A 54,689-nucleotide genomic window follows, 5' to 3' on the forward strand; every position below is an offset into this window, starting at 1 on the left:
CGGACGACGCGCCGGTGCTGGTGATCGCCAGCGGCAGCAACCGCGTCGACGAAGCCAAGGTGGCGGCGGTGGTAGGCCCGCTCGGCAAGGCCGATGCGAAATTCGTGCGCGAGAAAACCGGCTACGCCATCGGCGGCGTCTGCCCGATCGGCCACGCGGTGGCGCCGGTGATGCTGCTCGACAGCGACCTGTTCCGCTATGACAGCCTGTGGGCCGCCGCCGGCCACCCGCACGCGGTGTTCAACCTCACCCCGCAGGAACTGCAGCGCATGACGGGGGCCGCGGTGGCCGACGTGGCGCAGCGGGCCGGGGACTGAGGCCGTGTCGCGGCTGTCCCGCCTGGCCGCGGACCTGGCGCGCGGCGCGCAGGCCGCGCAGCACGCGCTGCCGGTGCCGTCGCCGTGCCGCAACGTGTGCCGCATGGACGCGGCCAGCGGCTACTGCGAGGGCTGCCTGCGCACCATCGAGGAAATCGCCGCATGGTCTGGCAGCGACGACGCCGCGCGGCGCGCCGTCTGGGCGCGGCTGCCGGCTCGCGCCGCACACCTGATCGCGCAGGGCTGCGCGCGCCCGCGCGACGCCGACGCCGACTGAGGCTCCCGTGACCGCCGCCATCGACTGGTACTTCGACCCCATCTCGCCGTTCTCCTACCTGGCCTTCGAACGGCTGCCGCAGGTCTTGCCGGCCGATACGCCGGTGCGCTACGTGCCGGTGCTGTTCGCCGGCCTGCTGCGGCACTGGGGCAACGTCGGCCCGGCGGAGATCCCGCCCAAGCGCCGCTTCACCTTCGAGCACGTGGCCTGGATCGCGCACCGCGACAAGGTGCCGCTGGCCATGCCGGCGGTACATCCCTTCAACCCGTTGCCGCTGCTGCGGCTGGCGGTGGCGCTGGAACTGGAAGGCCGGCTCGCGCGCGAGACGCTCGCGCCGTTGCTGCGCTTCGTCTGGCAGCATGGCCACGTGCCGCAGCGGCAGGCCGAATTCGCGGCGCTGTGCGGCGCGCTGGGCGTACCCGCCGCTGCGCTGGCGCAGGATGCGGTGAAGGCGCGCCTGCGCGAACACGGCGAAGAGGCCGCCGCGCGCGGCGTGTTCGGCGTGCCGACCGCCATCGTGCCGGGCGACGCCGCCGGCCAGCTGTTCTGGGGCCTCGACGCGCTCGACATGCTGGCCGCGCGCCTGCGGCAGGATCCGTTCTTCGCTTCCGAGGCCTTGCGCGCGGCCAGCGCGCTGCCGCTGGGCGAAGGCCGCGCGGATGCGCCGAAGCCCGCCGGCGCGTAGCCGCCGCATAGCCGCGCCATCGCCGCGCGATTGCCGCCGCCGGCCGGTAGCACGAACCCGACAAGAACCAGAAAAAACGCCGAGACAACGCCGAGACAACGCCGATGCCCGACTCCTTCCCCGCTCCCGCCCTGCCATCCACCATGCGCGTGTTCGAGCGCGGCTGGCTGTCGGCCAACAACATCCTGTTCGTCGACGGCGACGACACCGCGCTGGTCGATTCCGGCTATGCCACGCACGCGCCGCAGACGCTGGCGCTGGCCGAGGCCGGCCTGGGCGGCAAGCCGCTGCGGCGCCTGGTGAACACCCATCTGCATTCCGACCATTGCGGCGGCAACGCCATCCTGCAGCGGCGCTGGCAGCCCCGCACGCTGATCCCCGCGGCCGAGGCCGCGGCCGTGCAAGCCTGGGACGACGGCCTGCTCAGCTACCGCGCCACCGGCCAGCAATGCGACCGCTTCACCTTCGACGGCGTGGTGCAGGACGGCGACGCGCTGCGCCTGGGCGGCATCGACTGGCAGGTGGTGGCCGCGCCCGGCCACGACCCGCACGCGGTGATGCTGTTCGCGCCGCACGAGCGCATCCTGATCTCGGGCGACGCGCTGTGGGAGAACGGCTTCGGCGTGATCTTCCCCGAACTCGACGGCGAAAGCGGCTTTGCCGAGCAGGCGGCGGTGCTGGCGCGCATCGCCACGCTCGGCGCGCGCGTGGTGATTCCCGGCCACGGCCGGCCCTTCACCGACGTCGCCGGCGCGCTCGAGGTGGCCGGCGGGCGCCTGGCCTACCTGAGCGCGGACCCGGCGCGCAACGCCGCGCACGCGGTCAAGGTGCTGCTCAAGTTCAAGCTGCTGGAGCAGCAGCGCATGCCCTACGCGGCGCTGCTGGCGTGGATGGAGCAGACCCCGCTGATGCGGCGCATCCACGCGCGCTTCATGGACGACGAGGACTTCGGCGCCATGCTCGCGCGCATGCTGGCGTCGCTGGTGAAGGCCGGGGCGCTGGAGCTGGAAGGCGACGACGTCCGCAACCGCGATTAAGAGCGGTTCCGCTCGTTTTCCGTTTGATCGCGCCCGCCGGACGCCGTAGCATGTAGGCAACCGCTGCGCCCCCCAACCGTTTGCGAGGAAGCCGCCGATGCCTGTCTTTCCCGTCGCATTGCTCCAGCCCCTGGTTGCCCATCTTTCCCCCTCGGCGATCCACGCGCACGGCGCCGACCTGCTGGTCGAGCTCGCCCCCTTCCCGCTCGGCGGGGAGCAGGTGCGCACCGCGCTGCGGCTCGACGGCCTGAGCCTGCCGGGCCACGGACTGGCGCAGCTCGCCCGCAGGCGCCTGCGCTTCCCGCTCAACCCGGAGCCGGGTTATGTCGATGGCTCGCTCTATCTCGGCGGCCGGCATCATGCGGTCGACGTGGGCGAGCTGCGGTTCGGCGAACTCGACCCGCACGGCCTAGCCCTGGAGATCGAAGGCCGCATCCATTTCGACGACGGCGCCGGCTTCGACGACACCCCGCTGAGCCTGGCCGTGCGCATCGCGGCCCCGCTGTCCGAGTCCGAGCTCGACGCCGCCATCGACCGCGCCGCCGCCGAGGCCGGCATTGCCGGCGCGCGGCAGGCGGGCAAGGCGATGGCCATCCTCAGCCGCGACCCGCGCCTGCGCCATGCCGACATGGCCCTGCTGCATGCGCGCGTGCAGGCCCGCCTGCTGATCGCCGGGGCGATGGCGCGCGGCGGCAGGGCCCTGCGCTGAGCCGGTGGCAAGGCCGAGACAATGCGGGAAACCGAGGAACCGAGAAACCGGGGAATTGACGACTTGAGGACAAGAGGCCCCACCATGCAAGCGCTCCACGGCAAGGGTTTCCTGCTTCGTCCGTTCCGCTATACGGATGTGCCGCAGTTCGTCGCGGCCGTGCACGAATCCCTCGACACCGTGGGCAAGTGGATGCCCTGGTGCCACGCCGGCTACAACGTGCGCGATGCCGAGAGCTGGTTCGACATGTGCTCGGAAAGCATGAGCAGCGGCGACGCCTACGACATCGGCGTGTTCGCCCCGGACGGCAGGGAGCTGTACGGCGGCGTCTCCATCAACCAGATCAACCGCGACTACAACTTCGGCAACCTGGGCTACTGGATCCGCCAGAGCCGCCAGCGCCAGGGAATCGGCGCGCGCGCGGCCGACCTGATGGCTTGCTATGGATTTCACTGGCTGGGGCTGACACGGCTCGAGGTGGTGGCCGCGGAGAACAACGTGGTCAGCCGCGCGGTGGCGGAGAAGATCGGCGCGCAGTTCGAATGCATCGCGCGGAACCGGCTGGTGTTGAATGGGGTGCCTTGTGCGGCGGCTATGTATTCGTTGGTGCCGCCTTGGTATGAGGGGTAGGTTTTTTGATTTTAGGAATGGGGATTTTGCTTTATTTTTAAATTTTTAATTATTTAATATATTTCAAATAAAATTCAAGGTCAAAGTCTTAAAATAAAAGTCAAAGGCTTTCGCTCCCCCGGAGCGACCTACTTTCTTTTTTCCGAAAAGAAAGTAGGCAAAGAAAGCGGACTGCCTGGCCGGCAGGGGCAGAAACGTTGGGGTTTCTGGTTGTTGGTGGTTTCGTGGTGGGGACTGCGGTTCTGCTGGCATCCTGCCGTTACCGGTGCGGCCCACCACGATCTTGCTGGCGGCAGTGGTCTCGGGGTCAGACCTATGATGGCGAGCACACTGCCAGTTCGGCTATCTGCCGTTACCGGTTTGGGCGGCCACGACGTAGCACCTCCGTGGTTTCGTGGTGGGCGTCGTGGACCGGGGCGCGGGTGTATGCGGCTACGTTCAAACTGGTGCCACCGCGCCCACCACGAAACCAGTGCCGTGCCTATGACGTGGCATCCGCGCCGGTCGCGGCAGCAGCTTGAACCACTTGGGCCGCTGCCATCATGCAGCCTCACCACGAATCGAACACCACCCGCGACGCCGCAGGCGAGCAAACCGGTAGCGTCAGCAGTCTCGTCGAAGCCAACGTGCCCACCACGAAACCACCATCAAACCTGAAGTCTGAGCGCCCAGCCTTCTGCAAGAATCGCTTTCTTTTGGTTACTTTTCTTTTCGAGAAAAGAAAAGTGACACTTACATGTGCGCGAACGGGCTATCAAGCCCAAGCCGCCAGGCCCACAGCGGCAAGCAGACTCAAAAATACGAAAAAATAAACCAACCAAAGCCCGGGCCGCCAGGCCCACAGACGCGAGCGCACTGACATGCGCCAGAAGGACCAAAAAAGCCCGGGCCGCCAGGCCCAGCCCGCAGACTCACGCAGACTTCCATGCGCCAGAAGAACTCCCCTTACTTGGAAATCGCAAACGCATGCGTCCTCTCATCCTGCCTGGGCACCACGTTATACCCCTTCCTCGCCGCCCAAACATTAATCTGAAAATAAAGCGGAATCACCCCATAATCCTTGATCCCGATCTCCGTTGCATCCTGCAACAACTTCTCTCGCGCGCGATCGTCGATCGTGGTCAGCGCCGCGCTCAGCTTGGCATCGAGCGCCGCATTGCTGTAGCGCCCGCGATTGGACGCCCCCCACCCCTTGGCCGGATCATAGGTCGCCAGCAATGACTTGAGCGAGGACCCGGCCTCGCCGGTGTCGGCCCCCCATCCAGCGAGCATGAACGAGAAGTCGAGCTTGTTGGCGCGCGTGAAGAAGGTGGCCGACGGCATGGCTTCCACGCGGGTCTGGATGCCGATGCGCGAGAGCATCGAGGCGATGGCCTGCGCGACCTGCTCGTCGTTGACATAGCGGTTGTTGGGCGCGTGCAGCGTGAGCTGGAAGCCGTCCGGGTAGCCGGCGTCGGCCAGCAGCTTCTTGGCCGCGGCGGCGTCGAAGGTGTCGGGCTTGAGCGACGGCACGTAGCCGAACAGCGTGGAGTTGACCAGCTGGCCGGTGGGCTCGGCGGCGCCTTCCATCACGCGGTCGACGATGGCCTGGCGCGAGATGGCGTGCGAGATGGCGGCGCGCACGCGCGGGTCCTTGAGCGGGTTCTTGGCGAGCGGCTTGCCGGCCTTGTCGGCGGCGAACGGGGTGACGTCGCGGTTGCTGTCCAGGTGCAGGTACATCAGGCGGAAGGTGGGCACCTTGAACACGCTCACGCCGGGGTCGGCGGACAGCTTGCGGATGTCGGAGGTGGGCACGTTCTCGATGACCTGCACGTCGCCGGCCAGCAGCGCGGCCACGCGCGGCGCGTCGTTGGTGAGGATGCGCAGCGAGACGGTGTCCCATTCGGGCTTGTTGCCCCAGTAGTTGTCGTTGCGCACGAGGTCGACGCGGTCGCCCTTGCGGAAGCCGGCGAACTTGTAGGGGCCGGTGCCGACCATGGCGCGGCCGCTGTTGAAGTCGTCGCTGCTGGCGTTCTCGGCCACCTTCTTCGACACCATGTAGGTGGTCGACAGGTCGTTGGGCACCAGCGGGTACGGGCCGTTGGTGGTGATGCGCACGGTCAGCTTGTCGACCGCGACGATGTCCTTGAAGCCCTTGGTGTAGATGGTGTACGGCGACGGGCTGTTCTTGACGGTGGCGGGGCGGTTGAGCGAGTAGACCACGTCGGCCGAGGTGAATTCGCTGCCGTCGTGGAATTTCACGCCGGGGCGCAGCTTGATTTCCCAGGTGGTGTCGTCGACGGGCTTCCACGACAGCGCCAGCGCGGGCTTGAAGCGCATCTTTTCGTCCTTGGCGATGAGCGCCTCGAACATGTGCTCGGCCACGTTCGCGTTGGGCGTGACGTTGTGATAGTGCGGGTCGAGCGAGGTGATGTCGCCGGACAGGCCGATGGTCAGGCCGGCGGCCACGGCGGACGGCGAAAGCGCGGCGCAGGCGAGGCTGGCGGCGAAGGCTGCGGCGCCAAGGGCGCGGCGGATGACGGTCATCGGTGGTCCTTGGTTGTATTGCGATGCAGGCATTGTCGGGACTCGCCCGCGCCGGGTCAAGGCGGGCCGACCCGCAGCGCGGCGTGCACCGCGGCGAGGCAGCCGTGCACGCCGGGCGTGCCCGTTCTTGCGGTCTCGCGCGCGCTTTTCACCGTCGCAAGGCATGCGGGCGGCGCGACTGGCCTGCCGCAAAACGGCGCGACTGTTCCTGTGCGGCCTGACAGCCGGCCCGTATATTGGATGCCGCGCGCCGCGCCGCGCCGTCCTTCAATCCACCCGCCCGCCGCCATGCTGAAGATCCTCGGAAAAGCCGCCTCCATCAACGTGCGCAAGGTCCTGTGGTGCTGCGACGAGCTCGGCCTGCCATATGCGCGCGAGGACTGGGGCGCGGGCTTTCGCCCGACCGACACGCCGGCTTTCCTGGCGCTCAATCCCAATGCGATGGTGCCGGTGATCGACGACGGCGGTTTCGTGCTGTGGGAATCGAATGCCATCCTGCGCTACCTGGCGGCGCAATACGGCGGCGCGGCCATCTATCCGGCCGCCGCGCGCGAGCGGGCGCGCATCGACCAGTGGCTGGACTGGCAGGCGTGCGAGCTGAACCCGGCCTGGCGGTACGCCTTCATGGGACTGGTGCGGCAGTCGCCGGCGCACCAGGACGCCGCGCAGATCGCGGCTTCCGCCGCGGCGTGGGCGCGCTGCATGGGCATCCTGGAGCGGCAACTGGCGGCCACCGGCGGCCATGCCGCCGGCGCCGGCTTTTCGCTCGCGGACATTGCGCTCGGCCTTTCGGTCAACCGCTGGTACGCCACCCCGCTGGCGCACCCGGACTACCCGGCGGTGGCCGCGTACTTCGCGCGCCTGCGGGACCGTGCCGGGTTTGCCCGGCACGGCTGCAACGGCATCGCCTGAGGTTTCCCCGCGGCGCGGCGGCGCTCAGAACGTGGTGCGCAGGCCGATCTTGACGTTGCGCCCGGCCAGCGGCGCGATGTCGCGCAGGATCGAGGTCGAGCTGCGGGCGTCCTGGTTGGTCAGGTTGTCGCCGCGCAGGTAGACCAGCGTCTGCGTGCCGGCCATCTTGAACTTGTAGGTGATGGACAGGCCGAGCAGGGTGTAGCCGTCGGTGGGGGTGTCGTTGGCCGGCACGCGCGACTGCCGCGCGGCATAGGTCACGTCGGCGCGCGCGCCCCAGGGCCCGGCGCCGTAGACCACCGCGCCGCCGATGCGCAGCGGCGACAGGCGCGGCAGCGGCTCGCCGGTGGTGCGGTTCTGGCCGTGCACGTAGTCGGCGCGCGCTTCCAGGTCGAGCGTGTCGCTGCCGGTCAGCAGCTTCTGCGCCACGCGCGCGCGGCCCTCGGCCTCGAAGCCGTACAGCGTGGCGGCCACGCCCTGGTACTGGAACTCGGGCAGCGCGCCCGCCGTGCCCGGCGCCACCACGTTGCCCTCTTCGTCGCGCGCGTTGCCCGTGGCCGACAGCGCCAGGTAGTTGGAGAAGCGGCTGTAGTAGCCCGACAGGCTGGCGCTGTGCGGGCCGGACTTGAAGCGCATGCCGAGGTCCAGCGAGGTGGCGCGTTCCTTGGATGCGTCCGGGTTGCCCTGTTCCCACGCGCCGGTGGCCACGTGGGGGCCGTTGGCGTAGAGCTCGTAGAAGGTGGGCGCGCGCTCGGTGTAGGCCAGGTTGGAGGTCAGCGACCAGGCCGGCGCCAGCTTGTAGAGCAGCCCGGCGGAGGCGCTGCCGGCATTGAAGCTGCGGCTGGCGTCCGAGAAGCGCTCGTTGCCGTCGGCACGCGCCTTCAGGCTGGTGTGGTCCATGCGCGCGCCCAGGTTGAGCTTGAGGTCGCCGCTGGCGGTCAGCGGCATTTCCTCGAAGATGAACAGCGCGGCGTTGTCGGTGTCGGTGCTCGGCACGAAGGCTTCCTCGCCCAGCGCCGAGAAGCGCGTCGAGCCGAACTGGGTGCCGATCACGCCGGTCATGTTGCCGATGCGCGCGTGCTTCGCCTCGAAGCGCGCATCCCAGCCGTGGTTCTTGAAGACGGTGCCGGTCTCGCCGGACTCGATTTCCTTGTGCTCGTAGTCGGTGTAGCTGAACTTGCCCTTGACCGACTCGATGAAGCCGCCGGTGCGGCCGGCCAGGTTGCGCGCCTCGCCTTCGAGCGCGAAGCGCTGCTGGCGCATCTGCAGGCGCACGTCGTCTTCGGCCGGGGTGCCGTATTCGTTGTGGTACTCGCTGTAGTTGGCGCCGACGAAGCCGTCGGCCCAGGTGTAGGCGCCGCCGAGCGAGCCGCCCTGCTGCTGCGCGCTGGTGTTGGGCAGGCGGCCGTAGGCTTCGGATTCGCCTTCGGGCAGCGGCTGGCTCTCGCGCAGCGCGGCGCTGCGCGCGTAGCCGGGAATGCGCAGGTTGCTGGTCTTGCGCACGAAGCCGTCGGCATGGATGGCGAACTGGCCGTTGCCGGCCTCGACGAGGCCGCTGGCGGCGCGCGCGCTGTCGCCGCCGGCGGTGGCGCTGGCGTCCACCGCGCCGCCCACGCCCCGGATCGGCTCCTTGGGGATGCGGTTGTCGATCACGTTGACCACGCCGCCGATGGCGTTGCCGCCGTACATCAGCGCGGCCGGCCCGCGCACCACCTCGATGCGCTCGGCCACCAGCGGGTCCACCGGCACGGCGTGGTCGTTGGAAAGGGTGGAGGCGTCGATGGTGCTGCCGCCGTTCTGCAGCACCTTGATGCGGTCGCCGTCCAGGCCGCGGATGATCGGGCGGCTGGCGTTGGGGCCGAAGTAGCTGGAGGACACGCCGGGCAGCCGGTCGAGCGTCTCGCCCAGGGTGCTGCCCTGGCGCACCGTGAGGGCGTCGCCGCCGAGGCTGGACACCGGCGCGACCAGGTCGGTGAGCTCGCTGCCGAGCGGGTTGGCGGTGACCACCACCTCGCGCAGGGTGGCGGCGGGAGCGGCCGGCGCGGCGGGCGCACTCTGCGCGAGGGCGGCCGCGGGAGCGGCGGCGATCAGGGCCGCGATGGTGGCCAGCGGGGTACGGCGCAGGAAATATTCTGCCTGGAAGCGGTAAGACAAGGACATGGCTCGTATTGCTTTTTTTGATGCGGTCAGGCGCATGGCGCCGGCGGCCGCGCAGGCGCGCCGCGCCGCCGGCGCGAGCGAAGGCGCGGGGCGGCGGCGGGCACGGCAGGCTGCGTGTGGCGCGGTGCGTCAGGAAGCGGGCGGCGGCATGGCGGCCGCGGCCCGGATGTCAGGCGAGGGTGGCGGCGGCCGGGGGCGCGCGCGTATGGAAGGGCCTGGCCGGAGGCAGGTCAGGCTTGCGCCAGCCCTTGGCGGGCGGCAGCGGGGACTGGAGGTGGGTCAGCGCCGGCAGGGCCGGCGTGCCGCAATGGCTGGCGGCCACGGTGGCGCCGTCGAACAGGACGCAGAAGTGCCCGGCCGGGCCGAGGGAGAGCGGGGTGGCGGGCTCGGCCGCCTCCATTTCCTCGGCGGCGGCCAGGAGCTCGCGCGCGCCGTCGTCGGCGCCGCCGCCGGTGTCGGTGGCAGCGGCGGCATCATAGGCGAACGCCTGCACCGGCAGATACGGCATGCTGCCGTGATGGACGCGGTGCGTCAGCCCGGCATGCTGGGCCAGCAGCAGGCATAGCGACAGCCACAGCGCCGGCCACAGGCCGAGGCCGCGCGCGCGGCGGCGCTGCAGGCGCTGCCAGGGCCGCAGCGGCTTAGTGATCATGTCCGCCGTGGCCATGGCCATGGCCGTGAGGATGGCCATGGTCGTGATCGTGATCGCCGCAGCCGCAGTCGTCGCCGTGCACGTGGCCGTCGTCGAATTCGTCTTCCCAGGCCGGGAACGGGTCCGCGTAGCTCGCCCAGGCCGCCGGGCCGGCCGCCATCTCGGCGTCGGTCAGCAGGCACGCGTCGAGCAGCGCTTCGAGCGCGGGGCGGTCGAGGTCCTGGCCGATCAGCACCAGCTCCTGGCGGCGGTCGCCGAACGGCGCGGGCTGGCCGTCCACGGTCATGTCGGCTTCGATCCCGGCGCGGCTGTCTTCGTCGTCGGGCCATTCGGCCACGTCCAGCGCGGCCCACCAGGCACCGGCGCCGCCGTGGCGGCACACGCCGCCGGCCTGGCCCCAGGTGCCGGCCGTGTCCATGCGCGTGGCCAGCCAGAAAAAGCCCTTGGAGCGCAGCACGCTGCCGTGCTCGCGCAGCCATTCGGTGTGGATCAGGTCGGCGAAGCGCTGCGGGTGGAACGGGCGGCGGCGCCGGTACGCGAAGCTGCCGATGCCGTAGGCTTCGCTTTCCGGCACATGCTCGCCGCGCAGCTCGGCCAGCCAGCCGGGCGCCGCGGCCGCGGCGTCGAAGTCGAAGCGGCCGGTGTCGAGCACGCTGTCCAGCGGCACCTTGCCGAAGCTGGCCGGCACGATGGCCGCGCGCGGGTTGAGCGTGTGCAGGATGCCGGTCAGGCGCGCGCGCTCGGCGTCGCCGACCAGGTCAAGCTTGTTGAGCACGATCACGTCGCAGAACTCGACCTGCTCGATCAGCAGGTCGACCACGGTGCGGTCGTCGTCCTCGTCGCGCGCCTGGCCGCGGTCCTGGAGGAAATCGGCTTCGTTGAAGTCCTGCAGGAAATGGGCGGCGTCGACCACCGTCACCATGGTGTCCAGGCGGGCGATGCTGTCCAGCGCCACGCCCTGCTCGTCCTCGAAGGTGAAGGTCTCGGCCACCGGCAGCGGCTCGGCCACGCCGGTGGATTCCACCAGTAGGTAGTCGAAGCGGCCTTCGCGCGCCAGCTTGGCCACCTCGACCAGCAGGTCCTCGCGCAGCGTGCAGCAGATGCAGCCGTTGGACAGCTCCACCAGGCGCTCGCCGGCCTGCGCCACCATGCCGTCGCCGACCAGCCGGGCGTCGATGTTCACGTCCGCCAGGTCGTTGACGATCACCGCCACCCGCTTGCCTTCGCGGTTGGCGAGGATGTGGTTCAGCAGGGTGGTCTTGCCGGCACCGAGGAATCCGGACAGCACGGTGACGGGCAGGCGATCGGCCATGGCAGGAAGCGCGCCGCGACGGGCGCTCGTTGTTGCAACAAAGTTGCGACTGTATCAGAAAGCCGGGCGTTCGGGGCCGCCGGGTGCGCGGGCGGGCGCCACCGGGCCGCACGAATCCCGCGGTTCCTAATGATAGGCCCGTGACGATGACACCACAAAGACGGTGCGGGAAATTGGCGCGGGCGCGGGCGGCCCAGGCAAAACGGCCCAAGCAAAACGGCCCGGATAACCGGGCCGTCTGGGAGCGCGGGAGCGGGCCCCGGCTCAGTCGCCGAACAGCTTCTGGCGCAGTTCGCGGCGCTGCTGGGCTTCCAGCGAGAGCGTGGCGGTGGGGCGCGCCAGCAGGCGCGGCACGCCGATCGGCTCGCCGGTTTCCTCGCACCAGCCGTAGTCGCCCGATTCGATGCGGGCCAGCGACTGCTCCACCTTCTTGAGCAGCTTGCGCTCGCGGTCGCGCGTGCGCAGCTCGAGGGCGTGCTCTTCCTCGATGGTGGCGCGGTCCGCAGGATCGGGCACGATCACCGTTTCGCGCAGGTGCTCGGTGGTCTGATCCGCGTTCTTCAGGATGTCGTCGCGCAGCTGCTCAAGGCGATGCTTGAAAAAGGCCAGTTGCGCCTCGTTCATGTAATCCTTGTCGCCCATCTTCAGGATTTCAGCTTCAGTCAGAAGTTTATTGCTGCTCATGGTTGCTGCTGATTCTCTTGTTGATGCGACCGGCGGCGTCTTGGTCCGCTCGGGTGCAGTGTCCTGCCGCTTGCGCGGCGCGGACGTTTCGCTCTGGCTGGCTGCAGTCTTGCTGCTTTGCGTGCCCCCCTTGGCCTCGCCCGCACCGGCGTGCACCGTACTGCCGCGGGGAGCAGGCGCAGCCTTGGTGGGCCGCGCCTTCAGCGTCTCGGCCGCAGCGCTACCGTTCTTGCTGCGGCTTTCTTTCGTTTTCGTTGCGGCTACCATGGGACACCTCTTTTCTCGCGTCGATCGATGTCGGCGCGGAACGTGTGCCCCAAGCGGAGGGCGGTCCCCGCACGAAGCACTGCGACCGCACCTGCCGGCAGCCCGCCTCATGCTGACGACGGCCGCCGCCCTGCATTGCGCGGGTGCCGCCGCCGAGGCTGCGAAACCCGCACTAAATCCAGACTATTGTACTTGAACAAAAATTTTGGAGATATGGGGGAAAAGCGGGGAGTTTTCCCTGAGTTCCCGATCCCCCCGCCGGCGGGGGAGGGCGGGGCGGGCGGAGGACGCCCGCCGCGGGGTCAGGCCAGGCAGGTCGCCAGGCCCTTCAGGATGGCGTCCTTGGGCAGGTCCACGCCGATGAAGACCATCTTGGTGCCGGGGGTCTCGTCGCCCCACTTGGCGCCGATGTCGCTGCCCATGAGCTGGTGCACGCCCTGGAACACCACCTTGCGGTCGACCGCGTCCATGTACAGCACGCCCTTGTAGCGCAGCAGGTTCTCGCCGTAGACCGACAGGATGCCGGACAGGAATTCCTCCAGCTTGCCGTAGTTGAACGGCCGCTCGCTGCGGAAGACGAAGGAGCCGATGCGGTCGGTGTGGTGGTGATGGTGGTGGTGGTCGTGATGATGGCCGTGATCGTCGTGATCGTGGTGGTCGTGGCCGCAGTCGTCGCCGCAATGATCGCCGTGCTCATGGCCGTGGGCATGGTCGTGATCGTGCTCCTCGGCCTCGGCGCGCAGGAAATCGGGGTCGATTTCGAGCTTTTCGTTCAGGTTGAAGCCGCGCAGGTCGAAGATCGTCTCGATCGGCGCCTCGCCGAAATGTGCCGTGCGCACCGGCGCGCGCGGGTTCATGTGCAGCAGGCGGTGGCGCAGCTCGGCCACGTCGGCCTCGGGCACCAGGTCCGCCTTGGTGATGAAGATGGCGTCGGCAAAGCCTACCTGGCGCTGCGCCTCTTCCTGCTTGTCGAGCTGCAGGTTGGCGTGCTTGGCGTCCACCAGGGTGATCACGGCGTCCAGCAGGTAGCGCGAGGCGATCTCGTCGTCCATGAAGAAGGTCTGCGCCACCGGGCCGGGGTTGGCCACGCCCGTGGTCTCGATCACCACGCGGTCGAAATCGAGCTCGCCGGCGTCGCGCTGCGTCATCAGCTGCGACAGCGCCGCCACCAGGTCGCCGCGGATGGTGCAGCAGATGCAGCCGTTGCTCATCTGCACGATCTGCTCGCGGCCGTCCTGGACCAGGATCTCGTTGTCGATGTTCTCTTCGCCGAACTCGTTCTCGATCACGGCGATCTTCATGCCGTGCTGCTCGCTCAGGATGCGCTTGAGCAGGGTGGTCTTGCCGCTGCCGAGGAAGCCGGTCAGGATGGTGACCGGGATCAGTTTGGACATTATTGTTTCTCCGGGAAGGAAATGCCACGGGCCTGCCGCGCGCGGGGCCGGCGTGGTTGAAATGTTGCCGGCGGCAGGTGCCGGGCGGCGCGGGCGTTCATCCGCGCTGCCCCGGCGCGTGTGCGCCGCATTCGGCGCATACGCCGTTGACGGTGAGTTCCACGTGCTCCACGGCGAATCCGCGCGGCACCTTGGGCGCGGCCTGGGCCGGCACGCCGGTGCCGTCCAGGCAGAAGGTACGGTCGCAGCGGCTGCAGTGGAAATGGCTGTGCTGGCGGTGGGCCTGGGCCCGCGCCGCCTCGTGCTCGACCAGGCTGAAGCGGAACACGCGGTCGTGGCCGGCGCGCTTTTGCGCCAGGCCCTGCTCGACCAGCCAGTCCAGCACGCGATAGACGGTCACGCGGTCCACCGCTTCGCCGTCGGCCGGCATGCGGTCGATCACCGCCTGGTGGGTCAGCGCTTCGCTGCTTTCCATCAGGCAGGCCAGGATGCCCAGGCGCGGCTGGGTGACGCGGGCGCCCAGTTCGCGCAGGCGCTCGTGGGCGGCGTCCAGGGTGGCTGCCGCCGGCGTCATGCCGGGGGCCGGCGCGGCCAGGTTGGGGGTGGGGCTGCTGCTCATGGGCCGATTTAACCATAGGCCCCGCACTGATGCAATTCAGTTGCGTCAACTGCGCTCCGGCGGGCGGCGCGGGCGCGGCACGGCACCCGCGCTCCCGCTGGCTTCCGGTTGCATCTATCATCGGCAGCAGCAGGCCGCGCCTGCCGCATTGCCGCCTATGTCCGCAGGTCCCCGAGGAGACTTCCCGATGCAGAACGATGCCAGCGCCCTGCTGTTTCCCAATTTCGAGCCGTTCCGCGTGCAGGCCGGCGAAGTCTCGATCTCTGGCGTGCGGGGCGGCTCGGGCCCGCCCCTGCTGCTGCTGCACGGCCATCCGCAAAGCCACCTGATCTGGCACAAGGTGGCGCCCGCGCTGGCGGACCGCTTCACCGTGGTCGCCACCGACCTGCGCGGCTACGGCAGCAGCGACGCGCCGCCGGGCAGCCCCGGCCACGAGAACTACAGCAAGCGCGCCATGGTGCAGGACCAGGTGGAGGTGATGGCGCGCCTGGGCTTCGGCAGCTTCGCGCTGTGCGCGCACGACCGCGGCGCGCGCGTGGCCCACCGCCTGTGCATGGACCACCCCGGGCGCGTCACGCGCGCCATGCTGCTCGACATCGCGCCCACGCTGGCAATGTACGAGCGCACCAGCATGGCCTTTGCCGCCGCCTACTGGCACTGGTTCTTCCTGATCCAGCCGGCGCCGTTTCCCGAGACGCTGATCAACGCGGAGCCCGAGTTCTACCTGCACAAGCTGATGGGCTTGCGCCATGGCGCCGCAAGTCCCTTCGCACCCGACGCGATGGCCGCCTACGTCGCCGCCATGCGCGATCCGGCCCACGTGCACGCCATGTGCGAGGATTACCGCGCGGCCGCCACCATCGACCTGGAGCACGACCGCGCCGACCGGGCCGACGGCCGCCGCGTCGCCTGCCCGCTGCGCGTGCTGTGGGGCGAGCACGGCGTGGTGGCACGTTGCTTCGAGCCGCTGTCGCTATGGCAGGAAGTGGCCGCCGACGTCGGCGGCCAGGCGCTGCCGTGCGGGCACTACATACCGGAGGAAGCCCCGGCCTTGCTGCAGCAGGACATGCTCGATTTCTTCGGCTGAATCTCCGCGCCGCACGGCATGGGCGGACTGGCGAAACCCGAGGCTGGCTCGGAGCGGACCCGGAGCGGACCCGAAGCGGACTTTTAAGCGGTGATAGAAATGTCTTCGCGGGTTTTTCCCGATATTTGACAATTTTCGACATTGATAGCATTGCGCTCCGGTCGCGCGGCCCTTGCCGCGGGCCACAGCGCTGCGGCCGCGTCATGGTCGGCGCCGCCGTCCGGACCGGTCCGGACCGGCGGCGCGGGAGCGGCGGTGCCCTGTCCGCCAGGAAGGGCATGCCGCTCCGGCCGGCGCAGCGTCGAAAGGGAATAAGGCGGGTATCCAGGAGATAGCATGAAACGAGTTGCACGATATGTCGCAGCCGCGCTGGCGGTGGGCGTGATGGGAGCGCATGGAGGCGCGCAGGCGCAGGAGTTTCCGGGCAGCAAGCCGGTCTCGGCCGTGGTGCCGTTCGCGGCGGGCGGCCCGACCGACAAGGTCGCGCGCGAACTGGTCATGATCATGTCCAAGCACCTGGGTACCACCATGGTGATCGAGAACCTCGGCGGCGCCGGCGGCACCATCGGCGCCAAGAAGGTCGCGCAGGCCAAAAACGACGGCTACACCATCCTGATCCACCATATCGGCATGTCGACGGCGCCGGCGCTGTACCGCAACCTCGGCTTCGATCCGCTCAAGGACTTCGAGACCGTGGGCGAGATCGCCGACGTGCCGATGGTGATGGTCGGCAACAAGAACCTGCCGCCGAACAACTTCAAGGACCTGCTGCCGTACATCAAGGCCAACGCCGCCAAGCTGTCGCTGGCCAACGCCGGCATCGGCTCGGCCTCGCACCTGTGCGGGTTGCTGTTCCAGAGCGCGATCCAGACCGAGCTGACCACGGTGCCCTACAAGGGCACGGCGCCGGCGCTGACGGACATCCTGGGCGGGCAGGTCAACCTGATGTGCGACCAGACCACCAATATCGCCGGCCAGCTCAAGGCCGGCTCGCTCAAGCCCTACGCCGCCATGCAGAGCCGCCGCGTGGAGGCCTTCAAGGACATCCCGACCGCGGCCGAGCAGGGCCTGCCGGGCGTGGAAGTGAAGATCTGGCACGCCATGTACGCGCCCAAGGGCACGCCGAAGCCCGTGGTGGACAAGCTGTCGGCCGCGCTGCAGAAGGCCGTGACCGATCCCAACTTCCGCGCCAAGATGGCTGAGCTGGGCGCCGAGGCGGTGCCGGCGCAGCGCGCCACGCCGGACTCGCTCAAGACCTTCCTGAGCGCGGAAATCGGCAAGTGGACGCCGGTCATCCAGAAGGCCGGGGTCTACGCCGACTGATCCCCGGTCAGCCGGAATGAAGAAAAGGCCACGCGCAGCGCGTGGCCTTTTGCTTTTGCGCGGCATCCGCGCGCCCGCGCGGGGGTTTGCCTGCCGGCGCTGCGCCGCGCGGCTCTCGTCTATATTGTTCTGGTGCCGCCGTCCGCCGTCCGCCGCCGCGGCCCTTGAATTCGTCGCTACCCGTCGCCAAGTAGCCCCCAGACATATTCTCCCGAAGGCATCATGGAACAGTATCACGGCACTACCATCGTCAGCGTGCGGCGCGGCAACCAGGTTGCGCTCGGCGGTGACGGTCAGGTCACTCTCGGCAATGTCGTCATGAAGGGCACGGCGCGCAAGGTGCGCCGCATCTATAACGGCAAGGTCCTGGTCGGTTTCGCCGGCAGCACGGCCGACGCGTTCTCGCTGCTCGACCGCTTCGAGGCCAAGCTCGAGAAATACCAGGGCAACCTGACCCGCGCCGCCGTCGACCTCGCCAAGGACTGGCGCTCGGACCGCGCGCTGCGCCGGCTCGAAGCCATGCTCATCACCGCGGACCGCGATACCACGCTGGTCATCACCGGCAACGGCGACGTGCTCGACCCCGAAGGCGGCATCGCCGCGATCGGCTCGGGTGGCGTCTACGCCCAGTCGGCGGCCAAGGCCCTGGTGGAGAACACCGACCTCGGGCCCAGGGACATCGTGGAAAAGTCGCTCGGCATCGCCGGCGAGCTCTGCATCTACACCAACACCAACTTCGTCATCGAGACGCTGGAATAAGCGTCGGCCGCCTGCGCGCCGCCCGCTGGCGCGCAGCCGGTGCGTCCTCTCTTGAACGGATACCATGTCGCATACCATGACCCCGTCGGAAATCGTTTCCGAACTCGACAAGCACATCATCGGGCAGAACAAGGCCAAGAAGGCGGTGGCCGTCGCGCTGCGCAACCGCTGGCGCCGCCAGCAGGTGGAAGAACCCCTGCGCCAGGAAATCACCCCGAAGAACATTCTCATGATCGGGCCGACCGGCGTCGGCAAGACCGAGATCGCGCGCCGCCTGGCCAAGCTGGCCGACGCGCCCTTCATCAAGATCGAGGCGACCAAGTTCACGGAAGTGGGCTACGTCGGCCGCGACGTCGACACCATCGTGCGCGACCTCGCCGAGATGGCGGTCAAGCAGGCGCGCGAGTCCGAGATGAAGAAGGTGCGCACCAAGGCAGAGGAAGCCGCCGAGGACCGCCTGCTCGACGTGCTGCTGCCGCCGCCGCGCGACATCGGCTTCAACCAGCCCGAGGAAAAGGACTCCAACACCCGCCAGGTGTTCCGCAAGAAGCTGCGCGAAGGCCAGCTCGACGACAAGGAAATCGAGCTCGAGGTTTCCGCCGGCGCGCCCAACATGGACATCATGGGCCCGCCGGGCATGGAGGACATGACCGAGCAGATCCGCACCATGTTCGCCGGGCTGGGCCAGGGCAAGAAGGCGCGCCGCAAGATGAAGGTGGCCGAAGCGTTCAAGCTGCTGATCGACGAGGAAGCCGCCAAGCTGCTCAATGACGAGGAACTCAAGCACAAGGCGGTCGCCAACGTGGAGCAGAACGGCATCGTGTTCCTCGACGAGATCGACAAGATCGCCAGCCGCAGCGAGCTCGGCGGCGGCGAAGTGTCGCGCCAGGGCGTGCAGCGCGACCTGCTGCCGCTGGTCGAGGGCACCACGGTAAACACCAAGTACGGCATGATCAAGACCGATCACATCCTGTTCATTGCCTCGGGTGCGTTCCACCTGTCCAAGCCGAGCGACCTGATCCCGGAACTGCAGGGCCGCTTCCCGATCCGCGTCGAGCTGGAATCGCTGTCGGTGTCCGACTTCGAAGCCATCCTGACGCAGACCGATGCCAGCCTGACCAAGCAGTACCAGGCGCTGCTCGGCACCGAGCAGGTCCAGCTGGTGTTCGCGCCGGACGGCATCCGCCGCCTCGCCGAGATCGCCTTCTCGGTCAACGAGAAGGTGGAAAACATCGGCGCGCGCCGCCTGTACACGGTGATGGAGCGGCTGCTGGAGGACCTGTCCTTCCACGCCGCCAAGTCGTCGGGCGAGACCGTCACCATCGACGCCGCCTACGTCGATGAGCGGCTCGGCGACCTGGCCGCCAACGAGGACCTGTCGCGCTACGTGCTGTAAGCCGGCTCGCAGGCAGCAAGCCCCGATCGCCCCGCGTGGACACGCTCCACGCGGGGCGATTTGCATTTTCCGGGCCCCTGCACCATCTGTGGGAATCGTCTGACGCGGCTTTCGGAGCCGCACGCCTGCTTGCGCGCGGGCCCGCTGCGTAACCTGTTCATACGGTGTGGGCCAGAGCGGAGCGCCAGTCGGGAGCCGCCATCCACGCCATGCCGCCAACGAAAAAGGAGCATGACATGATGAAGAAATGGCTGATTGCCGCAGCATGTTCGATGATGGTCGCAGCCCCCGCCGGCTATGCGCTGGCGCAAGGCGCGCCGGGTTCCAGGGCGGACTATGACGCTGCCGTGAAGACGGCCAACGCCAACTACAAGTCCGCCCGGGCACAGTGCGACAGCCTCAAGGACAACGCCAAGGACGTGTGCGTGAAGGAGGCCAAGCGCGACCAGGACGTGGCCAAGGCCAACGCCGAAGCCACCCGCGACGGCACTGCCAAGGCCCGCGCCAAGGCCGAGAAGACCAAGGCCGACAGCGACTACGCCGTCGCCAAGGAAAAGTGCGACGACCGCAAGGGCAACGACAAGGATGTCTGCGCGAAGGAAGCCAAGGCCGCCCATGAGCGCGCCCTCGGCGCGGCCAACGTCGACAAGGCCGCCGCCACCGGCACCAGCACCGACGTGGCCGAAGCGCGCCGCGACGCGAAGAAGGACACGCTCGACGCCAGCTACAAGGCCGACAAGGAAAAGTGCGACGCCCTGTCCGGCGATGCCAAGGACAAGTGCCAGGCCAACGTGCAGACCCGCTACGGCAAGTAACGGCGCGACGCCCCATCCCCCCAATCCACCGCATTCACGACCAAGGAGCACACCATGAACTGGGATCAGATCGAAGGCAAGTGGGACCAGGCCAAGGGCAAGATCAAGGAGAAGTGGGGCCAGCTCACCGACGACGACCTCACGCAGATCCAGGGCAAGCGCGACCAGCTCGCCGGCCGCATCCAGGAACGGTACGGCTATACCAAGGAACGTGTCGAGGAAGAAATGAAGACGTGGGAGCGTGACACGCGCTGGTAAGGACCGTAAGCATTGGTAAGCGCACTGGCGTGCCTTCCCATGCGATGCGAAAGTGGCGGCCGGCTCTCCCCCCAGGGGGGCGCCGGCCGGCCCTTGCCACTCTTGCCGCCCGCCGTGAGCGCGACCGGGGGTGCGTTGCGATGTAGTAGCGCGGGCCATCTCCTGGCCCGCCGACGGGTCTTTCGACGGATCCGGCCGGCCACGCCGCCGGCAGGTCTGCATCACCAATCACAATAAACCGATCAGGCAGGAGGACCGAAATGAAACGCGAGCTACTGTCCTATTTCGCCGTGCTGGGCGGCATGGCCGCCGCAACCCTGTTCCTGTGCGCTCGCCCCGATGCGGCGCCCGCGCCGGCGCCGCATGCCACCGCCGCGGCGGTCCGCGCCGCGGTCATGACGCGCGCCGATGCCGTGCCGCCCGCGGCCGAACTGGCCGTCGAGGCCGGCGACCTCGGCTCGCGCGCCGACCGCCATGCCAGCGACGCGCTGCGCGTGGCGCAGCAGCCAGTGCGGGAAGAGGGCCTCGAGTGGGACTACGTGCAACTGCGCCTGTGAGCGCTGCGCACGCGGCGCGGGGCTAGCGCGACACCGGGCGCTTGCCCAGCTTGCGCTGCAGCGTGCGCCGGTGCATGTTGAGCGCGCGCGCGGTGGCCGAGATATTGCCGTCGTGCTCGGCCAGCACGCGCTGGATGTGCTCCCACTCCAGGCGCGCCACCGATAGCGGCACCGGCTCTTCCATGGCGGCTTCGGCCGCGTCTTCCGATACCCCCGCCATCAGCGCGGTCAGGATCGAGTCCACGTTGGCCGGCTTGGCCAGGTACTCGTCGGCGCCGTGCTTGACCGCCGCCACCGCGGTGGCGATGCTGGCGTAGCCGGTCAGCACCAGGATGCGCGCGTCCGGCAGCGCCGTGCGCAGCGGCCCGACCAGGTGCAGGCCGGATTCAGCGGGCGCGGTGCTGCCCGCTTCGGGCGGCGCGCTCAGATGCAGGTCCAGCGTGACGTAGGCAAACGGCGTCTGCGCGGCCAGCGCGAGCGCCTGCGCGCCGCTGTGCGCGATCTGCACCGCGTAGCCGCGCCGCGTGAGCGCGCGCGCCAGCGCGCCGGCGAACACCGCATCGTCGTCGACGACCAGGAAGGGGCCGGCATCGCCGGGGCCGGGCCGCGCGGCGGCGGGGTCGTGGGAGGCGTCGGTCATGGCTGGCTCGTGGTGGTGGTGGGTGAGGCCGTGGGTGAGGCGATCGGCTGGGTTTGGGGCGGCGCGGCCGCGGGTTCGGGCAGGTGCAGCTCGGCCACGGTGCCGCCCTCGTGATGGTCGTGCCAGGCCAGCCAGCCGCCCATCTGCAGCGCGGCGCTCTGCGCCAGGTAGGCGCCGATGCCCTGGCCGCCGTGCAGGCTGGCCATCGGCGCTTCGCCGAGCCGGGCGCGCTGCGCCGGCGGGATGCCGAGGCCGCGGTCGGTGACGCGGAAAGCCAGCGTGGGCTGGCCTTCCTGCTGCTCGAGCGCGATGGCCAGGCGCAGCGGCACCTGCGCATGGCCCGCGGCCAGCTGGCTGCGCGCGGCGTTGTCCAGCAGGATGGTCAGGATCTGCCCCACGCGCGCCGCTTCCACCGGCAGCGCGGCGGCCTCGCCGATGGCGCTGGCCTCCAGGCGCGCATGCGGATGGCGCAGCTGCCAGCGCTCCACGAAGCCATCCAGCCAGGCGTCCACGCGCTGCGGCGCGGCGGTCTCGTGGTCGTCGCGCAGGCGCGCCAGGATCGACTTGCACAGATCGAGCTGCTGCTCCATGGTCTGCAGGTCGGGCAGGTAGGCGCTCACCGCAGTGGCGCCGAGCCGCGCGTCGGCGGCATCGGCGCGCAGCTCGCCCGCGATCACGGCCAGCGTGGCCAGCGGCGTGCCGATCTCGTGCGCCACGGCGGCGGCCTGGTCGTTGAGCGCCTCGATGCGCGCGTCGCGCAGCAACTGCTCGCGCGCGAGGTTGAGCTCGGCGTCGCGCTGGCGCAGCACATTGGACAGGCGCGCCACGAACACCGCGATCATGGTCGCGCTGACGACGAAGTTGAGCCACATCCCGGCCAGGTGGTAGGTGATGGCGTTGTCCGGGTTGTGCAGGTTCAGCGGCACGTACTCGATCAGCATCACGCTGTAGCAGGCCATCGCGTAGAAGGCCAGCACCACCACGTGCCGCCACGGCAGCACCGCCGCGGCGATGGCCAGCCCCGGCAGGTAGAAGGAGACGAACGGGTTGGTGGCGCCGCCGGTGAAGAACAGCGCGGCCGACAGCGCGGTCAGGTCGACCAGCAGTTGCCCCATCAGCTCGGCATCGCTGGGCCGCACGCTGCGCCCGCGCTGGTGGCGCAGGCGCAGGCCGGTGAGCAGGTTGAACAGGGTCTGCAGCGTGAGGATGGCCAGCAGCGGGCTGTAAGGCAGGATCACGCCGGCCACCGCCTCGCACGACACCAGCAGCAGCGCCTGCCCGCCGAGCAGCGCCCAGCGCAGCCAGAACAGGCGGCGCAGGCTCACCAGGTTGTGGCGCAGCGGCCCGCCGCGGGCGGAGGCCGCGGCGGTGGAAGCGGCAGACGCGTTGGGGGAGGCCGGGCCGGGCGGCACGGCGGAGGTGGTATCCATGCCGCGAGTTTAACAATGGCGCGGCGCGGGCCCGCGCTGTGCGACACCGTGCCGCATTGGCCGGCCCGCGGCGCGCTGCCAGACTGGCCTGTTGACCGCCGGCGCCGGCCGCGCCGTCCGTGCCGGCATGGTCTAATGACGCCTTTGCGACACCAGTGAAGTTCAGTGGAGAAGATCCCCATGCAAGCCAGATTCCTCGCCGTCCTGCCCGCCGCCGTGCTGGCCGCGCTCAGTTCCGGCGCGGCCTTCGCGCAGGTCGATGTCAGCAACGCCTGGGCCCGCGGCACGGTGCCGGCGCAGACCGCCACCGGCGTCTTCATGACCCTGCATGCGCACGAGCCGGCCCGGCTGGTCGGCGTGAGCACGCCGGCCGCGGCCACCGCCGAAGTCCATGAAATGAAGATGGACGGCAACGTCATGCGCATGCGCGCGGTCGGCGCGCTGGACCTGCCCCGCATGCAGGACGTGGAGCTCAAGCCGGGCGGCTACCACGTGATGCTGACGGGCCTCAAGGCGCCGCTGAAGAAGGGCGACACCGTGCCGCTGACGCTCAGGATCGAGCAGGGCGGCAAGGTGATCGAGGAGAAGGTGGACGTCGAAGTGCGCGACCTGGCGGCAGGCGCGCCCGCCGCCGGCGCGCACGCCGAGCACAAGCACTGAAGCCGGCCGGGGCCGGGGCGCCCCGGCCCGGTCCAGCGGCTCAGCGGCTCAGCGGCGCAGGCTGATGGCGTCGCCGGGCTCGTCGCCCGCCGCCACCGCCTTGACGCGCTCGCGCAGCCAGGTCTGTCCCGGGTCGGCCTCGGTGCGGTCGTGCCAGATCAGGCTGAAGGTGAAGCCCGGCAGCGCGAAGGGCGGCTCGAACACCGCGAAGCGCGCGTCTTCCTCGAACGCGGCCAGGCTGCGGCGCGCCGTGGTGAGGACCAGGTTGGTGCCCGCGATCAGCGCCGGCGCCACGCTCCAGTGGGGCAGCACGCAGGCGATCTTGCGCCGCCCGCCGGCCTTGGCCACCGCCGCGTCGACGGGGTCCACGCGCCCGCCGTGGGCCGTCACCAGCACATGCGAGCGGGCCAGGTAAGCCACCTGGTCGAGCTTGCCCAGGCCGCGCACCGTGGCCGCATCCACCATGCAGGCATAGGATTCCTCGAACAGCGGCGCGCTGCGCATGCCGTCGGGCAGCGGCTCGAACACGCCCAGCGCGAGGTCGACCTCGCCGTCGGCCACCTTGGCCACCATGCCTTCGCGGCTGGCCTGCGAGACCACCAGGTCGATGCCCGGCGCGGTCTTGCGCACGGCGCGCAGCAGGCCGGGCAGCAGCGCCATCGCGCCGTAGTCGGACATCGCCAGGCGGAAGCCGCGGCGCGCCGTGGCGGGCTGGAAGCCGGACGGCCCCAGCAGGATGCGCACCTGCGCCAGCGCCTCGGCCAGCGGCCCGGCCAGTTCGTGGGCGCGCGGGCTCGGCACCAGGCCGCCCTGGCCGCGCACCAGCAGCGGGTCGTCCAGCAACTGGCGCAGGCGGCCCAGCGCGTGGCTGACGGCCGGCTGGCTCAGATGCAGGCGCAGCGCCGCGCGGGAAATGTGTCGCTCGGCCAGCAGCGCTTCCAGCACCACCAGCAGGTTCAGGTCGATTGCACGTAGATCATTCATCGGGCGAATAATAACCGGATGAATCGGGAATTGGAAATTCGCCGTGCAATGTTCTTGCGCGGGGCCGCGGGCTGGCCTCTCCACTGGCTCCTTAGCTGGCTCCCCGGCCGGCGCCGGGCGGCGGCTCGGCGGCTTCGCGGCGCCTGGCCAGGCAGCCCGGGCACAGGCAGTGCTGGCCCGGCACGATGCGCCGCGCCGGCAGCAGCGGCTGGCTGGCGCACCAGCATTGCGGCAGGCCCGCCGCGTGGCCGCACACGAAGCCGGCGCCGCAGGCGCTGCACTGCTCGACCGGGCGCAGCTGGCCGGTCAGGATGGCGGCCGGGTCGCTCACGGCGCGGCGCCGGGCTGGCCGGCATTGTCAGGGTGCAGGCTCTTTGTCATGCCGCTGTTCTAATGTATGGCGAGACTTGTGCGCGGCCGGCGGGCAGATCGCCGGTCGGACTGTTGCGCAGAGGGGACGCCATGGTGCACCGCAGGACGCATGTGCCGGCCTTGTGCCCCCGCTGTGCCACGGTCCGTTCGCGTGCGCCCCGGTTTCTTGTAAAATCGGCGCCTGCCGCGGCCGGAGGTGGCTAGTTCGGGGCAAGATGCCCACGACTCCCCTGCCTGCCGCCGGTCAGAATCGCCATGATACCTGTTGAATCTCACGGATGTCCCTTGCCATGAACGCCGACAACCCCGGGCCTGCCGCTACTGCGGTGGCCGCCATCGCCCCCGCCCTCAAGGCCGAAATCCTTGCCGAGGCGCTGCCCTATATCCGCAAGTTTCACGGCAAGACCATCGTGGTCAAGTACGGCGGCAATGCCATGACCGAGGAAAAGCTCAAGCACGGCTTCGCGCGCGACGTGATCCTGCTCAAGCTGGTCGGCATGAACCCGGTGGTGGTCCACGGCGGCGGCCCGCAGATCGACGAGGCCCTGAAGAAGGTGGGCAAGGTCGGCACGTTCATCCAGGGCATGCGCGTCACCGACGAAGAGACCATGGAAGTGGTCGAGTGGGTGCTGGGCGGCGAGGTGCAGCAGGACATCGTCATGCTGATCAACCAGTACGGCGGCCAGGCCGTGGGCCTGACCGGCAAGGACGGTGGCCTGATCCGCGCCAAGCGCCTGAAGATGCCGGACCGCGAGAACCCGGGCGCCTTCATCGACATCGGCTACGTGGGCGATATCGAGGCCATCAACCCGGCCGTGGTCAAGGCGCTGCAGGACGATGCCTTCATCCCGGTGATTTCCCCGATCGGCTTTTCCGACGATGGCCAGGCCTACAACATCAACGCCGACGTGGTCGCCGGCAAGATGGCCGAGATCCTCAAGGCCGAGAAGCTGGTCATGATGACCAACATCCCGGGCGTGATGGACAAGGCCGGCAACCTGCTGACCGACCTGTCGGCGCGCGAGATCGAGGAACTGTTCGCCGACGGCACCATCTCCGGCGGCATGCTGCCCAAGATCTCGTCGGCGCTGGACGCGGCCAAGAGCGGCGTCAACTCGGTGCACATCGTCGATGGCCGCATCGAACACTCGCTGCTGCTCGAAATCCTGACCGAACAAGCGTTCGGCACCATGATCCGCTCGCACTGAGCGGCGTCCCACGGCAGCGCGCGCCGCGCTGCCGGTCCTGCATCTCTCCCTTTCCCGCGTGCCAACACCAACACCGACCCCGCGCCGAAGCCTGCGCGGTGCGCGCCGACGCCGCCCCGCGGGCGACAACTCCGGCCGCACCGTCTGGCTGTTCGACCTCGACAACACGCTGCACGACGCCTCGCATGCGATCTTTCCCGCCATCAACCAGTTGATGACGGCGTATGTGGCGCGCGTGATCGGCTGCGACGAGGCCACCGCCAGCGAGGTGCGCGTGAAGTACTGGCAGCGCTACGGCGCCACGCTGCTCGGCATGATCCGCCACCACGGCGTGGACCCGGCCGACTTCCTGCGCGCCGCGCACGACTTCCCCGAGCTGGCGCGGATGGTGCGCGTGCAGCGCGGCCTGGCCGCGCACCTGCGCCGGCTGCCCGGGCGCAAGATCCTGCTCACCAACGCGCCCGCGCAATACGCGCGCGCGGTGATGCGCGTGGCCGGCATCGCGCACTGCTTCGAGCGCGTGGTGGCGGTCGAGGACATGTGGGTGCATGGCCACCTGCGGCCCAAGCCCGACCGCCGCATGCTGCGCCGGCTGCTGGCCCAGCAGGGCGTGGCGCCGCACCGCGCGGTGCTGGTGGAAGACACGCTGTCGCACCTCAAGCGCTACGCGGGCACCGGCATCCGCACCGCCTGGGTGACCGGCTACCTGCGCACGCTGGCGCCGTCGCGCCCGCACGCCGTGCCGCTGCCGGCCGACGCCGCGGTGGCCGGCGTGAGCGGCGACGCCGTGCTGCGCAGCGCGCTCGACGCCGAGGACCGCCGGCATGCGGGCCACGCCGCGCAGGAGCGCTCGGTGACGCTGGTGGCGGCCGAGACGCAGGACCCGCCCGCCGCGGGCGCACAGGGGACAGCGGGCGCTGCGGGCAATACGGCGCCCCAGGCATTGCCGGCCTCGGCGCCGCGCATACGCGCGCGCATCGTAAATCGCCCCGGGTATGTGGACGTAAAAGTACAATCCATGCGTCAACTCAAACAAAGAATGCGGGGAATCGGGTCATGATGCAGAGCAATGGACGCCCGCCGGGCGCGGCCGCGGCCGCCGGCGGGCCAGGCGCGGGCGCCGACGCGGCGCCGGCACGCAAGCGTCCGCGTCCCGGCGAGCGGCGCGTGCAGATCCTGCAGACGCTGGCCGGCATGCTGGAGGTGCCGCGCGGGGAAAAGATCACCACCGCGGCGCTGGCCGCCAAGCTGAGCGTGTCGGAGGCGGCGCTGTACCGCCACTTCGCCAGCAAGGCGCAGATGTTCGAAGGCCTGATCGGCTTCATCGAGCAGACCGTGTTCGGCCTGATCAACCAGATCACCACGCAGGAAGAGCACGGCCTGCGCCAGGCGCACGCCATCGTGCGCATGCTGCTGTCGTTCGCCGAGAAGAACCCCGGCATGACGCGCGTGCTGACCGGCGAGGCGCTGGTGGGCGAGCACGACCGCCTGCAGGAGCGCATCAACCAGCTGGTCGACCGCATCGAAGCCTCGTTGCGGCAGTGCCTGAAGGTCGCCATCAGCCAGGGCGCCTTCCCGGCCGACGCCGACGTGTCGGTGCGCGCCGCGCTGATCGTGGCATCGGTGCAAGGCCACTGGCACCGCTACGCCAAGAGCGGCTTCCGCAAGCTGCCCAGCGAGAACGCCGAGGCGCAGTTGCGCGTGCTGCTGGGCTGAGCCCCGCCGCCGCGCGCTAGCGCGGCACGTGGATGCTGGCCTTGATGTGCTTGATGCCGCGGTCCGTGAGCAGGTCCAGCAGCGGATGCGACACCGTGCTCGCCGCCACGAACAGGAACGCGATGCCGGGCCGCCAGCCGCAGCGCCGCGCCGCCAGCGCGGCAACCAGCCCGAGCGCCGGAGGCGGCCGGCCGCGCTGACCGCGGCGCCGCTTGCATGCCGGCGCGGCGCAGGATGACGCGCACGCGCGCGGCCAGCTCGCGCGGCGAGAACGGCTTGACCACGTAGTCGTCCGCGCCGATCTCGAGGCCGACGATGCGGTCGATTTCCTCGTTGCGCGCGGTGAGGAAGATCACCGGCACGTCCGAGAACGTGCGCAGCGTGCGGCAGACCTCGAAGCCGTTGATGTCGGGCAGGCCGACGTCGAGGATCACCAGGTCGGGCACCTGCGCGCGCAGCCGCTCCAGCGCGGCGCCGCCGAGCGCGCAGTGCGCCACCGCCATGCCGTCGGTGGACAGCGCGTAGAGGATGGTGTCCGCGATCGCGGCTTCGTCTTCGATGACCAGGATGCTGGGCGGGTTGGTCAAGGCAAGGTTCGCTGGCAGTAGGGACAACGGCGCGGCAGGCGGCGCCGGCGCCGGTTTGCTCTATAATAAGCGCGTCGCGCCGATTTGATGACTGGCTTGCGGGCGCGCGGCGGCCACGGTTCCCTTGTCGGGATGTCGCGGCGGCCAATATAAATGCGGCTAAAGAGGTTGGGCCGGTACCCTGCCACGCAAGGCACCGGCATGCGGCAACAAGGCCCGCGCAAAACCCGATTGGCTGCGCCACCGTTCATGCAAGAAGCGATTCAGGAATGAATCCGCGCCGCATGCGACGGCCACGCAAATGCCGGTCGGGTTTTTTTTGCCCGTTTCCCGACGGGCCGACTTCATGACAGACGTAGCTACGCCTCCTGCCACGTTGGCACTGCCGGCCGATTCGGTCGGTCTCGTCACGCCGCAGCGCATGCATTTCCCCGAGCCGCTGAAGCTGCGCAACGGCACCTCGATCGCCGACTACGACCTGATGGTCGAGACCTACGGCACGCTCAACGCCGCGCGCTCCAACGCCGTGCTGGTTTGCCACGCGCTCAACGCCTCGCACCACGTGGCGGGCGTGTCCGCCCACGATCAGCACGACGTGGGCTGGTGGGACAACATGGTCGGCCCCGGCAAGCCGCTCGACACCAACCGCTTCTTCGTCATCGGCGTGAACAACCTCGGCTCGTGCTTCGGCTCGACCGGCCCGATGAGCCCCAACCCCGCCACCGGCAAGCCCTATGGCGCGATGTTCCCGGTGGTGACGGTGGAGGACTGGGTCAACGCGCAGGCGCGCGTGGCCGACCGGTTCGGCATCGCGCAGTTCGCCGCGGTGATGGGCGGCAGCCTGGGCGGCATGCAGGCGCTGGCCTGGAGCCTGATGTACCCGGACCGGCTGCGCCACTGCATCGTGGTGGCCTCCACGCCCAAGCTGTCGGCGCAGAACATCGCCTTCAACGAGGTGGCGCGCAGCGCCATCCTGTCGGACCCGGACTTCCACGGCGGCAACTACTACGCGCACAACGTCAAGCCCAAGCGCGGCCTGCGCGTGGCGCGCATGATCGGCCACATCACCTACCTGTCCGACGAGGACATGGCCGAGAAATTCGGCCGCGAGCTCAAGACCGACGACATCCGCTTCTCGTTCGACGTCGAGTTCCAGGTGGAAAGCTACCTGCGCTACCAGGGCGACAAGTTCGCCGAGTATTTCGACGCCAACACCTACCTGCTGATCACGCGCGCGCTGGACTATTTCGATCCCGCGCTGGCCTTCGGCGGCGACCTCACGCGCGCGGTGGCGCAGACCCGGGCCAGCTTCCTGGTGGCCAGCTTCACCACCGACTGGCGCTTCGCGCCCAACCGCAGCCGCGAGCTGGTCAAGGCGCTGCTCGACAACAAGCGCCCGGTCAGCTACGCCGAGATCGACGCGCCGCACGGCCACGACGCCTTCCTGCTGGACGACCCGCGCTATCACAACCTGATGCGCGCCTACTACCAACGCATTGCCGAGGAGATTGGCGCATGAACGCCGCGGCCAACCCCAATATCCTGGCGCTGCGCCCCGACTTCCGCGCCATCGCGCGCTGGATCGAGCCGGACTCCACTGTGCTCGACCTGGGCTGCGGCGACGGCAGCCTGCTGCGCGTGCTGCAGGACGAGCTCGACGTGCAGGCCTATGGCATCGAGATCCAGGACGAAGGCGTGCTGGCGTGCGCGCAGAAGGGCGTGCACGTGATCCAGCAGAACCTGGAAGGCGGCCTGGCGCTGTTCGAGGACAAGAGCTTCGATACGGTGATCCTGTCGCAGACGCTGCAGACCATCCACAACACCGCGCAGGTCCTGCGCGAGACGCTGCGGGTGGGGCGCGAGTGCATCGTGTCCTTCCCCAACTTCGGCTACTGGCCGCACCGGCTGTCGGTGTTCCGCGGCCGCATGCCGGTGTCGGAGGCGCTGCCTTACCAGTGGTACAACACGCCCAACGTGCGCGTGCTGACCATCAGCGACTTCGAGGCGCTGGCGCCCAAGGTGGGGCTGCGCGTGCTTGACCGCGTGGTGATGCACGAAGGCGTGACGGTCAACTGGGGGCAGAACTGGCGCGGCAGCCTGGCGGTGTACCGGGTGTGCGCGGCCTGAGCGCGAGCTGGCCGCCGGAAGGCGCCCACAGGCAAAAAAGTGCCGAAGCGCACAGCAGGAGAGCAAGATGAAGACGGGTCCCTCCACGCCGGGCACGCCACCGTCCGGCGGCGCGTGGCGCATGGTGGCCGCCATGGTGCTGTCGGGCACCATCGGCTGGTTCGTGGTCGCCAGCGGGCAGCCGCCGGTGGACGTGGTGTTCTTCCGCTGCCTGTTCGGCGGCGTGGCGCTGCTCGGCACGCTGGCGCTGCGGCGCGGCTGGCAGCCCATGCGCGGCGCCGACTGGGGCTGGCTGGCGCTGGGCGGCGTCACGCTGATCCTCAACTGGCTGTGCCTGTTTTCCGCGTATGCCCATAGCGGCATCTCGGTCTCCACCGTGGTCTATCACACCCAGCCTTTCTTCCTGCTGCTGCTGGCGGCGCTGTTCCAGCGCGAGGCCATCGCGCCCGGCCGGCTGGCCTGGCTGGTGCTGGCCTTCGCCGGCGTGGTGCTGATCACCGGGCTCGAGCACGGCGGCGCGGTGCGGGGCGTGCTCGCGGGCGTGGGGCTGGCGATGCTGGCCGCGCTGCTGTACGCCGTCACCACCATGGCCACGCGCCGCCTGAAAGGGATTCCCGCGGGGCAGATCGCGGGGCTGCAGATGGCGCTGGGCGTGGTCCTGCTGCTGCCGCTGGCGCACCCGGCCGTGGCCGGCTTCGGGGCGCGCACCTGGGGCGCGCTGCTGGCGCTGGGCCTGGTGCATACCGGCGTGATGTACACGCTGCTCTACGGCGCGTTCCAGCGGCTCGGCGTGCTGTCCATCGCCACGCTGTCGTTCATCTATCCGCTGGTGGCCATCGCCATCGACGTGGTGGTGTTCGGCGTGGTGCTGACGCCGTTGCAACTGGCCGGCATGGCGATGATCCTGCTGGCGGTGGTCGGCAACCAGCTCGGCTGGGCGCCGTGGCGGCGCGTGCCGGCAAGGAGCTGAGGGACCCGGCAGGCGGCGTGGGTTTGGCGTATTATCGAACGACCGTACTTTTTTCGGCCCGATTCCGGACATAACACGCAGAGACAATCATGACCGCCACCCAAGCCGCCAGCCAGCCCGTCCACTCCTTCGACCACGCGATCGCGCTGGAGCACGCGGGCGGCAATCTCTTCCACGGCCGCACCACGCCGGAATACTGGAACATGATCGGGCCGTTCGGCGGCATCACCGCGGCTACCCTGCTGCAGGCCGCGCTCCGGCATCCGGCCCGGCTCGGCGATCCGTCCGCGCTGACCGTCAACTTCGCCGGCCCGATCGTGGAAGGCCCGTTCGTGATCGAGGCGCGCCCGGTGCGCACCAACCGCAACACGCAGCACTGGTCGATCGAACTGCGCCAGGGCGACGAGGTGGCCACCACCGCGACCGCCTTCTTCGCCGTGCGCCGCGACACCTGGAACTGCGCCGAAGCGGTGTTCCCGCAGGTGCCGCCGGCGCACGCCGTGCCGGCGATGGCGGGCTTCGCGCCGGTGCGCTGGCTCGATGCCTACGAACTGCGGCCGGTGCGCGGCGCCAAGCCCAGCGCCGAGCCCGGCACCGAGAACCCCGACAGCCTCACGCAGTTCTGGCTGCGCGACGCGCCGGCGCGCACGCCGGATTTCGCCGCCATGGCGGCGTGGTGCGATACCTTCTACCCGCGCATCTTCCTCAAGCGCGCCGGGTTCGTGCCGGCCGGCACGGTGTCGCTGACCACCTACTTCCACGCCGACGCCGCCACGCTGGCCGCGCTCGGTGACAGCCACGTGCTGGGCAGCGCGCAGGCGCAGGTGTTCCGCCAGGGGTTCTTCGACCAGGGCGCGCAGATCTGGAGCCCGCAGGGCGAATTGCTCGCCACTTCGCACCAGATCGTCTACTACAAGCAGTAACGACGAAGAGGCGGGCTCGGCGGGGCGGGGGTGGGGCGCCGCAGCGTCAGGCGGCCGCGGCGCGCGCGCTGGCCTCGTAGCGATGCACGGTGTTGCGCATCGCCCAGAGCAGGGCCACGCCGGGCAGCGCCACCACCACCGTGCTGAGGTAGAACGCCGGCCAGCCGAACGCCTCCACCAGGTAGCCCGAGCTGGGCCCCACGTAGACGCGCCCGACCGAGGCCAGCGCCGACAGCAGCGCGTACTGCGTGGCGGAGAACGAGCGGTTGCACAGCGTCATCAGCAGCGCCACGAAGGCCGCCGTGCCCATGCCGCCGCACAGGTTCTCCACGAAGATGGTGGCGCCCATGCTCCACAAGTGCGGCGGCGTCACCGCCAGCAGCCAGTAGCCCAGGTTGGACACCGCCTGCAGCATGCCGAACAGCATCAGCGAGCGGTACAGCCCCAGGCGGACCATCAGCGTGCCGCCGAACAGCGCCCCCACGATGGTGGCGGCCAGCCCGAGCGTCTTGTTGACCAGCCCGACCTCGCCGGCGGAAAAGCCCACGCCGCGGATCAGGAAGGTGGTGGACAGGCTGCCGGCGAAGGCGTCGCCCAGCTTGTACAGCACGATCAGCAGCAGCAGCCACCATGCGCCCGGGCGCGAGAAGAAGTCGCGCAGCGGGCCCAGGATCGCTTCCTCGATGGAGCGCGGCGTGCGCGCCGGGGACTCCGCCTCGGGCGCCCACCACAGCGAGAAGATGCCGATGCCCATCAGGCCGGCCATCAGGACGTACATCTGCTGCCAGCCCATCACGCGGTCCGCCAGCCACAGCGCCAGCCCGCCCGAGACCAGCATCGCCAGCCGGTAGCCCAGCACCTTGACCGCCGCGCCCACGCCGCGCTCGGGCGCGCGCAGCACGTCGGTGCTGTAGGCGTCGAACACGATGTCCTGCGAGGCCGACAGGAACGCCACCAGCGTGGCCAACGCGGCCAGCATCCACAGCGCCTCGCGCGGCGGGCAGAAGGCCATGCCGGCGATGCCCAGCACCAGCCCGAGCTGCGTGACCAGCAGCCAGCCGCGGCGCCGGCCCAGCAGCGGCGGCGTATAGCGGTCCATCAGCGGCGCCCACAGGAACTTGAAGATATAGGCCTGGCCCACCAGCGAGAAGAAGCCGATGGTCTTGATGTCGAGGCCCTCCACCGTCATCCAGGCCTGCAGGGTCCCGGAGGTGAGCGCCAGCGGCAGCCCCGAGGCGAAGCCGAGCGTCAGCATGGCGCCGATGCGGCGGTTGCGGAAAATGTCGAGATAGTCTTGAAAGGTCATGAATCAGCGGCGATGGGCCAGGCGGGGCGCCGTGTATTATTGCACTACGTCGCGGCGGTGCCGGCACGCGCCGGCGCGCTTGCCTGGCGCGACCGTGCCGCCGGCTGCGAACCGCTTCCGGCAAACCGCTTCCGGGGAATCCTCCATGTCCGATTGCCAGCCTTGTCAGAACCGCCCCCGGCCGGCCGGGCCGGCGATGCCGCGGCAGTTCGCCGCGCTGGCGCTGGCTGCCTCGGCCGCGTTCGGCACGCCGGCGGCCCTGGCGCAGGACGCCGAGCCCGACGACGGCATCCGCGTGCAGCGCGGCGGCGCCCCGGTGCGGCTGATCGTGCCGGTCGAGGTGATCGAGCAGCAGGCCGCGCAGGAGTACGAGCAGATCAAGACCGAGGCCCAGTCCAAGCGCACGCTGGCCCCGGACAGCAGCCCGCAGCTGATCCGCCTGCGCGCCATCGCCAAGCGCCTGCTGCCGCAGACCACGCGCTGGAACGAGCGCGCGCGGCAATGGAAGTGGGAGGTCAACCTGATCAACTCCAGGCAGGTCAATGCCTTCTGCATGCCGGGCGGCAAGATCGCCTTCTACTCCGGCCTGCTCGACCAGCTCAAGCTCACCGACGACGAAGTCGCCGAGGTGATGGGGCACGAGATCGCCCACGCGCTGCAGGAGCACGCGCGCGAGCGCGCCGCCAAGTCCGAGATCACCAACCTCGGCGCCAACGTCATCTCGCAACTGTTCGGCTTCGGCAACCTCGGCAACATGGCGATCGGCACCAGCGCGCAACTGCTCACGCTGCGCTTCTCGCGCGCCGACGAGACCGAGGCCGACCTGGTCGGCATGGACATCGCCGCGCGCGCCGGCTTCGACCCGCGCGCCGCGATCTCGCTGTGGCAGAAGATGGGCATGGTGTCGAAAGCCCCGGCGCAGCAGGGCTCCGAGTTCCTGTCCACCCATCCCTCGGGCCGCAGCCGCATCGCCGAGCTGGAGAAGCATCTGCCCGAGGTGCTGCCGCTGTACGCGCGCGCCATCGAGTCCAGCATGGCGAAGTTGCCCGAGTACCGCGCCAACATGGCCAACCTGGGCGGCGCCCCCGAGGACAGCGGCGACGACGATCGCCAGAAGCCGCTGAAAAAGTAGGGCGGCCGGGCCTGCGCCGTGCGGCGCATCGCATAGGATGAAGGAGTGCGCGGCGCCGCGCCGCCTTTTCCCTTGACGTCACCGAGCAAGGAGCGGGATATGAAACCCTGGATGCGGTTCAGCCTGATGGCCGGCGCGCTGCTGGCCGGCACCGGCGCGCAAGCGGCCGACCAGTTGCTCAACCAGCCGATCGACAAGGCGCTGGCCTCGGCCGAGGCCAGGTCGCGGGTGGATCCGTCGATCCGGCTGCTGTTCGGCTTCAACCGGCTGCCCGACGCGCAGGGCGGCCAGTCGTACAAGACCGTCAAGCGCATCCGGCGGCCCGTCGACAACAGCAGCGCCACCGGCGGCGCGCCGCCGCCGGGCGACGAGGAGCTGTGCGCCACCACCTTCGTGCAGGCCGTGCAGGAACTGCAGCAGCGCGCCATGAAGGAGGGCGGCAACGCGGTGGTCGACATCCGCAGCAACTGGAAAAACGACGAAACCGCCAGCGACAGCACCTATGTCTGCGCCAAGGGCGCGGCCTATATCGGCGTGGCGCTCAAGGGCGTGGTGGTCCGCACGGGAAGCTGAGCGCGGCGGCGGCCGCGGGACGAAAAAAAGCCCGGCTCGCAAGCCGGGCTTTTCCGTCTGCCGCGAGCGGCGGGGCGGGGCCGCTCAGGCGCGCAGGCCGGTGGCCTCGTCCGCGCCCACATGCACGTTCATGCATTGCACGGCAGCGCCGGCGGCGCCCTTGCCCAGGTTGTCCAGGCGCGCCATCAGCACGATGCGCTCGGCCGAGCCGAACACGAACAGGTCCACGCGGTTGGTGTCGTTGCTGGCCTGCACGTCGAAGAAGCCGCCGTCGAGGTTGGCTTCGTCGCCCACCGGCATCACGCGCACGAACTGCTCGCCTTCATAGTGCTTGCGATAGATGTCGGCGATCTGCTCCGGCGCGACCTTGCGCGCCAGGCGGTCCGGGTACACCGGCACCGTCACGGCCAGCCCCTTGAGGAAGTTGCCGACGATCGGGTTGAAGATGGGCGCGTGCTCCAGGCCGGTCTGCACGCGCATCTCCGGCAGGTGCTTGTGCGCCAGGCCCAGCGAATAGGGGCGCGGGCTGTTCAGCTTCGGGTTACCGCCGGCTTCGAACTCGGCAATCATCTGCTTGCCGCCGCCGCTGTAGCCGGTCAGCGAGAACGCCGAGACCGGATAGTCGGCCTGCATCACGCCGGCGTCCACCAGCGGGCGCACCGCCAGCACGAAGGCGCTGGCATGGCAGCCCGGCACCGCGATGCGCTTGCTCGCGCGGATCTTCTCGCGCTGGCCGCGCTTGAGTTCCGGCAGGCCGTAGGCCCAGCTGTCGGCGGTGCGGAACGCCGTGCTGGCGTCGATCACGCAGGTATCCGGGTTGGTCACCAGCGACACGGCTTCGCGCGAAGCCACATCGGGCAGGCACAGGAAAGCGACGTCGGCGGCATTGAGGAATCGTGCTCGCTCGGCCGGATCCTTGCGCTTGTCGTCGGCGATACGCAGCAGCTCCACGTCGGAACGGCCGGAGAGATAGTCGAGCAACCGGAGGCCGGTGGTGCCTTCCTGACCATCTACGAACACTTTGAAAACCATGGCGGACTCACTCGGAAATACGAAGGTTCCCATGCCGGAATCGGACGGGAACCAGCATTGTAACTAGGTTGGGATGACGGTGCGGTGTCGATGCGGCGTCCATGCGCGCCCGATGTGGCGGCGCAGCGCGAATCCCTTGATCTCGATAACCTAGTAGGTTAAATTCGCATGGAGAAACATACGCCGCATTGCCGGTTGTCCGTGGTCAGGAGGCTGGTCGAGGCAGACCGGGTTCGCCTGACAGCCTCCGCCGCACGTCATGGCCGCTTGCTCGGATTCGACCGAAACGGCATCGTTGCCGTAGTGGCTTCGCTGACCGAAGCGGACTTTTACAAAAGCATGACGACTTACGCGAATCATGCGGTATGGCAGGACGTCTACCGGCCGGTTACCGCCGCCGGTGCGATCTACCTCAAGCTGACGGTTGCTGATGCGGTGCTGGTCGTCTCGTTCAAGGAGCTGGAATCATGATCTGTCCGGAATGCGGCGCCGCGGAACTGGTACACGACACGCGCGACGTGCCCTATACGTACAAGGGCGAAACCACCGTCATCCCGTCCGTATCCGGCGATTTCTGCCCGGCGTGCGGCGAAATCGTGCTGGACCGGGGGCAGGAGGACCGGTATGGCGAAGCGGTGCTCGCTTTCCACAAGCAGGTCAACGCCGCCATCGTCGACCCCGGCTTCATCGCCGGCGTGCGCAAGCGGCTGGCGCTGGACCAGCGCGAGGCCGCCGAGATCTTCGGCGGCGGCGTCAACGCCTTCTCGCGCTACGAGACCGGCCGGACCAGGCCGCCGCTGGCGCTGGTGAAGCTGCTCAAGCTGCTCGAGCGCCATCCGGAACTGCTCGACGAGGTGCGCGCCGCTTAGGCGTGTGCCGCCGCTCGGTTTCCTACAGCGGGAAGTCGTAGTCGATCGACAGCGGCGCGTGGTCGCTGAATTTCTCGTCCTTGTAGATCGCGGTGGCGCTTGCCGTGTCGGCGATCTTCGGCGTGGCGAGGTGATAATCGATGCGCCAGCCCACGTTCTTCGCGTAGGCCTGGCCGCGGTTGCTCCACCACGTGTACTGCTCGGGCCGCGGGTCGAGCTTGCGGAACACGTCAACGTAGCCGTGCACGTCGAACAGCTCGCCGATCCAGCTGCGCTCTTCCGGCAGGAAGCCCGAGTTCTTCAGGTTGCCCTTCCAGTTCTTGATGTCGATTTCCTTGTGCGCGATATTGACGTCGCCGCACAGCACGATCTCGCGCCCGCTGGCCTTGAGCTGCAGCAGGTGGGGCAGGAAGGCTTCCATGAAGCGGAACTTGGCAAGCTGGCGCTCTTCGCCGCTGGAGCCGGACGGCACATAGACCGAGATCACGGCCAGGTGCGGATACTGCACCTCCACATAGCGGCCTTCGCTGTCGAACTCGGCACAGCCGAAGCCGGTGACCACGCGTTCTGGCTTGTGGCGGGTATAGAGGCCGACGCCGCTATAGCCTTTTTTCTCCGCATAGTGGAAGTAGCCGTGGTAACCGTGCGGCGCGAGGAACGCTTCGGTCATGTCGGCGGCCTGGGCCTTGAGCTCCTGCACGCAGACCATGTCGGCGTCCTGCTTGCCCATCCATTCGAAAAAGCCTTTCTTGGCCGCGGAGCGGATGCCGTTGAGGTTGGCGCTGATAATCCGTAACATCTCGGGAAATTTTGAAATCAGAGAGAAAAGATGACGCAGCAGACGACGCCGCAGCCCGGCGCTGGCGACCTCAGCCAGACTTTCATCCGCTTTGCGCTGGACGCCGGCGTGCTGTCCTTTGGTGAATTCGTGACCAAGGCAGGCCGCAAGTCGCCGTATTTCTTCAACGCGGGCCTGTTCAACCAGGGTGCGATGCTGGGCCAGGTGGCGCAATTCTATGCGAAAACCTTGCTGGCCTCGGGCCTGGACTTCGACGTGCTGTTCGGGCCGGCCTACAAGGGCATCACGCTGGCGTCGGCCACCGCGGTGGCGCTGTCGGGTCTCGGGCGTGACGTGGGCTTCGCTTACAACCGCAAGGAAGCCAAGGACCACGGCGAAGGCGGCACGCTGGTCGGCGCCAGGCTCCAGGGCAAGGTGGTGATCGTCGACGACGTGATCTCGGCCGGCACTTCGGTGCGCGAATCGATGCAGATGATCCGCGCCGCCGGCGCCCAGCCTGCCGCGGTGCTGATCGCGCTGGACCGGATGGAGAAAAGCGGTACCGCGGAACAGGTCGGCACCCATTCCGCAGTGCAGGATGTGCAGCGCGAATATGGCGTTCCCGTCATCTCGATCGCCAGCCTCAAGGACCTGCTCGCCTATCTGGATGCGTCCCGGGATCCCGCGCTGGGCGGCTCGCGCGAGGCCGTTGCTGCCTATCGGCAGCGCTACGGCGTATAGTCTGGGATCTGTTGCCCGCTGCATTGCAAAGCTTTGTCGCATTGCAGCAGACAACGGGAACCGCGCGGAAAATTCGCCGGTCTGACTGATCTCGCTGGCCGGCCGGGATGGCCTTGCCGCCAGCGATTCGCCTTGCCGCCCGGCAAGGCGGCGCAGCATCTCTTCAGGAGGTTAGCTGGCGATGGACATCAAGACGATCCGCGAGCAGGCATTCGCCATGCCGCTTACCAGTCCGGCCTTTCCGATGGGGCCATACCGCTTCATCCATCGGGAATTCTTCATCATCACCTACCGCACCGATCCGGCGCTGCTGCGCGCCGTGGTGCCGGAACCGCTGGAGATCGCCGACGCGGTGGTCAACTACGAGTTCATCCGCATGCCGGACTCCACCGGCTTCGGCGACTACACCGAGTCGGGCCAGGTGATTCCGGTCACCTACCAGGGCAAGCCCGGCACCTACACCCACGCGATGTACCTCGACGACCATCCGCCGCTGGCGGGCGGGCGCGAGCTGTGGGGGTTCCCGAAGAAGCTCGCCAGCCCCAAGCTGGAGACCCACACCGATACCCTGGTCGGCACGCTCGACTACGGCCCGGTGCGCGTGGCCACCGGCACCATGGGCTACAAGCACCACGAGCTGGACAAGGACGCGCTCGGCAAGTCGCTCGCCGCCACGCCCAATTACCTGCTCAAGGTCATTCCGCACGTGGACGGCAGCCCGCGCATCTGCGAGCTGGTCTGCTACTTCCTCCAGGACGTGCAGATGAAGGGCGCCTGGACCGGCCCGGCGGCGCTGTCGCTGTCGCCGCACGCGCTGGCGCCGGTGGCCGCCCTGCCGGTGCTGGAAGTGCTCGGCGCCAAGCACTTCGTGGCCGACCTCACGCTCGGCCTGGGCGAGGTGGTGTTCGACTACCTGGCCTGAGCGGCCCGCGCCCGCCGGCGCGGACGGCCCTGCCCGGGCCCGGCCGTCCGGCGCCCCGCTCTTTTCGACCTTCCGCGCGCCGCGGGCATCGCGCCCGCGGCGACCAACCCGCATCAACCACACACGAGGTGTCTTCATGAAGCTCCAGGGAAAAACCGCCATCGTCACCGGCGCCGCCAGCGGCATCGGCAAAGCCATCGCTGACCTGCTGGCCAAGGAAGGCGCGGCGGTAGCCATCGCCGACCTGAATCTCGAGGCCGCGCAGAAAGCCGCCGCCGACATCGAGGCCGCCGGCGGGCGCGCCATCGCCGTGGCGATGGACGTGACCAACGAGGATGCCGTCAACAACGCCACCGACGAGGTCGCCAAGGTCTTCGGCCATATCGACATCCTGGTCTCGAACGCCGGCATCCAGATCGTCAACCCGATCCAGAACTACGCCTTTTCCGACTGGAAGAAGATGCAGGCCATCCACGTGGACGGCGCCTTCCTCACCACCAAGGCGGCGCTCAAGTACATGTACAAGGACAAGCGCGGCGGTACCGTGATCTACATGGGCTCGGTCCACTCGCACGAAGCCTCGCCGCTGAAATCCGCCTACGTGGCCGCCAAGCACGCGCTGCTCGGGCTGGCGCGCGTGCTGGCCAAGGAAGGCGCGGAATACAACGTGCGCTCGCACGTGATCTGCCCGGGCTTCGTGCGCACGCCGCTGGTCGACAAGCAGATCCCCGAGCAGGCCAAGGAACTGGGCATCAGCGAGGAAGACGTGATCCGCCGCGTGATGCTGGGCGGTACCGTGGACGGCGTCTTCACCACCGTGGACGACGTGGCCCAGACCGCGCTGTTCCTGTGTGCGTTCCCGTCGGCGGCGCTGACCGGGCAGTCGTTCATCGTCAGCCACGGCTGGTACATGCAGTAAACGGGGGCTGCCGGCAGCGCGGCGGTGCCGCCTGCCGGCAGCCACAGGCACGACACCATCAAGGAGAAGCCGTGGCAGGCGCACGTCGGCAGAAGGTGAATACCATGACAGCGAAAGTCGAGAGAAACGGCGCACCCAGCAAAGCGGCGGCCGTGGTGGCCGATCCGGCGGCGCCCGCGGTAAAGCGCGCGGCCGCGAAGGCGAAGACAGCGAAGGAGCCGGAGCCGAATTACCTGCCCCCCGGCGGCTGCGCGCCACCCGATCTCGCGCCGCAGGGCGAGGGCAGCAAACGGGCGGTGCACCACCAGTACACGGTCAGGGCACTGGTGCTGCAGGGCGGCGGCGCGCTCGGCTCCTACCAGGCGGGCGTCTACCAGGGCCTGGCCGAAGCCGGCGTGCAGCCCAACTGGGTGGCGGGCATCTCCATCGGCGCGCTCAACGCCGCGGTGATCGCCGGCAACGCGCCCGAGCGCCGCGTCGAGCAACTGCGCGCCTTCTGGGAGTACATCTGCCGGCAGCCCTGGCTGCCCAACCTGCTGCCGTACGAAATGATTGCCGACAGCGCCACGCACTGGCCCGACCCCGTGCGCGCCTTCTTCGACAGCATCGAGGCGAGCCGCGCCATGCTCGAAGGCCAGCGCGGCTTCTTCCTGCCGCGCCCGTGGCCCACGCTGTTCGATCACCAGGGCGGCCCCGGCAGCGCCAGCTACTACGACACCTCGCCGCTCAAGGCCACGCTGGAGCGTTTCGCCGATTTCGACCGCATCAACCACCATCACAACGAGATGCGCGTGTCGGTGGGCGCGGTCAACGTGCGCACCGGCAACTTTGCCTATTTCGACAACACCCGCCGCAAGCTGTCCGCCGAGCATTTCATGGCCTCGGGCGCCTTGCCGCCAGGCTTTCCCGCGGTGGAGATCGACGGCGAGTTCTACTGGGACGGCGGCCTGGTCTCCAACACGCCGCTGTCCGAAGTGCTCACCGCCCAGCCCCGCCGCGACGCGCTGATCTTCCAGGTCGACCTGTGGAGCGCGCGCGGCAAGCTGCCGCACAACCTGCTGGACGTGGCCGAGCGCCAGAAGGACATCCAGTACTCCAGCCGCACCCGCACCATCACCGACTACATGGGCGAGCAGCAGAACTACCGCCGCATGCTCAGCGAAGTGATGGCGCTGGTGCCGCAGGCACAGCGCGACAACGACTGGTACCGCAAAGCCGCCGAATACGCCTGCGACGCGCGGCGCAACGTGATTCAGCTCATCTACCGGGACAAGACGTTCGAGGGCACCGCCAAGGATTACCAGTTCGGGTTACTGACCATGAACGAGCACTGGACTAGCGGGCTGGACGATATCCGGGAGACGTTGAAGCATCCGGAATGGCTGGCCATGCCTACGCATGAGAGGCCGTTCGTTACGCATGATATTCATCGGGGGAATGGGGGGAAGTGATTTTGGATTTGGGTGTGATTGGCTTAATCTGGCGCTTGTGAGAGAGTCTGCTTGTCTCTGTGGGCCTGGCGGCTTGGGCTTGGTAGCCCATTCGCGCACATGTAAGTGTCACTTTTCTTTTCTCGAAAAGAAAAGTAACCAAAAGAAAGCGATTCTTGCAGAAGGCTGGGCGCTCAGACTTTAAATCTGATTTGGGTTTCGTGGTGGGCGCGTTGGCTTCGATGAGACTGCTGACGCTACCGGTTTGCTCGCCTGCGGCGTCGCGGGTGGTGTTCGATTCGCGGTGAAGCTGCATGATGGCGTAGGCCCCGGTGGTTCAAGCTGCTGCCGCGACCGGAGCGGATGGGCACGTCATAGGCGCCGCGCCGGTTTCGTGGTGGGCACGGTGGCCCCATTGAACGTAGCCCCATACACCCGCGCCCCGGTCCACCACGCCCACCACGAAACCACGAGGTTGCTACGTCGTGGGGATCCGAGCCGGTAACGGCAGATGGCCGAACAAGCAGTGCGTCCGCCATCATAGGTCTGACTCCGAGACCACTGCCGCCAGCAAGATCGTGGTGGGCCGCATCGGTAACGGCAGGATGCCAGCAGAACCACGAACCCCACCACGAAACCACGAACAATAAGAAAATCCAACGTTTCTGCCTCTGCCGGCCAGGCAGTCCGCTTTCTTTGCCTACTTTCTTTTCGGAAAAAAGAAAGTAGGTCGCTCCGGGGGAGCGAAAGCCTTTGACTTTGATTTTAAGACTTTGACTTTGAAGTTTAATTAAATATAAATATCCAAAATAATTTTTTGAAGATATAAAATAAAAAATCAAACAACCTTCAATTTCCCTAATCCAGGATCCCCGGCCGGATAAACCGGCTTCAACCTGGAAAAAACATCAAACACAATCTCCGCCACCATCAAATTCCGATGCGTCTTCGAATCCGCCGGCACGATATACCATGGCGCCTCCGGCGTGCTGGTGGCGGCAATCGCCGCCTCGTAAGCCGTCATGTAGCTCTTCCAGTACTGCCGCTCCTCCAGGTCCCTGGGATCGAACTTCCAGTGTTTCTGCGGATCGGCCAGGCGCGCTTCCAGGCGGGATTTCTGTTCGTCCTTGGAAATATGCAGGAAGCACTTGACGATGGTGGTCCCGGTTTCCATCAGCAGGGTCTCGAAGGCGCGCAGCTGCTTGTAGCGCCGCTCGCATTCGTCTTCGTCGATCCACTCGTGCACGCGCGTGATCAGCACGTCTTCGTAGTGGCTGCGGTTGAATACCACGATCTCGCCGGCGCGCGGGACCTGGGCGTGGATGCGCCACAGGTAGTCGTGCGCGAGTTCTTCGGCGGTGGGGGATTTGAAGCTGACCACGCGGATGCCCAGCGGGTCGAAGCTGCGGAAGACGCCGCGCACGGTGCCGTCCTTGCCGCTGGTGTCCATGCCTTGCAGCACGATCAGCAGCTTGCGCTTGTGCTCGGCGTAGAAGATGTCCTGCTGCAGGTCGAGCTTGGTGCTCAGTTCGGCGATGCGGGCCTGGTCGGCGGCCTTGTCGCCGCTGGAGAGGGGCTTGGCGCCGGGGTTGAAATCGGCAAGGCGGAAGTTCTTGCCGGAGGTGATGCAGAAATCGGCGAGCGGCATTGGCACTCCATCGAGGGCGCGGCCTGTACCGGCCGCAGGCCTCTATGGTCAGCCCGGCAGCCGCTCCAGGTCAATGCTGCCTTCGAACACGGTGGTGGCGGGGCCGGTCATGCGCACCGGCTGGCCTTCGCCGTCCCAGGCGATGGTGAGGTCGCCGCCGTGGGTATGCACCACCACCGGCGAGTCCAGCAGGCCGCGGCGGATGCCGGCCACCACCGCCGCGCAGGCGCCCGTGCCGCAGGCCAGCGTCTCGCCGGCGCCGCGCTCGAACACGCGCAGGCGCACGGTGTGGCGTTGCAGCACCTGCATGAAGCCGGCGTTGACGCGGTTGGGGAAGCTGGCGTGATGCTCGATGATGGGGCCGTCCTGCAGCACCGGGAAGGCCTCGGTGTCGTCCACCACCTGCACCGCGTGCGGGTTGCCCATCGACACGGCGGAGATCCATGCCGTGCGGCCGTTGACCTCGAGGCCGTACAGCGTGTCGCGGCCTTCGGCGCGGGTGGGCAGGCCGTCGGGGCGGAACGGCACGCGGGCCGGCTCGAGCTCGGGCGCGCCCATGTCGACCGTGACCTGGCCGTCGTCCTGCAGCGTCAGCGTGATCACGCCGTTCATCACTTCCACGCGCACCGAGCGCTTGTCGGTCAGGCCGCGGTCGGTGACGAAGCGCACGAAGCAGCGCGCGCCGTTGCCGCAATGCTCGACCTCGCCGCCGTCGGCGTTGAAGATGCGGTAGCGGAAGTCGACATCGTCGCGGGTGGGCTTCTCGACCACCAGGATCTGGTCCGCGCCCACGCCGAAATGCCGGCTGGCGAGCGCGCGCCACTGCGCGGGCGTCAGGTTCAGGGTCTGGTTGATGCCGTCGAGCACGACGAAGTCGTTGCCGGCGCCATGCATCTTGGTGAACTGGAGTTTCATGGTGCGATTGTATGCCTTGCCGGGCGCGCATGCAGGGCGCGCCGCGGGCGGTGTCAGCGGCGTCGGTAGTGTCAGTAGATCTCGGGCTCGCCGGGCGGGCGGTGCTTGAAGCGCTTGTGCACCCAGTAATACTCGGCGATGCGCGGGCGGATGCAGTCTTCGAAGAAGGCGTTCATGCGCCGCGTGTCGTCGGTCACGCTGTCGCCGGGATAGTCTTCCCAGGCGGGCAGGACGTGCAGCACGTAGCCCTGATAGTCGGGCAGCATCTCGGTATAGATCGGCACCACCTTGGCGCCGGTCAGCCGCGCCAGGCGCGACACCGAGGTCAGCGTCAGGGCCTGCACGCCGAAGAAGGGCACGAACTCGGAATCGCGCTCGCCGAAATCCATGTCGGCGATCAGCTGGAGCGCCTCGCCCTTGCGCAGGCAGCGGATGATGTCGCGCGCGCTGTCGTTGCGGGCGATCATGTTGGCGCCGAAGCGCCCGCGCGCATGCTTGAGGAAGCCGTCGAACAGGTCGTTCTTCTGCTTGGTGTAGAGCGAGGCGCCCGAGCGGCCCACGTGGTCGCGCAGGTGGATGGTCAGGCGGATCGCGCCGGCTTCCACGCCGGACAGGTGCAGCGTGACCAGGATGTGCGGCTTGCCGTCGAGCGCCACCAGGTCGGCGTGGTCTTCGATGCGGACCCAGCGGCGCATCTGCTTCTCGCTGCCGGTCCAGAAGATGCCGCGCTCGGCAAAGCTGCGGAACACCGTGCGGAAGGTCTGGCGCGACAGCGCCCCGATCTCGGCCTCGCTGCGCTCCGGGAAGCTCAGGCGCAGGTTGGTCTGCACCACGCCGCGGCGGCTGCTCGGAAACAGGTAGAGCAGGCTGCCCAGCGCTTCGCCGAAGCGCGCCACCAGCGGATAGGGCAATTTGCCCAGCACGGTCAGCAGGGCAATGCCCAGCCAGGTAAAGATACGGCTCATCTGTTCTAGTTGGGAAGCGGCGCCGGTGCGGGAGGAGCCTCGGCGCCGCGCGGTTGCTTGTATCGGTTGTAGCCCCACAGGTACTGGGTGGGCGCGGCGGCGACCAGGTCTTCGATGGCCTGGTTCAGCACGGCGGCAGCGGCGGCAGGATCGGCCGGCAGCGGCTCCTCGATCACCTGCATATGGCCGCGGAAGCCGGCGCCGCGCGGCAGGCGCTCGGCGAAGATCGCCGCGATGGGCGAGCCGGTGTGCTGCTGCAGGCGCTGCACCAGGGTCATGGTGTAGGCGGGCCTGCCGAAGAACGGCGCCCACGCGCCTTCGCCGCCGGGCGGCACCTGGTCCGGCAGGATGCCGACGGCCTCGCCGCGCTTGAGCGCCTTGAGCAGCATGCGCACGCCGCGCGGCTCCGCCGGCGCCATCGCCAGATTATGGCGCGTGCGCATCTTCAGGATCCACGCGCGCAGCCAGGGCTGGTGCGGCGGCTTGTAGAGGGCGGTGACCGGATGCTTCAGCGCGAATGCCTGGGGCAGCACTTCGAAGCAGCCCAGGTGCGGCACCAGGATGATCAGCCCGCGGCCCTGCGCCATCAGGCGGTCCAGTTCCGGCCACAGCGGCCCGGCAAAGCCGTACATGCGCCCGGGCGGATTGCGGCGGCACCAGAAGTACGGCATTTCCAGGATCATGCGGCCGGTCGCGCGCGCGGCCTCGGCCAGCGTGGCCGCGTCCGCGCGCGGATAGGCCTGGCGCAGGTGGGCGGTCAGCCGGGTGCCGTAGCGTCCCGGCAGGCGCGCCGCCAGCAGGCCGAGCGTGCCGCCGGTGGCGTGCAGCCACGACAGCGGCAAGCGGGAAATCAGCCAGAACAACAGGGTCATCGGATCGCGCTCAGCGGCATGGTGGCCGGGTAAGTGATTTATGTTTTTGCCCGGCGGCGCCGTTATTGGGGCAATCGAAACGAGACGGGCGGGGTGTTTCCGGGCCTGTCTCGGTGCCTGCCCTGTCCGCGCCGCCGCCGCGGCCGGCAGTCCGGCCGCATCCGTCCGGCAATGGCCGCGGCAGCACCGCACAGGCAACCCCGGAGGCAGTGGGGGTTGCTGCACAGCGGCCGGCAGGCGCGTATAATAACGCGTATCGCCGAGTTAACTGACAACTTGCGGGGCGATACCGTTCTACCGGAACGGCGTGAAAATACCGCTAAAGCGTCGCCGCCCGGGCTGGATAGGTTGGCGCGCAATAGCCAACCTGGAGAAAAAGTTCGTGGCAAACGACTTCCTGTTCACTTCGGAATCCGTCTCCGAAGGCCATCCCGATAAGGTCGCTGACCAGATTTCCGACGCAGTCCTGGACGCCATCCTGTCCCAGGACAAGTACGCGCGCGTGGCGGCCGAGACGCTTTGCAACACCGGGCTGGTGGTCCTCGCCGGGGAAATCACCACGACCGCCAACGTCGACTACATCCAAGTCGCACGCGACACCATCAAGCGCATCGGCTACGACAACACCGACTACGGCATCGACTACAAGGGCTGCGCCGTGCTGGTCGCCTACGACAAGCAGTCGCCCGACATCGCCCAGGGCGTGGACCGCGCCTCCGACGACTACCTGAACCAGGGCGCCGGCGACCAGGGCCTGATGTTCGGCTACGCCTGCGACGAGACGCCGGAGCTGATGCCCTTCCCGATCTATTACTCGCACCGCCTGGTCGAGCGCCAGTCGCAGCTGCGCCGCGACGGCCGCCTGCCCTGGCTGCGCCCGGACGCCAAGTCCCAGGTGACCGTGCGCTACGTCGACGGCCGCCCGCACAGCGTGGACACCGTGGTGCTGTCGACCCAGCACGCGCCGGACATCAGCCAGGCGCAGATCCGCGAAGCCGTGATCGAGGAAATCATCAAGCCGGTGCTGCCGGCCGCGATGCTCAAGGACACCAAGTACCTGGTCAACCCGACCGGCCGCTTCGTCATTGGCGGCCCGCAGGGCGATTGCGGCCTGACCGGGCGCAAGATCATCGTCGACACCTACGGCGGCGCTTCGCCGCACGGTGGCGGCGCGTTCTCGGGCAAGGATCCGTCCAAGGTCGACCGCTCGGCCGCCTATGCCGCGCGCTACGTCGCCAAGAACGTGGTTGCCGCCGGCCTGGCGCGCCAGTGCCAGGTGCAGGTCAGCTACGCCATCGGCGTGGCCCGCCCGATCAACGTGACCGTGTACACGGAAGGCACCGGCAAGATCTCCGACGAGGCGATCGCCGCGCTGGTGCAGGAGCATTTCGACCTGCGCCCGAAGGGCATCGTGCAGATGCTGGACCTGCTGCGCCCGATCTACGAGAAGACCGCCGCCTACGGCCACTTCGGCCGCGAAGAGCCGGAGTTCTCGTGGGAAGCCACCGACAAGGCCGCCGCGCTGCGCGCCGCCGCCGGCCTGTAAGGCTCGCGCCCGCCGCCAGGAACGCCGCCTCCGGGCGGCGTTTTTTTTTGCGCCTGCGGCCTTTGTCGAAGATCAAGCGCGGCCCGGGCCGGGATGGCGCGCCGGGCCCGCGCGGGTAGAATCGCGGGATCGCGAGGCCGCACGGCAAGTAGCGCCTCGTTATCTCGCCGAAGCCCGCCGGAGCCTGCTGGAGTTCCGCCGGCGCCCGCATACCGAGGATGCCCATGTCACAAGATTCGACCCATTCGACGCTCGCGCCGGCCGCCTCCGGCCCGGCCGCCATGCCCGGCGCGGATGGCCCCGCCTTCAACCTGATCCGCACCCAGCCCTACACCGACTGGGCGCCGCAGGTCGATGCCGCCACCGCGGCCGGGCTGCGCCAGCAGCTCGAGCAGGGCGCGGTGCTGTACTTCCCGCAGCTGCATTTCAGATTCGAGCCCGGCGAGGAACGCTTTCTCGACAGCCGCTGGTCGGACGGCAAGTCCAAGAACATCAACCTGCGCGCCGGCGACCAGGCCGTGCGCGGCGCCCAGGGCGGCGAGCAGGACCTCAAGGACCTCTACCGCCTGATCCGCCGCTATGCCGAGTCCAGCGAAAAGCTGGTGCTGAGCCTGTTCCCGGAATATGGCCCGCACATGGTGCGCGCCGGCACTTCGCTGCGCCCGAGCGAAATCGCCGGCCGGCCGGTGAGCTGGCGCAAGGACGATACCCGCCTGCATGTGGATTCCTTCCCGTCCAACCCGTTGCTGGGCCAGCGCCTGCTGCGCGTGTTCCACAACATCGATCCGCAGGCGCCGCGCGTGTGGCGCGTGGGCGAGCCGTTCGGCGATTTCGCGCGCCGCTTCGTGCCGCAGACCAAGGGCATGTGGCCGGGCCAGGCGCGCCTGATGGAACTGCTGCGCATCACCAAGCGCCGCCGCTCGGAGTATGACCACCGCATGCTGCAGCTGCATGACCTCGCCAAGGCCGACCTGGCCTACCAGGCCAATGTGCCGCAGCAGGAATTCCAGTTCCCGCCGGGCTCCACCTGGATCGTGTTCAGCGACCAGGTATTGCACGCCGCCATGCGCGGGCGGGCCATGATGGAGCAGACCTACTATCTGTCGCCGAAGGCCATCAGCGATCACACGCACTCGCCGGAGGCGGTGCTGTCGCGCATGCTGGGCCGGCCGATGCTGGCGTCCTGAGGCGGCCCGGCCGCCTCAGCGCAGCAGCATCCGGATCATCGTCTCGAAGCGCCTGCCGTACGGCGGCTTCAGCAGCCCGGCGCCATTGAGCGCCGACTGCCGGAAGATCGGCTTGAGCTTGGAGAAGGTCTCGAACCCCGCCTTGCCGTGGTACGCGCCCATGCCGCTGGGCCCCACGCCGCCGAACGGCAGGTCTTCCTGGGCGATGTGCAGCAGCGTCTCGTTGATGCTGACGCCGCCCGCCACGGTCTGCGCCATCACGCGGCCGATCGCGCCGCGGTTGCGCTCGAACAGGTACAGCGCCAGCGGCCGCGGCCGCGCGTTGACGTAGGCGATCGCGTCTTCCAGCGAACGGTAGGTCACCAGCGGCAGCACCGGGCCGAAGATTTCCTCGCGCATCACGGTGGCGTCCTCGGGCACGTCCAGCAGCAGCACCGGCGCCAGCCGGCGGCGCTGCGGGTCCGATGCGGCCTGCGTCAGCGGCACCGCGCGCGCGCCCGCGCGCACGGCCTCGCCGACCAGGCCGTCGAGCCGGCCGAAATGGCGCGCGCTGATGATGGTGGTGTAGTCGGGATTGGCGCCCAGGTCCGGATAGAGCCGGCCGGCGCAGGCGCGCGCCGATTCGACGAAGTGATCGCGCATCGTCTCGGGCAGCAGCACGTAGTCGGGCGCGATGCAGGTCTGGCCGGCGTTGAGCAGCTTGCCGACCAGGATGCGCTCCACCGCCCGCTCCAGGTCGGCGCCGGGACCGAGGATGGCGGGCGACTTGCCGCCCAGCTCCAGCGTCACCGGCGTCAGGTTGTCGGCTGCCGCGCGCATCACATGGTGGCCGACCTGGGTCGAGCCGGTAAACAGCAGGTGGTCGAAGGGCAGGGCGGAGAAGGTGCTTGCCACCTGCGCGTCGCCGTTGACCACGGTGACCTCGTCGGCGGCGAAAGCCTGCTGCGCCAGCGTGGCGAACAGCGCGGCAAAGCGCGGCGTGTATTCGGAGAGCTTGACCATGGCGCGGTTGCCCGCGGCCAGCGCGCCCGCGAGCGGGCCGATGGTCAGGTACAGCGGGTAGTTCCACGGCACCACGATGCCGATCACGCCCAGCGGCTGCGGCATCAGGCGCGAGGTGGCGGGCCTGAACCAGATCCCCGTGCGCGCGCGCCGCACCCGCATCCAGCGCTTGCCGTGGCGCAGCGCGTCGTCGATGCCGGCCACGCTGGGGAAGATCTCCAGCAGCGCGGTCTCCTGGCGCGAGCGGTTGCCGAAATCCGCGCTGATGGCGGCGGCGATCTCGTCCCGGTGCTCCGTGACCAGGCGGCGCAGGCGGCGCAGGCGGTCGGCGCGCACGTCCCAGGCGGGCGCCTGGTCGCTGCGCGAAGCGGCGCGCATGGCGCCGAACACGGACGACATCTCGGGCACTTCTCTCATATCGCGTCTCCGGGGGCCGTGCGCTGCCCTTGGCGCGCATGGCGTTATCGATGTCCGCACCATATGCCATGCCGCTCCCTTTCACAATGGCGGCGCACCTCCAGGGCATGGCGCTTCAAACGTGCGTTCCAGCGGGCGCGCCGCGGCCCGCTTCCCGCCCGCGCGCATGCCTTTTCCCGGTGCGCCGGAGCGGCCTGGGCGGTCCCCGCGTCGTCCTTTTCACCCTCCCCGCAAAGCGCCTACACTGGTTTTCAGAGCGCAGCGGGGACCGCCGCGGCGGGCGCGGCAACGCCGGCGCGGCGGCCTCCGGCCACGCGGGGAGACAGATGGAAACCACCTTTGACTATCTCGTCGTCGGCGGCGGTTCGGCCGGCTGCGCCCTGGCCGGGCGCCTGGCCGAAAGCGGCAGCGACAGCGTGGCGGTGCTCGAGGCCGGCGGCCACGATCACCACGTGCTGGTCTCCACGCCGGCCGGCGTCGCCGCCCTGCTGCCGCGCGCCGGCAGCCGCAACTATGGCTACCGCACCGTGCCGCAGCCCGGCCTTGACGGGCGCCGCGGCTACCAGCCGCGCGGGCGCGGGCTGGGCGGCAGCTCGTCGCTCAACGCCATGATCTACACGCGCGGCCGCCCGTCCGACTACGACGGCTGGGCCGCGGCAGGCTGCGACGGCTGGGCCTGGGACGACGTCCTGCCGTATTTCCGCCGCGCCGAATGCAACGAACGCCTGGCCGGGCGCGACGACGATCCGCTGCACGGCGCCAGCGGCCCGCTCCACGTGTCGGACCTGCGCACGCCGAATCCTTTCGGGCAGCGTTTCATCGAGGCCGCGCAGCAGGCCGGCTACCGCCGCAACGACGATTTCAACGGCTTGGAGCAGGAAGGGGCCGGCTGGTACCAGGTGACCCAGCATGGCGGCGAGCGCTGGAACGCCGCGCGCGCCTACCTGCACCGCGGCGACGGCAGCGGCGAGAGCCGCGCCAACCTGCACGTGGTGACCGGCGCGCAGGTGCTGCGCATCGAATTCGAAGGCCGCCACGCGGTGGGCGTGACGGTGCGGCTGGACGGGCGCGAGCTACTGCTGCGCGCGCGCCGCGAGGTGATCGTCTCGGCCGGCGCGTTCGGCTCGCCGCAGTTGCTGATGGTGTCGGGCGTGGGCCCGGGCGCGCAGCTGCGCGAACTGGGCATCCCGGTGGTGCATCACCTGCCGGGCGTGGGCGCGAACCTGCAGGACCATATCGACGTCGTGCTGCACAAGCGCGTGGCGGCGTCGGAGCTGTTCGGCGTGTCGGTGGGCGGCGCCTTGCGCCTGCTGGCCGAGATGCTGCGCTACCGGCGCGACCGCACCGGCATGCTGACCTCCAACTTCGCCGAGGCCGGCGCTTTCCTCAAGAGCCGGCCCGAGCTGGACGAGCCGGACCTGCAGCTGCATTTCGTGGTCGGCATGGCCGACGACCACATGCGCCGCCTGCGCTTCGGCCATGGCTATTCGTGTCACGTGTGCGTGCTGCGCCCGCGCAGCCGCGGCGAAGTCAGGCTGGCCTCGCCCGACATCCGCGAGGCTCCGCTGATCGACCCGCGCTTCCTGTCCGACCCGCGCGACCTCGACGACCTCGTGGCGGGCGTGCGCATCGTGCGCCGCATCCTGGCCCAGCCGCAACTGGCGGCGTTCGGCGGCAAGGAACTCTATTCCGCGCACCTGCAGGCCGACGGCAGCGACGATGCCGCCATCCGCGCCATGATCCGCGAGCGTGCCGACACTATCTACCATCCGGCCGGCACCTGCCGCATGGGCATGGACGAAGGTGCGGTGGTCGACCCGCAACTGCGCGTGCGCGGCGTGGAGGGCCTGCGCGTGGTGGACGCGTCGATCATGCCGGCGCTGGTCGGCGGCAACACCAATGCGCCGTCCGTCATGATCGGCGAGCGCGCGCACGACCTGATCCGCCACGGCCCGCGCGTGGTGCTGCGCCTGGCCGAGATACTGGCGGTGTAGCCGGCCCCGCGAATGCTGAGTGTCGTCTCCCCCCTCCCGCCAGCGGGAGAGGAGAGCGAATCTTCGGCGCGCCGAGCGATAGCGCCGCGCCGTTCAGGCCCCGGCCAGCCGGAACGTCGAGACCGTGTCGCGCAGCTTGCCGGCCTGGTCGTCCAGCGACTGCGCCGCGGCGGCGGCCTGTTCCACCAGCGCCGCGTTCTGCTGCGTGACCTGGTCCATCTGGCCGACCGCCTGGTTGACCTGCTCGATCCCCGCGCTCTGCTCGTCCGACGCGGCGGCGATCTCGCCGATGATGTCGGACACGCGCTTCACGGCCTGCCGCACGTCGTCCATGGTCTTGCCGGCGTCCTGTGCCTGCGTGGAGCCGGCGCGCACGGTGCCGGCCGATTCGTCGATCAGGTCCTTGATTTCGCGGGCCGCGCTGGACGAGCGCTGCGCCAGGCTGCGCACCTCGCCCGCCACCACCGCGAAGCCGCGGCCCTGCTCGCCCGCGCGCGCGGCCTCCACCGCCGCGTTGAGCGCCAGGATATTGGTCTGGAACGCGATGCCCTCGATCAGGCTGGTGATTTCGGCGATGCGGCCGGAGCTGGCCGCGATCGCGCCCATGGTCTGCACCACCTGCTGCACGGCGTGGCTGCCCTGTTCGGCCACGCTGGCCGCGTCGCCGGCCAGGCCGCTGGCCTGGCGCGCGTTGTCGGCGTTCTGCCGCACGGTGGTGGTGAGCTGCTCCATGCTCGAGGCGGTTTCCTCCAGCGAGGCGGCCTGCTGCTCGGTGCGCGCCGACAGGTCGGTATTGCCCGCCGCGATCTGGCGCGCGGCCACGCCCACCGACTCGGTCGACTCGCGCACCTCGCGCATGGCGCCGCCGACCCGCCCGAGCAGGCGGTTGAAGGCGGCCGCGGTGCGCCCGATCTCGTCCATGCGCCCGACTGGTGCGCGGCGCTCCAGGTCGAGGCTGTCGCTGACGTATTCCAGGGTCTGTTCGATCTCGGCCAGGCTGCCGCGGATGCGGCGGTACAGGGTCGCCGCCAGCACGGCCGTGACCAGCACGGCCACCGCGATCAGGGCGGAGAACACCTGGACCGCGGTGCGGTAGTGCGCGCGGTTGTCCACCACGGCCTGCTCGCCCAGGTCGCTGTTGTAGGCGATATGCGCGTCGAGCGCCTTGCGCAGGGCGAGCGAAGCCTGGTGCAGCTCGCCGGACACCAGCATGTCGTGGACGGCCTGGTAGTCGTTGGCCTGGGATTTCTCCAGCAGCGCGGGCCGGGCGTCGCGGTAGCGCTTGAAGGCGGCGCGGTCTGCCTCGAGCAGCTTGCGGTCGGTGTCGTCGCTGATGTCGTCGCGCGCGTACCTGGCGGCGGTGGCTTCGAACCTTTCGTCGGCCCGCGCCAGCGCTTCCTCGTTCTCCGTCTTTGCCTTGAGGTCGTCGCTCATGGCGTGCTGGTACAGCGAGATGCGCATGGCATTCACGGTGTCCTTGAGGTCGCCGAGCGTGCGCACGCTGCCCAGCGTGTTGTCGTTGAAGTATTCGAAGCGCTGTTCGGACTGGCGGAGCTGCCAGATGCCGCCGAGGCCCACTACCAGCAGGGCGGCCACGGCCAGGGAAAGGGAAAGCAGCAGGCGTTGGCTGATGTTCATGTCGGGATCGGGAAATTCCCGCCGGGGGCGGGGCATGCCACTAAATCGAGAAAGGTGACCGGAAGGCACTTTCAAAGCGAAATGCGTGCCATGCGGGCATGATCTCGGGGATGGCATGTTTACGGCAGGCATCCCGGCACCTGTAGCGGCGCCGGGAGAATATTTCCCCAGCTTTTCCCCGAAGTGGCGGACCGGACAGCGGAAGGCGAAACTCAGGCCGGCCAGGCGCGCGCCGCCACGCGCGCCAGCGACGCCGCGTCACCTTCCAGCGTGCCGAACACCCGGCCGTGCTGGCGCCCGAGGCGGCTTGCGACGAAGCGCCCGGCGTCCTCGGCGTCGGCATGCCCGAGCATCAGCGCCGCCTGCGCCGTCAGTACCAGGCCCTGCGCAAAACGGCGCGCGCCGGCCTCGAGGTGCTCGGGCGCGTCGCGCAGCATCGCCTGCAGCGAGGCCAGCTCGGCGCGCACCGCGGGATGCCCGCCGGCGCGCTGCGCCAGGTCCTGCAGCAGCCGGGCGCCGTCCTCCGGGTTGCGCTGCAGCGCGCGCAGCACGTCCAGGCACATGATGTTGCCCGAGCCTTCCCAGATCGAGTTGACCGGGGCCTCCCGATACAGCCGCGCCATCGGCCCTTCCTCCACGTAGCCGTTGCCGCCCCACACCTCCATCGCCTCGCCGGTGACCTCGATGGCGCGCTTGCAGATCCAGAACTTGGCCGCCGGCGTGACGATGCGCTTCCAGGCGGCCGCCAGCGGGTCGGCGTCGGCGCGCTCGAAGGCATGCGCCAGCTCCATCATCAGCAGCGTCGCGCCC

55 protein-coding genes (2 of these 55 only partly in view) are annotated in these 54,689 nt (G+C 69.0%); 33 read left to right on the top strand and 22 right to left on the bottom strand.

Going from position 1 to position 54,689, the window contains the following annotated elements:
• The 6 genes from ACKI2N_RS01250 to ACKI2N_RS01275 form a co-directional block, all read left to right on the top strand.
• On the top strand, positions 1–317 hold the 3' portion of the coding sequence (locus ACKI2N_RS01250) for a YbaK/EbsC family protein (RefSeq protein WP_420993976.1). The gene continues 205 nt to the left of window position 1, outside the view; 317 of the gene's 522 nt are visible here — the last part of the coding sequence; its start codon lies beyond the left edge, outside the window; its stop codon occupies positions 315–317.
• A 4-nt stretch (positions 318–321) separates the two neighbouring features.
• The gene (locus tag ACKI2N_RS01255; RefSeq protein ID WP_420993977.1) at positions 322–594 is read left to right on the top strand and encodes a DUF1289 domain-containing protein; all 273 of its coding nucleotides are present in this window, start codon (positions 322–324) and stop codon (positions 592–594) included.
• 7 nt (positions 595–601) lie between these two features.
• Complete coding sequence (locus ACKI2N_RS01260) at positions 602–1,279, top strand: 2-hydroxychromene-2-carboxylate isomerase (RefSeq protein WP_420993978.1); 678 nt, start codon at positions 602–604, stop codon at positions 1,277–1,279.
• Between the two features lie 104 nt (positions 1,280–1,383).
• The gene (locus ACKI2N_RS01265; RefSeq protein ID WP_420993979.1) at positions 1,384–2,316 is read left to right on the top strand and encodes an MBL fold metallo-hydrolase; all 933 of its coding nucleotides are present in this window, start codon (positions 1,384–1,386) and stop codon (positions 2,314–2,316) included.
• Between the two features lie 97 nt (positions 2,317–2,413).
• Positions 2,414–3,025, top strand: coding sequence for a hypothetical protein (locus tag ACKI2N_RS01270; protein ID WP_420993980.1), 612 nt, complete (start codon positions 2,414–2,416; stop codon positions 3,023–3,025).
• An 84-nt stretch (positions 3,026–3,109) separates the two neighbouring features.
• Positions 3,110–3,655 (top strand): GNAT family N-acetyltransferase, encoded by a 546-nt coding sequence (locus tag ACKI2N_RS01275; RefSeq protein ID WP_420993981.1) that lies wholly within the window; start codon positions 3,110–3,112, stop codon positions 3,653–3,655.
• Positions 3,656–4,600: 945 nt separating this feature from the next.
• On the opposite strand, the gene ACKI2N_RS01280 is transcribed toward ACKI2N_RS01275, so the two are convergent.
• Positions 4,601–6,181 carry an ABC transporter substrate-binding protein gene (locus ACKI2N_RS01280; RefSeq protein ID WP_420993982.1) on the bottom strand — a complete coding sequence of 527 codons (1,581 nt, stop codon included), beginning with the start codon at positions 6,179–6,181 and terminating at the stop codon, positions 4,601–4,603.
• Positions 6,182–6,469: 288 nt separating this feature from the next.
• Here ACKI2N_RS01280 and ACKI2N_RS01285 point away from each other — a divergent pair, with 288 nt between their 5' ends.
• Positions 6,470–7,093 (top strand): glutathione S-transferase family protein, encoded by a 624-nt coding sequence (locus ACKI2N_RS01285; protein ID WP_420993983.1) that lies wholly within the window; start codon positions 6,470–6,472, stop codon positions 7,091–7,093.
• Positions 7,094–7,117: 24 nt separating this feature from the next.
• Here the strand turns inward: ACKI2N_RS01285 and ACKI2N_RS01290 are convergent, their stop codons facing one another.
• The 6 genes from ACKI2N_RS01290 to ACKI2N_RS01315 all read right to left on the bottom strand — a co-directional run bounded on the left by ACKI2N_RS01290 (position 7,118) and on the right by ACKI2N_RS01315 (position 14,136).
• On the bottom strand, positions 7,118–9,253 hold the full coding sequence (locus tag ACKI2N_RS01290) for a TonB-dependent receptor (RefSeq protein WP_420993984.1): 2,136 nt from the start codon (positions 9,251–9,253) through the stop codon (positions 7,118–7,120).
• 169 nt (positions 9,254–9,422) lie between these two features.
• The gene (locus tag ACKI2N_RS01295) at positions 9,423–9,905 is read right to left on the bottom strand and encodes a hypothetical protein (RefSeq protein ID WP_426990266.1); all 483 of its coding nucleotides are present in this window, start codon (positions 9,903–9,905) and stop codon (positions 9,423–9,425) included.
• The gene (gene zigA, locus ACKI2N_RS01300) at positions 9,895–11,217 is read right to left on the bottom strand and encodes a zinc metallochaperone GTPase ZigA (protein WP_420993986.1); all 1,323 of its coding nucleotides are present in this window, start codon (positions 11,215–11,217) and stop codon (positions 9,895–9,897) included. The genes ACKI2N_RS01295 and zigA overlap by 11 nt, the downstream gene beginning before the upstream one ends.
• Before the next feature lie 264 nt (positions 11,218–11,481).
• On the bottom strand, positions 11,482–12,168 hold the full coding sequence (dksA, locus tag ACKI2N_RS01305) for an RNA polymerase-binding protein DksA (protein ID WP_420993987.1): 687 nt from the start codon (positions 12,166–12,168) through the stop codon (positions 11,482–11,484).
• A gap of 302 nt (positions 12,169–12,470) precedes the next feature.
• Complete coding sequence (locus tag ACKI2N_RS01310; protein WP_420993988.1) at positions 12,471–13,562, bottom strand: CobW family GTP-binding protein; 1,092 nt, start codon at positions 13,560–13,562, stop codon at positions 12,471–12,473.
• A 97-nt stretch (positions 13,563–13,659) separates the two neighbouring features.
• A complete protein-coding gene (locus ACKI2N_RS01315) occupies positions 13,660–14,136 on the bottom strand; it encodes a Fur family transcriptional regulator (RefSeq protein WP_420994134.1) in 477 nt (158 codons plus the stop codon).
• Between the two features lie 232 nt (positions 14,137–14,368).
• Here ACKI2N_RS01315 and ACKI2N_RS01320 point away from each other — a divergent pair, with 232 nt between their 5' ends.
• The 7 genes from ACKI2N_RS01320 (at position 14,369) to ACKI2N_RS01350 (ending at position 20,376) form a co-directional block, all read left to right on the top strand.
• Complete coding sequence (locus tag ACKI2N_RS01320) at positions 14,369–15,268, top strand: alpha/beta fold hydrolase (RefSeq protein ID WP_420993989.1); 900 nt, start codon at positions 14,369–14,371, stop codon at positions 15,266–15,268.
• Positions 15,269–15,604: 336 nt separating this feature from the next.
• The gene (locus tag ACKI2N_RS01325) at positions 15,605–16,591 is read left to right on the top strand and encodes a tripartite tricarboxylate transporter substrate-binding protein (RefSeq protein WP_420993990.1); all 987 of its coding nucleotides are present in this window, start codon (positions 15,605–15,607) and stop codon (positions 16,589–16,591) included.
• A gap of 222 nt (positions 16,592–16,813) precedes the next feature.
• Positions 16,814–17,350 carry an ATP-dependent protease subunit HslV gene (hslV, locus tag ACKI2N_RS01330; protein WP_020205158.1) on the top strand — a complete coding sequence of 179 codons (537 nt, stop codon included), beginning with the start codon at positions 16,814–16,816 and terminating at the stop codon, positions 17,348–17,350.
• 64 nt (positions 17,351–17,414) lie between these two features.
• A complete protein-coding gene (gene hslU, locus ACKI2N_RS01335; protein ID WP_420993991.1) occupies positions 17,415–18,746 on the top strand; it encodes an ATP-dependent protease ATPase subunit HslU in 1,332 nt (443 codons plus the stop codon).
• A gap of 236 nt (positions 18,747–18,982) precedes the next feature.
• Positions 18,983–19,561: a hypothetical protein gene (locus ACKI2N_RS01340; protein ID WP_420993992.1), complete on the top strand. Its 579-nt coding sequence runs from the start codon at positions 18,983–18,985 to the stop codon at positions 19,559–19,561.
• Between the two features lie 54 nt (positions 19,562–19,615).
• Entirely contained in the window at positions 19,616–19,819 is a 204-nt protein-coding gene (locus tag ACKI2N_RS01345; RefSeq protein WP_420993993.1) for a CsbD family protein, read from the top strand.
• Between the two features lie 260 nt (positions 19,820–20,079).
• Complete coding sequence (locus ACKI2N_RS01350; RefSeq protein ID WP_420993994.1) at positions 20,080–20,376, top strand: hypothetical protein; 297 nt, start codon at positions 20,080–20,082, stop codon at positions 20,374–20,376.
• 22 nt (positions 20,377–20,398) lie between these two features.
• Here the strand turns inward: ACKI2N_RS01350 and ACKI2N_RS01355 are convergent, their stop codons facing one another.
• Together ACKI2N_RS01355 and ACKI2N_RS01360 are read right to left on the bottom strand one after the other, a co-directional pair.
• Positions 20,399–21,016: a response regulator transcription factor gene (locus tag ACKI2N_RS01355; RefSeq protein ID WP_420993995.1), complete on the bottom strand. Its 618-nt coding sequence runs from the start codon at positions 21,014–21,016 to the stop codon at positions 20,399–20,401.
• Positions 21,013–22,446: an ATP-binding protein gene (locus ACKI2N_RS01360; RefSeq protein ID WP_420993996.1), complete on the bottom strand. Its 1,434-nt coding sequence runs from the start codon at positions 22,444–22,446 to the stop codon at positions 21,013–21,015. Before ACKI2N_RS01360 ends, ACKI2N_RS01355 begins: the two co-directional genes overlap by 4 nt.
• Before the next feature lie 180 nt (positions 22,447–22,626).
• Here ACKI2N_RS01360 and ACKI2N_RS01365 point away from each other — a divergent pair, with 180 nt between their 5' ends.
• A complete protein-coding gene (locus ACKI2N_RS01365) occupies positions 22,627–23,106 on the top strand; it encodes a copper chaperone PCu(A)C (RefSeq protein ID WP_420993997.1) in 480 nt (159 codons plus the stop codon).
• Positions 23,107–23,154: 48 nt separating this feature from the next.
• Here the strand turns inward: ACKI2N_RS01365 and ACKI2N_RS01370 are convergent, their stop codons facing one another.
• Positions 23,155–24,090: a LysR family transcriptional regulator gene (locus ACKI2N_RS01370; RefSeq protein WP_420993998.1), complete on the bottom strand. Its 936-nt coding sequence runs from the start codon at positions 24,088–24,090 to the stop codon at positions 23,155–23,157.
• Between the two features lie 91 nt (positions 24,091–24,181).
• Complete coding sequence (locus ACKI2N_RS01375) at positions 24,182–24,421, bottom strand: cysteine-rich CWC family protein (protein WP_420993999.1); 240 nt, start codon at positions 24,419–24,421, stop codon at positions 24,182–24,184.
• 331 nt (positions 24,422–24,752) lie between these two features.
• Between ACKI2N_RS01375 and argB the strand changes: the two genes are divergently transcribed.
• The 3 genes from argB to slmA are packed head-to-tail and all read left to right on the top strand — an operon-like array spanning position 24,753 to position 27,386.
• The gene (gene argB, locus ACKI2N_RS01380) at positions 24,753–25,670 is read left to right on the top strand and encodes an acetylglutamate kinase (protein ID WP_020423892.1); all 918 of its coding nucleotides are present in this window, start codon (positions 24,753–24,755) and stop codon (positions 25,668–25,670) included.
• Positions 25,671–25,728: 58 nt separating this feature from the next.
• On the top strand, positions 25,729–26,730 hold the full coding sequence (locus tag ACKI2N_RS01385) for a pyrimidine 5'-nucleotidase (RefSeq protein ID WP_420994000.1): 1,002 nt from the start codon (positions 25,729–25,731) through the stop codon (positions 26,728–26,730).
• Positions 26,727–27,386 (top strand): nucleoid occlusion factor SlmA, encoded by a 660-nt coding sequence (gene slmA, locus ACKI2N_RS01390; RefSeq protein ID WP_420994001.1) that lies wholly within the window; start codon positions 26,727–26,729, stop codon positions 27,384–27,386. Before ACKI2N_RS01385 ends, slmA begins: the two co-directional genes overlap by 4 nt.
• Here the strand turns inward: slmA and ACKI2N_RS01395 are convergent.
• Entirely contained in the window at positions 27,314–27,973 is a 660-nt protein-coding gene (locus tag ACKI2N_RS01395) for a response regulator (protein WP_420994002.1), read from the bottom strand. The genes slmA and ACKI2N_RS01395 overlap by 73 nt on opposite strands.
• Before the next feature lie 346 nt (positions 27,974–28,319).
• On the opposite strand from ACKI2N_RS01395, the gene metX reads away from it, so the two are divergent.
• From metX to ACKI2N_RS01415, 4 genes are all read left to right on the top strand, one after another.
• Positions 28,320–29,492, top strand: a complete 1,173-nt coding sequence (gene metX, locus ACKI2N_RS01400) for a homoserine O-succinyltransferase MetX (protein WP_420994003.1) — start codon at positions 28,320–28,322, stop codon at positions 29,490–29,492.
• Positions 29,489–30,100: a methionine biosynthesis protein MetW gene (gene metW / locus ACKI2N_RS01405; protein ID WP_420994004.1), complete on the top strand. Its 612-nt coding sequence runs from the start codon at positions 29,489–29,491 to the stop codon at positions 30,098–30,100. The genes metX and metW overlap by 4 nt, the downstream gene beginning before the upstream one ends.
• A 67-nt stretch (positions 30,101–30,167) precedes the next feature.
• The gene (locus ACKI2N_RS01410) at positions 30,168–31,070 is read left to right on the top strand and encodes a DMT family transporter (RefSeq protein WP_420994005.1); all 903 of its coding nucleotides are present in this window, start codon (positions 30,168–30,170) and stop codon (positions 31,068–31,070) included.
• Positions 31,071–31,159: 89 nt separating this feature from the next.
• Entirely contained in the window at positions 31,160–31,993 is an 834-nt protein-coding gene (locus tag ACKI2N_RS01415) for an acyl-CoA thioesterase (RefSeq protein WP_420994006.1), read from the top strand.
• Positions 31,994–32,039: 46 nt separating this feature from the next.
• Here the strand turns inward: ACKI2N_RS01415 and ACKI2N_RS01420 are convergent, their stop codons facing one another.
• Complete coding sequence (locus ACKI2N_RS01420) at positions 32,040–33,299, bottom strand: muropeptide transporter (RefSeq protein WP_420994007.1); 1,260 nt, start codon at positions 33,297–33,299, stop codon at positions 32,040–32,042.
• 196 nt (positions 33,300–33,495) lie between these two features.
• Between ACKI2N_RS01420 and ACKI2N_RS01425 the strand changes: the two genes are divergently transcribed.
• Together ACKI2N_RS01425 and ACKI2N_RS01430 are read left to right on the top strand one after the other, a co-directional pair.
• On the top strand, positions 33,496–34,431 hold the full coding sequence (locus ACKI2N_RS01425) for a M48 family metallopeptidase (protein ID WP_420994008.1): 936 nt from the start codon (positions 33,496–33,498) through the stop codon (positions 34,429–34,431).
• A 99-nt stretch (positions 34,432–34,530) separates the two neighbouring features.
• Positions 34,531–35,004, top strand: a complete 474-nt coding sequence (locus ACKI2N_RS01430) for an excinuclease ATPase (protein ID WP_420994009.1) — start codon at positions 34,531–34,533, stop codon at positions 35,002–35,004.
• Positions 35,005–35,088: 84 nt separating this feature from the next.
• Here the strand turns inward: ACKI2N_RS01430 and argC are convergent, their stop codons facing one another.
• Positions 35,089–36,036 carry an N-acetyl-gamma-glutamyl-phosphate reductase gene (gene argC / locus ACKI2N_RS01435; protein WP_420994010.1) on the bottom strand — a complete coding sequence of 316 codons (948 nt, stop codon included), beginning with the start codon at positions 36,034–36,036 and terminating at the stop codon, positions 35,089–35,091.
• A gap of 168 nt (positions 36,037–36,204) precedes the next feature.
• Between argC and ACKI2N_RS01440 the strand changes: the two genes are divergently transcribed.
• Both ACKI2N_RS01440 and ACKI2N_RS01445 read left to right on the top strand, forming a co-directional pair.
• A complete protein-coding gene (locus ACKI2N_RS01440; protein ID WP_420994011.1) occupies positions 36,205–36,507 on the top strand; it encodes a type II toxin-antitoxin system MqsR family toxin in 303 nt (100 codons plus the stop codon).
• Entirely contained in the window at positions 36,504–36,905 is a 402-nt protein-coding gene (locus ACKI2N_RS01445; RefSeq protein ID WP_420994012.1) for a type II TA system antitoxin MqsA family protein, read from the top strand. Before ACKI2N_RS01440 ends, ACKI2N_RS01445 begins: the two co-directional genes overlap by 4 nt.
• Before the next feature lie 22 nt (positions 36,906–36,927).
• On the opposite strand, the gene ACKI2N_RS01450 is transcribed toward ACKI2N_RS01445, so the two are convergent.
• The gene (locus ACKI2N_RS01450) at positions 36,928–37,704 is read right to left on the bottom strand and encodes an exodeoxyribonuclease III (RefSeq protein ID WP_420994013.1); all 777 of its coding nucleotides are present in this window, start codon (positions 37,702–37,704) and stop codon (positions 36,928–36,930) included.
• A 30-nt stretch (positions 37,705–37,734) separates the two neighbouring features.
• On the opposite strand from ACKI2N_RS01450, the gene pyrE reads away from it, so the two are divergent.
• From pyrE to ACKI2N_RS01470, 4 genes are all read left to right on the top strand, one after another.
• On the top strand, positions 37,735–38,424 hold the full coding sequence (gene pyrE / locus ACKI2N_RS01455) for an orotate phosphoribosyltransferase (protein WP_420994014.1): 690 nt from the start codon (positions 37,735–37,737) through the stop codon (positions 38,422–38,424).
• 181 nt (positions 38,425–38,605) lie between these two features.
• Entirely contained in the window at positions 38,606–39,346 is a 741-nt protein-coding gene (locus ACKI2N_RS01460; RefSeq protein WP_420994015.1) for an acetoacetate decarboxylase, read from the top strand.
• Between the two features lie 136 nt (positions 39,347–39,482).
• Positions 39,483–40,265: a 3-hydroxybutyrate dehydrogenase gene (locus tag ACKI2N_RS01465; RefSeq protein WP_420994016.1), complete on the top strand. Its 783-nt coding sequence runs from the start codon at positions 39,483–39,485 to the stop codon at positions 40,263–40,265.
• A 104-nt stretch (positions 40,266–40,369) separates the two neighbouring features.
• A complete protein-coding gene (locus tag ACKI2N_RS01470; protein WP_420994017.1) occupies positions 40,370–41,716 on the top strand; it encodes a DUF3734 domain-containing protein in 1,347 nt (448 codons plus the stop codon).
• A gap of 817 nt (positions 41,717–42,533) precedes the next feature.
• On the opposite strand, the gene ACKI2N_RS01475 is transcribed toward ACKI2N_RS01470, so the two are convergent.
• The 4 genes from ACKI2N_RS01475 to ACKI2N_RS01490 form a co-directional block, all read right to left on the bottom strand.
• Positions 42,534–43,343 (bottom strand): polyphosphate kinase 2 family protein, encoded by an 810-nt coding sequence (locus ACKI2N_RS01475; protein ID WP_420994018.1) that lies wholly within the window; start codon positions 43,341–43,343, stop codon positions 42,534–42,536.
• Between the two features lie 48 nt (positions 43,344–43,391).
• A complete protein-coding gene (gene dapF, locus ACKI2N_RS01480) occupies positions 43,392–44,258 on the bottom strand; it encodes a diaminopimelate epimerase (RefSeq protein ID WP_420994019.1) in 867 nt (288 codons plus the stop codon).
• A gap of 71 nt (positions 44,259–44,329) precedes the next feature.
• Complete coding sequence (locus tag ACKI2N_RS01485; protein ID WP_420994020.1) at positions 44,330–45,223, bottom strand: lipid A biosynthesis lauroyl acyltransferase; 894 nt, start codon at positions 45,221–45,223, stop codon at positions 44,330–44,332.
• 5 nt (positions 45,224–45,228) lie between these two features.
• The gene (locus tag ACKI2N_RS01490) at positions 45,229–46,095 is read right to left on the bottom strand and encodes a lysophospholipid acyltransferase family protein (protein WP_420994021.1); all 867 of its coding nucleotides are present in this window, start codon (positions 46,093–46,095) and stop codon (positions 45,229–45,231) included.
• 382 nt (positions 46,096–46,477) lie between these two features.
• Between ACKI2N_RS01490 and metK the strand changes: the two genes are divergently transcribed.
• Together metK and ACKI2N_RS01500 are read left to right on the top strand one after the other, a co-directional pair.
• Positions 46,478–47,641, top strand: a complete 1,164-nt coding sequence (metK, locus tag ACKI2N_RS01495; protein ID WP_020205933.1) for a methionine adenosyltransferase — start codon at positions 46,478–46,480, stop codon at positions 47,639–47,641.
• 281 nt (positions 47,642–47,922) lie between these two features.
• On the top strand, positions 47,923–48,828 hold the full coding sequence (locus ACKI2N_RS01500) for a Kdo hydroxylase family protein (RefSeq protein ID WP_420994135.1): 906 nt from the start codon (positions 47,923–47,925) through the stop codon (positions 48,826–48,828).
• Between the two features lie 15 nt (positions 48,829–48,843).
• On the opposite strand, the gene ACKI2N_RS01505 is transcribed toward ACKI2N_RS01500, so the two are convergent.
• Entirely contained in the window at positions 48,844–50,247 is a 1,404-nt protein-coding gene (locus tag ACKI2N_RS01505; protein ID WP_420994022.1) for a coniferyl aldehyde dehydrogenase, read from the bottom strand.
• A 326-nt stretch (positions 50,248–50,573) separates the two neighbouring features.
• On the opposite strand from ACKI2N_RS01505, the gene ACKI2N_RS01510 reads away from it, so the two are divergent.
• Positions 50,574–52,241: a GMC family oxidoreductase gene (locus tag ACKI2N_RS01510; protein WP_420994023.1), complete on the top strand. Its 1,668-nt coding sequence runs from the start codon at positions 50,574–50,576 to the stop codon at positions 52,239–52,241.
• 93 nt (positions 52,242–52,334) lie between these two features.
• Here the strand turns inward: ACKI2N_RS01510 and ACKI2N_RS01515 are convergent, their stop codons facing one another.
• Positions 52,335–53,879: a methyl-accepting chemotaxis protein gene (locus ACKI2N_RS01515; protein ID WP_420994024.1), complete on the bottom strand. Its 1,545-nt coding sequence runs from the start codon at positions 53,877–53,879 to the stop codon at positions 52,335–52,337.
• A 212-nt stretch (positions 53,880–54,091) separates the two neighbouring features.
• Positions 54,092–54,689 carry the end of an acyl-CoA dehydrogenase family protein gene (locus tag ACKI2N_RS01520; protein WP_420994025.1) on the bottom strand. 1,064 nt of this gene lie beyond the right edge of the window, so the window shows 598 of its 1,662 coding nt (coding positions 1,065–1,662); its start codon lies off the right edge, out of view; it ends in the stop codon at positions 54,092–54,094.

Origin of the sequence: Cupriavidus sp. 30B13, from assembly GCF_049059565.2 — a bacterium.
Classification (GTDB): domain Bacteria; phylum Pseudomonadota; class Gammaproteobacteria; order Burkholderiales; family Burkholderiaceae; genus Cupriavidus.

Excerpts from the sequence above, each read along its gene's own strand:
- metW (WP_420994004.1), top strand. The coding sequence starts at position 29,489 with ATGAACGCCGCGGCCAACCCCAATATCCTGGCGCTGCGCCCCGACTTC.
- ACKI2N_RS01420 (WP_420994007.1), bottom strand. The coding sequence starts at position 33,299 with ATGACCTTTCAAGACTATCTCGACATTTTCCGCAACCGCCGCATCGGC.
- ACKI2N_RS01295 (WP_426990266.1), bottom strand. The coding sequence starts at position 9,905 with ATGATCACTAAGCCGCTGCGGCCCTGGCAGCGCCTGCAGCGCCGCCGC.
- ACKI2N_RS01290 (WP_420993984.1), bottom strand. The coding sequence starts at position 9,253 with ATGTCCTTGTCTTACCGCTTCCAGGCAGAATATTTCCTGCGCCGTACC.
- ACKI2N_RS01485 (WP_420994020.1), bottom strand. The coding sequence starts at position 45,223 with ATGAGCCGTATCTTTACCTGGCTGGGCATTGCCCTGCTGACCGTGCTG.
- ACKI2N_RS01320 (WP_420993989.1), top strand. The coding sequence starts at position 14,369 with ATGCAGAACGATGCCAGCGCCCTGCTGTTTCCCAATTTCGAGCCGTTC.
- metX (WP_420994003.1), top strand. The coding sequence starts at position 28,320 with ATGACAGACGTAGCTACGCCTCCTGCCACGTTGGCACTGCCGGCCGAT.
- dksA (WP_420993987.1), bottom strand. The coding sequence starts at position 12,168 with ATGGTAGCCGCAACGAAAACGAAAGAAAGCCGCAGCAAGAACGGTAGC.
- hslU (WP_420993991.1), top strand. The coding sequence starts at position 17,415 with ATGTCGCATACCATGACCCCGTCGGAAATCGTTTCCGAACTCGACAAG.
- dapF (WP_420994019.1), bottom strand. The coding sequence starts at position 44,258 with ATGAAACTCCAGTTCACCAAGATGCATGGCGCCGGCAACGACTTCGTC.
- ACKI2N_RS01270 (WP_420993980.1), top strand. The coding sequence starts at position 2,414 with ATGCCTGTCTTTCCCGTCGCATTGCTCCAGCCCCTGGTTGCCCATCTT.
- ACKI2N_RS01515 (WP_420994024.1), bottom strand. The coding sequence starts at position 53,879 with ATGAACATCAGCCAACGCCTGCTGCTTTCCCTTTCCCTGGCCGTGGCC.
- zigA (WP_420993986.1), bottom strand. The coding sequence starts at position 11,217 with ATGGCCGATCGCCTGCCCGTCACCGTGCTGTCCGGATTCCTCGGTGCC.
- ACKI2N_RS01510 (WP_420994023.1), top strand. The coding sequence starts at position 50,574 with ATGGAAACCACCTTTGACTATCTCGTCGTCGGCGGCGGTTCGGCCGGC.
- ACKI2N_RS01430 (WP_420994009.1), top strand. The coding sequence starts at position 34,531 with ATGAAACCCTGGATGCGGTTCAGCCTGATGGCCGGCGCGCTGCTGGCC.
- ACKI2N_RS01325 (WP_420993990.1), top strand. The coding sequence starts at position 15,605 with ATGAAACGAGTTGCACGATATGTCGCAGCCGCGCTGGCGGTGGGCGTG.
- ACKI2N_RS01355 (WP_420993995.1), bottom strand. The coding sequence starts at position 21,016 with ATGACCGACGCCTCCCACGACCCCGCCGCCGCGCGGCCCGGCCCCGGC.
- ACKI2N_RS01370 (WP_420993998.1), bottom strand. The coding sequence starts at position 24,090 with ATGAATGATCTACGTGCAATCGACCTGAACCTGCTGGTGGTGCTGGAA.
- ACKI2N_RS01365 (WP_420993997.1), top strand. The coding sequence starts at position 22,627 with ATGCAAGCCAGATTCCTCGCCGTCCTGCCCGCCGCCGTGCTGGCCGCG.
- ACKI2N_RS01275 (WP_420993981.1), top strand. The coding sequence starts at position 3,110 with ATGCAAGCGCTCCACGGCAAGGGTTTCCTGCTTCGTCCGTTCCGCTAT.
- ACKI2N_RS01460 (WP_420994015.1), top strand. The coding sequence starts at position 38,606 with ATGGACATCAAGACGATCCGCGAGCAGGCATTCGCCATGCCGCTTACC.
- ACKI2N_RS01280 (WP_420993982.1), bottom strand. The coding sequence starts at position 6,181 with ATGACCGTCATCCGCCGCGCCCTTGGCGCCGCAGCCTTCGCCGCCAGC.
- argC (WP_420994010.1), bottom strand. The coding sequence starts at position 36,036 with ATGGTTTTCAAAGTGTTCGTAGATGGTCAGGAAGGCACCACCGGCCTC.
- ACKI2N_RS01425 (WP_420994008.1), top strand. The coding sequence starts at position 33,496 with ATGCCGCGGCAGTTCGCCGCGCTGGCGCTGGCTGCCTCGGCCGCGTTC.
- ACKI2N_RS01505 (WP_420994022.1), bottom strand. The coding sequence starts at position 50,247 with ATGAGAGAAGTGCCCGAGATGTCGTCCGTGTTCGGCGCCATGCGCGCC.
- ACKI2N_RS01315 (WP_420994134.1), bottom strand. The coding sequence starts at position 14,136 with ATGACGCCGGCGGCAGCCACCCTGGACGCCGCCCACGAGCGCCTGCGC.
- ACKI2N_RS01440 (WP_420994011.1), top strand. The coding sequence starts at position 36,205 with ATGGAGAAACATACGCCGCATTGCCGGTTGTCCGTGGTCAGGAGGCTG.
- ACKI2N_RS01285 (WP_420993983.1), top strand. The coding sequence starts at position 6,470 with ATGCTGAAGATCCTCGGAAAAGCCGCCTCCATCAACGTGCGCAAGGTC.
- argB (WP_020423892.1), top strand. The coding sequence starts at position 24,753 with ATGAACGCCGACAACCCCGGGCCTGCCGCTACTGCGGTGGCCGCCATC.
- ACKI2N_RS01490 (WP_420994021.1), bottom strand. The coding sequence starts at position 46,095 with ATGACCCTGTTGTTCTGGCTGATTTCCCGCTTGCCGCTGTCGTGGCTG.
- ACKI2N_RS01415 (WP_420994006.1), top strand. The coding sequence starts at position 31,160 with ATGACCGCCACCCAAGCCGCCAGCCAGCCCGTCCACTCCTTCGACCAC.
- ACKI2N_RS01450 (WP_420994013.1), bottom strand. The coding sequence starts at position 37,704 with ATGTTACGGATTATCAGCGCCAACCTCAACGGCATCCGCTCCGCGGCC.
- ACKI2N_RS01475 (WP_420994018.1), bottom strand. The coding sequence starts at position 43,343 with ATGCCGCTCGCCGATTTCTGCATCACCTCCGGCAAGAACTTCCGCCTT.
- ACKI2N_RS01340 (WP_420993992.1), top strand. The coding sequence starts at position 18,983 with ATGATGAAGAAATGGCTGATTGCCGCAGCATGTTCGATGATGGTCGCA.
- ACKI2N_RS01445 (WP_420994012.1), top strand. The coding sequence starts at position 36,504 with ATGATCTGTCCGGAATGCGGCGCCGCGGAACTGGTACACGACACGCGC.
- ACKI2N_RS01500 (WP_420994135.1), top strand. The coding sequence starts at position 47,923 with ATGCCCGGCGCGGATGGCCCCGCCTTCAACCTGATCCGCACCCAGCCC.
- pyrE (WP_420994014.1), top strand. The coding sequence starts at position 37,735 with ATGACGCAGCAGACGACGCCGCAGCCCGGCGCTGGCGACCTCAGCCAG.
- ACKI2N_RS01470 (WP_420994017.1), top strand. The coding sequence starts at position 40,370 with ATGACAGCGAAAGTCGAGAGAAACGGCGCACCCAGCAAAGCGGCGGCC.
- slmA (WP_420994001.1), top strand. The coding sequence starts at position 26,727 with ATGATGCAGAGCAATGGACGCCCGCCGGGCGCGGCCGCGGCCGCCGGC.
- ACKI2N_RS01465 (WP_420994016.1), top strand. The coding sequence starts at position 39,483 with ATGAAGCTCCAGGGAAAAACCGCCATCGTCACCGGCGCCGCCAGCGGC.
- ACKI2N_RS01410 (WP_420994005.1), top strand. The coding sequence starts at position 30,168 with ATGAAGACGGGTCCCTCCACGCCGGGCACGCCACCGTCCGGCGGCGCG.
- ACKI2N_RS01265 (WP_420993979.1), top strand. The coding sequence starts at position 1,384 with ATGCCCGACTCCTTCCCCGCTCCCGCCCTGCCATCCACCATGCGCGTG.
- ACKI2N_RS01360 (WP_420993996.1), bottom strand. The coding sequence starts at position 22,446 with ATGGATACCACCTCCGCCGTGCCGCCCGGCCCGGCCTCCCCCAACGCG.
- ACKI2N_RS01350 (WP_420993994.1), top strand. The coding sequence starts at position 20,080 with ATGAAACGCGAGCTACTGTCCTATTTCGCCGTGCTGGGCGGCATGGCC.
- ACKI2N_RS01345 (WP_420993993.1), top strand. The coding sequence starts at position 19,616 with ATGAACTGGGATCAGATCGAAGGCAAGTGGGACCAGGCCAAGGGCAAG.
- hslV (WP_020205158.1), top strand. The coding sequence starts at position 16,814 with ATGGAACAGTATCACGGCACTACCATCGTCAGCGTGCGGCGCGGCAAC.
- ACKI2N_RS01310 (WP_420993988.1), bottom strand. The coding sequence starts at position 13,562 with ATGTCCAAACTGATCCCGGTCACCATCCTGACCGGCTTCCTCGGCAGC.